The organism is Streptomyces sp. NPDC043876 (assembly GCF_056435825.1).
Genome location: NZ_JBWKDV010000009.1, coordinates 270,813 through 326,590, shown reverse-complemented (window position 1 = coordinate 326,590; position 55,778 = coordinate 270,813). Strand labels below are relative to the sequence as shown.

Below are 55,778 nucleotides of genomic sequence, written 5' to 3'. Positions count from 1 at the left end.
GGACCGGCATGCGCGTGGCGTACTCGTCCATCACCCGGCGGTCGATGCCCTCGTACCGGGCGGGCGTGAAGATCAGCCAGGGCCGCTCCGCCAGCTCGACGGCCAGTTCCTGGGTGAACGGGCGCCCGCTGGGGGTGGGGACGACCATGACCGGGCCGTGGGCGCCGGATTCGTAGCCGTCGGCGAGGGCGCTGTCGAGCGCCTCGCCCCACGGGTCGGTCTTCATGACCATCCCGGGGCCGCCGCCGTAGGGGGTGTCGTCGACCGTGTTGTGCCGGTCATACGTCCATTCCCGCAGGTCGTGGACGTGCACGTCCAGCTGGCCGCGCGCCCGCGCCTTGCCGACGAGGGAGACGTCGAGGGGGTCGAGGTACTCCGGGAAGATCGTGACGACGTCCAGCCGCATCAGGCATCGCCCTCGGCGGGTTCGGTGGTGTCGGCATCGGCGTCGGTGGTGTCGGCTTCCGCGTCGGCGTCGCGCTCGGAAGCGATCACCGCCCGGTCGTCGATCAGTCCCGGCGGCGGGTCGATGACCGCGCGCTGCTCCGACAGGTCGATCTCCAGGACGATCTCCTCGACGAAGGGGATCATCACCTCGGTGCCGTCCGGCCGCTCGACGATGAAGAGGTCCTGCGAGGGCAGGTGCGAGATCTCGGTGATCCGGCCGACCGCGGTGCCGTCGGCGAGGACCACGTCCAGGTCGATCAGCTGGTGGTCGTAGAACTCCTCCGGGTCCTCCGGGACCTGCTCGGGGTCCACGTCGGCGATCAGCAGGACGTTGCGCAGCGCCTCGGCGGCGGTGCGGTCCTTGACCCCGGCGAAGCGGAGCAGGAGCCGGCCGCTGTGGACGCGTCCGGTCTCGATGGTCAGCGGACCCGCCGACAGCGGTTCGGTCTGGAGGACGGCCCCGACCCCGAGCCGCAGCTCCGGTTCGTCGGTGCGGACCTCGACGGTGACCTCACCCTTGATCCCATGGGCGCGGCCGATCCGCGCGACTACGAGCTGCACGCTTGTTTTCTCCTGTTCAGACGACGACGGGCCGGGAAGGGCACAGATGCCCTCCCCGGCCCGTGCCGGTGCTTCATTCCTGCGATGGACGCGTCCTCAGCGGACCTGGTCCACGTCGACGAGGTCGACGCGGATGCCACGGCCGCCGATGGCGCCCACGACGGTACGCAGGGCACGTGCGGTGCGACCGTTGCGGCCGATCACCTTTCCGAGGTCATCCGGGTGGACCCGGACCTCGAGCACTTGCCCGCGACGCAGGGTGCGCGAGGCGACCTGCACTTCGTCGGGGTTGTCCACAATGCCCTTCACGAGGTGCTCAAGAGCCTCCTCGAGCATGATCAGGCCTCGGTCGACTCGGCGGCGGCCTCAGCCTCGTCCGCCTTCTTGTCGGCCTTCTTGGCCTTCTGCGTGATGGCCTCGCCCTTGGTCTCGCCGATGCCCTCGAGGGCCTTGGCGAACTCGTCGAAGGTGCGACGCTTGCTTTCCTTGGTCTCCGGCTGCAGCAGCGGCGCGGGGGCCGGGAGGCCCTTGTGCGCCTGCCAGTCACCGGTGAGCTTCAGGATCGCCAGGACGGCCTCGGTCGGCTGGGCGCCGACGGAGAGCCAGTACTGCGCGCGCTCGGCGTCCACCTCGATGCGAGAGGGGTTGTACGTGGGGTGGTACAGACCGATTTCCTCGATCGCACGGCCATCGCGGCGGGTGCGCGAGTCGGCGACGACGATGCGGTAGTGCGGCTGGCGAATCTTGCCGAGGCGCTTGAGCTTGATCTTGACTGCCACTGGAGTGGTGTCTCCTGAACTTGACGTGGTTGGGCACATGAGATGCCACGTGGGGTTGCGGTACTCGGGTGCCCGATGGACGCGTCAGCCGTAGGAGAGAGGGGTCCTGTTCGACTGTCGAGTACAGCTAGCCATTGTGCCACATGCCCGCGGCGCTTCCTCCCGGGGCCGCCCCCGCCCGCGGCCGCCCGGCCCGCCGCCGGGCCGCGCTCAGGACGCCGCGGCGGCGAGGACCGCCTCGGGGATGCGGAAGGGCTTGCCGCAGCCGCCGCACACGATCGGCGCCTGGGCCAGCACCGAGGGCACGACGCGGACGTTGCGCCCGCAGTCGCAGACGGCCTTGACGCGCACGCCGCCGCCGGAGGAGCCGTGCCGGGCGGCCGGTCCGCGGAAGCTGCGCTTGGTGTCCGCGGCGGTGGCGGCGGTGTGGGCCTTCAAGGCGCGCTGGAGGCGCTCCATGGTCGGCCGGTACCGCTTCTTCGCCTCGGGGTTGAGGGCGACCAGCGAGAACCCGCTGCTGGCATGGGGCTCTTCGGAGTGGTCCAGCCCCATCTCCTCGGCGATCGCGAGGAATCTGCGGTTGTGGTAGCGGCCGGCACGCGACGTGTCACGGACACCGCGGGCTGCGGCGATGCCGTGGACTGCCTCGTGCAGCAGTCGCTCGAAGGAGAGTTCCGCGCCGCAGGCGGACGAGGACTCTCCGATCAGGGACTCGGGCGCGGCAAGGTCAGGCAGCTCGGGGTGGTACCGCTGAATATCGGCCCACGCCTGCGCCAGCTCTGCGGCGAGAACAGGTGGTGTCGTGCTCACGTCGTGACAACGAGCCGGGGTGCCCCGGTGTTCCGATTCCGGGCCATTCCAAATTTTTTGCACGTACCAGTCAGTTCAGTCTCATGCGTCCTGATGAGGCCGGGTGCGCAGATCTCCGGAGGAGTCGGTACGTATGGGGGTGCCCCCGGAGGTGGTCAGTCACCTTCCGGGGGCACCCCCTGCGTCACTTCCGGTCACCTCAGTAGGAACGCGCCACGATCGCGAGGGTCCCCGGGGCGTCGTCCGCCAGCGGCACGGAGCCGTCCTCGGCGATCAGGCAGCGCACGGAGACGGCCTGCTCGGCGAGCTTGGCCTCGCCCTCGGGACCGAGGTCGGCCCACGGGATGCGCGCCCAGCCGCCGGCGACGGCGGCCTCCGCGGCCTCCCCGATGGTCGCGACGTCGGAGGTACGGGCCTCACGGCGCTCGCGGGACTCGCGCAGCAGCTGCGCCTGGTCCTCCTCCAGCACCGCGGGCAGCAGCTCGGCCAGGGCCGTGATCTGCACCGGCTCCTTGCCGCCCGGGATGCGGCGGGCCAGCATCGCGGTACCGGCCTCCAGGTCGCGGGGGCCGATCTCGATGCGCACCGGTACGCCCTTGAGCTCCCAGTCCACGGCGCGGCGGCCGAAGGGGGTGTCGACGCGGTCGTCGACCTGCACGCGGATGCCGGCGGCCTTGAGCTGGTCGCCCAGCTCGCGCACCTTCGCGACGGCCTCGTCGCCCTTGATCGCCATGACCACGACCTGCACGGCCGCCAGCCGCGGCGGCACCCGCAGGCCGTTGTCGTCGCCGTGGGACATGATCAGGCCGCCGACCATGCGGGTCGAGACGCCCCACGAGGTCTGCCAGACCAGCTCCTGCTTGCCTTCCTTCGACAGGTACTGCGTGTTGAAGGCCTTGGCGAAGTTGGTGCCCAGCTCGTGGCTGGTGCCCAGCTGGAGCGCCTTGCCGTCGCCCATCATGCCCTCGAGGGTGAGGGTGTTGATGGCGCCCGCGAAGCGCTCCTTGGCGGTCTTGCGGCCGAGCACGACGTCGATGCCGAGCACGTTCGTCATGAAGTCGCCGTAGACGTCCCGGTGGATCCGGGCGGCGTACGCGCGGGCGTCCTCGTAGGTGGCGTGGGCCGTGTGGCCCTCCTGCCAGAGGAACTCGCTCGTACGGAGGAAGATGCGCGGACGCATTTCCCAGCGCACCACGTTCGCCCACTGGTTGATCAGCAGGGGCAGGTCGCGGTAGCTCTGGACCCACTTCGAGAAGTAGTCGTTGATGATCGTCTCGGAGGTGGGGCGGACCACGACGGGCTCGTCCAGCTCCTTGCCGCCGCCGTGCGTGACGACCGCCAGCTCGGGGGCGAAGCCCTCGACGTGCTCGGCTTCCTTCGTCAGGTACGACTGCGGGATGAACAGCGGGAAGTACGCGTTCTGGGCGCCCGCGTCCTTGATGCGCGCGTCCATCTCCTGCTGCATCCGCTCCCACAGGCCGTAGCCGTACGGCCGGATGACCATGGTGCCGCGCACCGGACCGTTGTCGGCCAGCTCGGCCTTGTTGATCAGATCCTGGTACCAGCGGGGGAAATCCTCCGCCTGGGGGGTGAGAACGGGTGCCTTTGCCATGGCGCGAATGGTACGGCGCCCGGCGCGCCGAGCGTGAATCGGGTCCGGCGCTCCTCTGGACGCGGGGGCGAATGGGGAGTTCCCTGGCAACGGGGGCCACGGGGCTACACGGAATCAGGAGCGCTCTCTCGATGACACCGACGCCGACGGCGACTCTCGTTGCCCGGGACTGGGCGGAGATCCAGGAACGGATGCTGGTACCGCTCTACGAAGCGGTTTACGACCGGCTGGAGGTCGGGCCGGGGGACCGGGTCCTCGGCCTGGACTGCGGGGCCGGGCTCGGCCTGCTGCTGGCCGCGGGCCGGGGTGCCCGGGCGACCGGGGTGGAGGAACGGCCCGCGCTGCGGGCCCTGGCCGGTGAGCGGGGACTGGAGGTGCTGGGCGCGCCGCCCGGACCCGGGCCGGGCCCGGGCGCGTACTCCGTGCTGACCTGTGTGGGACCGGATCCCCGGGCACTGCCCGCGGCCGTGGGCGCGCTGCGGCGGGGCGCCGCGGTGGTGCTGGCCGACTGGGGGCCGCCGGAGCGCTGCACGGTCCCGGCGCTGCCGGGCGGCGGGCCCGTACCGGTGGACCTGGACGCGCTGGTGGCGGCGGCCGGGCTGCGGCCGGACGGTTCGGGGCGGGTGTTCTGCCCCTTCGGCTACGCGGACATGGAGAGCGCGGCGCGGGGCCTGCTGTCCACGGGGCTCTACGACCGCTCGGACCCGGTGCAGGCGGAGAAGGAACTGGTGGAGGCGCTGCACCCGTTCGAGCGGCCCGACGGGTCCGTGTGGCTGCCGAACATCTTCCGGTACGTGATCGCCCGTACGGCCTGACGCGGCGCGGCGGCGCGGGGCGGCCGACCGCGCGCCCGCGCCCGCGGCTACTTCACCAGCCGGGTGATGCCCGCCGCCTCGTACGCCGCCGCCTCCTCCAGGGTCTCGTTCGCCAGGAGGGCCTCGGCGAGGGCGTCGAGCTTGTCGCGGTTCTCGACGAGGAGCCGGCGGGCCGTCTCGTAGCACTCGTCGACGATCCGCCGCATCTCGTGGGCCACCGCGTCGAGGGTGGCGGGGGCCGCGGCGAGGCCGTAGGGGCCCTGGCCGTCCGAGGGGATCGCGGTCAGCCTGCCGACGCGTTCGCTCATGCCCCAGCGGGCGACCATGCCGCGGGCCAGGTTCGTCACCTGTTCGAGGTCGTTCTCGGCGCCGGTGGTGATGACGTCGTAGACCACCTGTTCGGCGGCCATCCCGCCGAGCGCGCCGATGATGCGCCCGCGCAGGTACTCCTCGGTGTAGGCGTACCGGTCGGCGTCCGGGGTGGAGAGGGTGACGCCGAGGGCGCGGCCGCGCGGCACGATGGTGATCTTGCGGACGGGGTCGGCGCCCGGCTGGAGCATGCCGAGGAGCGCGTGGCCGCTCTCGTGGTACGCCGTCCGGCGGCGCTCGTCCTCCGGCATGACCAGCGGCCGCTCCGCGCCGAGCTGGACCTTCTCCAGGGCGTCGGACAGGTCGGTCTGGGTGACCTCCCGCTGCTCCCGCTTGACGGCGAGCAGGGCCGCCTCGTTGGCGAGGTTGGCCAGTTCGGCGCCGGTCATCCCGGGGGTGGTGCGGGCCACCTGGGCGAGGCTCACCCCGTCTGCCAGCGGGATGTCGCGGGTGTGGATGCGCAGGATCGCCTCGCGGCCGCCGCGGTCGGGCGGGGAGACGACGACGGTGCGGTCGAAGCGGCCGGGCCGGGTGAGGGCGGGGTCGAGGACGTCCGCCCGGTTGGTGGCGGCGATGACGACGACGCCCTCGGAGCCGGAGAAGCCGTCCATCTCGGTGAGGATCTGGTTCAGGGTCTGTTCGCGCTCGTCGTGGCCGCCCATGCCCGCGCCGCCGCCGCGGGCCCGGCCGATGGTGTCGATCTCGTCGATGAAGATGATCGCGGGGGCCACCTTGCGGGCCTCGGTGAACAGTTCGCGGACCCGGGAGGCGCCGACGCCGACGATCATCTCGATGAACTCGGAGGCGGAGGCGGAGAAGAAGGGCACCCCGGCCTCGCCCGCGACCGCGCGGGCCAGCAGGGTCTTGCCGGTGCCGGGCGGACCGGCGAGCAGCACGCCGCCGGGCATCCGGGCGCCCATCCGGTGGTAGCGCTCGGGGTTCTTGAGGAAGTCGACGACCTCGCTCAGTTCGCCCTCGACCTCGTCGATGCCGGCCACGTCCTCGAAGGTGGTGCGCTCGCTCCCCTCCAGTTCGACGGGTTTGGGGGGCTGTTTGCGGCCGAGTCCGCCGGGGCCGCCCATCCCGGCGCCGCTCATCCTGCGGGCGACGAGCACCCACAGGCCGACGAGCAGCAGCATCGGGGCGAGCGAGATCAGCAGGTTGGCGAGGAAGCTGCGGTGTTCGACGACCGGGGAGGCGGTGACGACGACGCCCTTGGCGGTCAGGCTGGACCAGAGCTGGTCGTCGGCGAAGGCGGGGCGCTGGGTGGTGAACTTGGTGTAGTCGCCGTCCCCGTCACCGGCGGGCCGGGGCTGCTTGTTCTTCAGCTCGCCCTGGATCGCGTCGCCCTTGGAGTAGATCTTCGAGACGTTGCCGCTGGTGACCTGTTTGCTGAACTCGGTGTACGGGATCGTCGGCTCGTCGCCCTCGTTGAAGAAGGAGAGCACGAGGTTGGTGAGCAGGTAGACGACGAGCGCGGTCAGGATCAGTCCGCGCCAGCCGCCGGGCATCTTCTTCTTGGGCGGCGGGGCGGGCGGGGCGCCCTCGGAGCGCCAGGGCGTGTCGGCCCGGTCGCGCGGCGGTACGGGGGTGGGGCTGGGCACGAGGCCTCCTTCTGCCGTCCTCCCGGCCGACATTAAGCCACAAACTGGATCATCGCCCCACGAAGTACTTCCGGACGTGCGAAGGGCCCCGGCCCCTTGCCGCGACCGGGCCCCTCCGGGCGCGAGCGCCCCGTGACGTGCTACTTCATGAACTTCTTGAACTCGTCGGGGAGCTCGAAGTCCTGGCCGCCCGGGCCGGTGGGCAGGCCGAACGGGTTGCCCGCGTCACCGTCCGCCGGGGCGGCCTGCGGGCCCTGCTCCTTGCGCAGGGCGGCCGCGGCCTCCTCTTCCTTGCGCTTCATCGGGTTGCCGCTCTTGCGCTTGCCCTTGGCCTGCTTGACCTGCTTCTTCTGCCGGCCGGGGCCGCCGCCCATGCCCGGCATGCCCGGCATCCCGGGCATGCCGCCGCCCTGGGCCATGCGGGACATCATCTTGCGGGCCTCGAAGAACCGCTCGACGAGCGACTTCACGGCGCTGACCTCGACGCCGGCGCCCTTGGCGATACGGGCGCGGCGGGAGCCGTTGATGATCGTCGGGTCCTGGCGCTCGGCCGGGGTCATCGACTTGATGACGGCCGCGGTGCGGTCGACGTCGCGCTCGTCGATGTTGTTGATCTGGTCCTTGATCTGCCCCATGCCGGGCAGCATGCCGAGCAGCTTGGAGATGGAGCCCATCTTGCGGACCTGCTCCATCTGGGACAGGAAGTCGTCGAGCGTGAACTCCTTCGGCCCCTTCGCCAGCTTCGCCGCCATCTTCTCGGCTTCGGCCTGGCTGAAGGTCTTCTCGGCCTGCTCGATCAGGGTGAGCATGTCACCCATGTCGAGGATCCGGCCGGCCATGCGGTCCGGGTGGAAGGCGTCGAACTCGTCGAGCTTCTCGCCGTTCGAGGCGAACATGATCTGCTTGCCGGTGACGTGCGCGATGGAGAGCGCGGCGCCGCCGCGGGCGTCGCCGTCGAGCTTGGAGAGCACCACGCCGTCGAAGCCGACGCCGTCGCGGAAGGCCTCGGCGGTGTTGACCGCGTCCTGGCCGATCATCGCGTCGACGACGAAGAGGATCTCGTCCGGGCTGACGGCGTCGCGGATGTCCGCGGCCTGGCGCATCAGCTCGGCGTCGATGCCGAGGCGGCCCGCGGTGTCGACGATCACGACGTCGTACTGCTTGGTACGGGCGTACTCGATGGAGTCCTTGGCGACCTGGACCGGGTTGCCGACGCCGTTGCCGGGCTCGGGCGCGTAGACCGCGACGCCCGCGCGCTCGGCGACCACGCTGAGCTGGTTGACCGCGTTGGGGCGCTGGAGGTCGCACGCGACGAGCAGCGGGGCGTGTCCCTGGCCCTTGAGCCAGAAGCCGAGCTTTCCGGCGAGGGTGGTCTTACCGGCACCCTGGAGGCCCGCGAGCATGATCACGGTCGGGGCGGTCTTCGCGAACCGCAGGCGGCGGGTCTCGCCGCCGAGGATCCCGACGAGTTCCTCGTTGACGATCTTGAGGACCTGCTGGCCGGGGTTGAGGGCCTTGGAGACCTCCGCGCCGAGGGCGCGCTCCTTGACCTTCGCGATGAAGGACCGGACGACGGGGAGGGCGACGTCTGCCTCGAGGAGGGCGATACGGATTTCCCGGGCCGCCGCGTCGATGTCCTGCTCGGAGAGGCGACCTTTGCCCCGGAGGCTCTTGAAGGTCGCGCTGAGGCGGTCGGAAAGCGTATCGAACACGGTAGTCGCGATTCCTCGGGTCGGGGGCGTGTGGTCGCCCCCCAGGGTATCGGGCCGCGCCGCGTGCCGGACCCTGCGGGGCGGCACCCGTCCCCGGCCCCGCCCGAAAGCACCGCCCGCCCCCGCGCCTCGGCCGCGCCCGGCGCCTTCCCGGCGGCCGCCGCCGCGTGCCTCCGGCGGGCGCCTCAAACGCCGGCGGGCCGGGTGTGTGCGGCCTCATCCGCGGGCTGCGCGCGCCCTGGGCGGGGCCGCCGCATGTCCGGCGCCGCCGGGTGTGCCTCCGGCGGCGCCTCAAACGCCGGCGGGGCTGGGGTCGGGGGCGTGGCCTTCCGCCTGCGCGGACCGGGTGCCCACCAGGGCGGCAGACGAACGCCGGGTGAGCCCAAATCCAGCCCCGCCGGCGTTTGAGGCGCCGCCGGAGGCCGGCCGACGGCACCGTCAAGCCGCAGGGGGACGACGGCGCAGCCATGAACAGCCTCGCCGGCGTTTGAGGCGCTGCCGGAGGCAGGGGGGCGGCACCGTCGCCCGAGGGGATACGCCGGGCGGCCACCTTCAGCCCCGCCGGAGGCGGGGGGCGGTGGCGTCGGGTCGCCGGCGAGCGCCGCGGCGGGGCCGTGTCCCGGCTCGTCGGCGGTCGCGGCGGGGTGGGGGCTAGGTCAGGGCCGATTGCAGCGCCGCGGCCAGGGCGGCGGCGGCCGGCGCGGGCAGGGGTTTGCCGTCGGTGTCCGTCACGTACAGGGTGTCCACGGCGTTCGCCCCCAGCGTGGACACGTGCGCACTGCGCACCCGCACGCCCCCCGCGTCCAGCGCCCGCCCGATCCGGTGCAGCAGCCCCACCGCGTCCGGCGCCCGCACCTCCAGCACCGTCGCCAGCGAGGAGACCTCCGCGACGACGGTGACCCGCGGCGGCGGCGGGACGACCCCGCGCCGCCGGGGGTAGGCCGCCTCGCGGTCGGCCAGCTTGGCGGGGACGTCCAGGGAGCCGTCCAGGGCCCGGATCAGGTCCGTCCGCAGCCGCGCCCCCTGCGGCAGCGACCCGTACTCCGCGGCGACCCGCCACCGCAGCACCAGCACCTCCCCCAGCGCGTCCGGCAGCTCCAGGGTCCGCAGGTCGGCGGCCCGCACCGTCAGCCGGTGCAGGGCCAGCACCCCCGCCGCCGCGGGCAGCACCCCCGGCTGGTCGGGGACGGCCACGATCAGCTCGACGCCGACCGCGTCCTCCTCCTCCTGGCGGGCGTACAGCGCCAGCGCGGGCTCCCCCGTGCGCAGGGCCTCCACCGCGAGGCGCTCCGGTTCCGCCCCCGGCGGCCGCGGGGTCCCCGCCGCGTCGGGCACGGCGGCCTCCCCGGCGAGGACCGCGCCGACCCGGCCCACCAGGTCGGCGACGAGCGAGCCGCGCCAGGTGCTCCACGCGGCGGGCCCGGTGGCCAGGGCGTCGGCCTCGGTCAGGGCGTGCAGGAGTTCCAGGGTGCCCGCGGAGCCCACGGCGTCCGCGACGGCGCGCACGGTCGCGGGGTCGTCCAGGTCGCGCCGGGTGGCGGTGTCGATGAGCAGCAGGTGGTGCCGTACGAGGGTGGTCAGCACGGCGACGTCGTCCGCGTCGAAGCCGACCCGTACGGCGACGTCGCGGGCGATGGTCGCGCCCGCGACCGAGTGGTCCCCGGGCCAGCCCTTGCCGATGTCGTGCAGCAGGGCGGCCATGAGGAGCAGGTCTGGGCGGCCGACCCGGCGGGTGAGGGCGGAGGCCCGTACGGCGGTCTCGATGAGGTGCCGGTCGACGGTCCAGGTGTGGACGGGGTTGCGCTGGGGGCGGCAGCGCACCCGTTCCCAGTCCGGCAGCAGCCGGGTGATCAGGCCTTCCGCTTCGAGGGCCTCCCAGACGGCCACGGTGGGCTCCCCCGCGCCCAGCAGGGTGAGCAGCTGCTCGCGGGCGTCGGCCGGCCAGGGCACGGGCAGCGGTTTCCCCTGCGCGGCCAGCCGGCGGACGGCGTGCCGGGAGACCGGGAGGCCGGCCTGCGCGGCGGCGGCGCCGAGCCGCAGGGCGAGCACCGGGTCCCGTTCGGGGCGGGCCGCCAGCGCGAGGACGGCCTCTCCGTCCTGTTCCACGATCCCCTCTGCGAGCGGGGCCCGCTCCACGGCGGCCGTCCCCCGGGTGCCGAGCAGTCCGCGCAGCCGGGGCCGGGAGGCCCGCGCCCGCAGCACCCGGCCGACCTCGCGCCAGGTGACGTCCCCGGCGTACGAGACCACCCGCGCCGCCTCGTAGACCTCGCGCAGCAGCGCGTCCGCGTCCAGCAGGCCGAGCTGCGCGGCGACCGGGTCCTGTTCCTGGAGGGAGAGCCGGTCGGTGGCCCGCCCGGTCACCAGGTGGAGCGCGTCGCGGGCGTCCAGCAGCCGCCGCCGGGCCTCGGCCAGGCCCTCGCGCGGCGCGTCGGCCAGCCAGGAGGCCGCCACCGCCCGCAGCGCGGTGACGTCGCGCAGTCCCCCGCGGGCCTCCTTGAGGTCGGGTTCGAGCAGGAAGCGCAGTTCCCCGGACCGCTCGGCCCGCTCGCGGCACAGCGCGTGCAGTTCCGGGAGCCGCTTGACGGCCTGGTTGCGCCAGTCGGCGAGGACGGTGGTGCGCAGTCCGGCGAGGAGGCCGAGGTCTCCGGCGACGGGGCGCGCGTCCAGCAGGCCGAGGTGGACCTTGAGGTCGTCGGCGGCAGTCTTGCGGGCCTCGCCGGGGGTGCGCACCGAGTGGTCGAGGGCGACGCCCAGGTCCCACACGGGGTACCAGATCCGGTCGGCGAGGGCGCTCAGCGCCTTGGGGTCCGCCTTGCCGTCGTGCAGCAGGAGGAGGTCGAGGTCGCTGCGCGGGGAGAGTTCACCCCGGCCGTAGCCGCCGACGGCGACCAGGGCGGCGCCGCGGACACCGCTCTCCCGCACGGCGGTGGTGAACAGGGCGTTCAGCCAGTCGTCGGTCAGCCCGGAGAGGGCGGAACGCCGGGCGGGCCCGGACCGCGACTCCTCCTGGAGGAGTCGCAGCCGGGCCGCGGCGTACCCGCTGGGTCCCGAGCCTGGCGTTCCGGTCGTGTCGTCGACGCTCGTCACCGGGGGCTCCTGTCAGCTGGGGGCGTGGGGCAGGACGTGCGCGGTCCGCCTCAGAGGGCGTCGGCGCCGCGTTCACCGGTGCGGACCCGGACCACGGAGTCCACGGGGACGCTCCACACCTTGCCGTCACCGATCTTGCCGGTGCGGGCGGCCTCGACGACGACGTGCATGACGTCCTCGGCCGCGTCGTCCTCGACGACCACCTCGATGCGGATCTTGGGGACGAGGTCCACGGTGTACTCGGCGCCGCGGTAGACCTCGGTGTGCCCGCGCTGGCGGCCGTACCCGCTGGCCTCGGAGACGGTCAGGCCGTGGACTCCGAAGGTCTGGAGGGCCTCCTTGATCTCGTCGAGCCGGTGCGGCTTGACGATCGCGGTGATGAGCTTCATGCATCCACCTTCTTGCTGGCAGCGGCGACGGGGAGGGAGGGGGCGGGCCGCAGGGAGGCACCGCCGCCGGCTCCGCTGAAGTCGTAGGCGGTCTCGGCGTGCTCCGTCTGGTCGATGCCGGAGACCTCGTCGTCCTCGGTGACGCGCATGCCCATCGTCTTGTCGACGAGGAGGGCGAGGACCGCGGACGCGACGAGAGAGTACGCGAGGACCGCGAAGACGCCGACGGCCTGCTTGCCGAGCTGGGCGAGGCCGCCGCCGTAGAAGAGGCCGGCCGCGTCCGACTGCACTCCGCCGGTGGCGAAGAGGCCGACGAGGAGGGAGCCGAGGACGCCGCCGACCAGGTGGACGCCGACCACGTCGAGGGAGTCGTCGAAGTTGAAGCGGTACTTCAGGCCGACGGCCATGGCGCAGACGACACCGGCGATGACGCCGATGGCGATCGCACCGAGCGGGGAGCAGGAGCCGCCGGAGGGCGTGATGGCGACGAGTCCGGCGACCGCGCCGGAGGCGGCGCCGAGGGTGGTGAAGGAGCCGTGGCGCAGCTTCTCGTAGCCGAGCCAGGCGAGCATGGCGGCGGCGGTGGCGACCTGGGTGTTGACGAACATGACGGCGCCGACGCCGTCGTCGTTGCCGAGCCAGGATCCGGCGTTGAAGCCGAACCAGCCGAACCAGAGCAGGCCCGCGCCGAGCATCACGAGCGGCAGGCTGTGCGGGCGCATCGGGTCCTTCTTGAAGCCGACGCGCTTGCCGATGACGAGGATGACGCCGAGGGCCGCGGCGCCCGCGTTGATGTGGACGGCGGTGCCGCCCGCGAAGTCGATGACGCCGAGTTCGAAGAGCCAGCCACCGGCGCCCCAGACCCAGTGGGCGACGGGGAAGTAGACGATCGTGACCCACAGGGTGATGAACAGCGCCCAGGCGCTGAACTTGACCCGGTCGGCGAGCGCGCCGCTGATCAGGGCCGGGGTGATGATCGCGAACATCAGCTGGAAGACGGCGAAGACGTACACCGGGATGGTGTAGCCGTCCCACAGTTCGGTGATGCCGATGCCGCTGAGGCCGACGTAGTCGGAGGTCCAGCCGATCAGGGAGCCCTTGTCGGTGCCGAAGGCGACGCTGAAGCCGTAGAGGACCCAGAGGATCGTGACGATCCCGAGGCTGATGAAGCTCATCATCAGCATGTTGAGACTGCTCTTGACGCGGACCATGCCTCCGTAGAAGAAGGCGAGACCCGGGGTCATCAGCATGACCAGGGCGGAGCAGATGAGCATGAACCCGGTGTTCGCGGCAGACAGCGTCGGGGCGTCTGCCGCGAGGGTCGTGATGGCTGATGCCATCGGCGTCTCCTCGTCGTCGGTACGTTCGCGTGCGGGCGATCGTGAATACCTGGGCGGCGTCCATGGGGCCCGGCCTGGAGAGCGGGCCGGGCTGGCCGGTTATTGGCCCTGAGATTCGCGCAGGCCGGTTTCCGGCGGCGCCGCTGGGTGTTTCGCGCCGATGACGAAGAGGTCGTGCGTGTTACGCGTCCATGAACGAGTGGTTCTCCCGGACGCTCGGGAGGGCGGCCGCCAGGGCCTCAGACGGCCTCCGCGGACTCCGGGAGGCGGGCCGCGAGGTGGTCGGTGAGCCGGACGATGTCGGCGACGTGACCGTACTCACGGGCGGCGGTGTCGACGGTCTTGCGCAGCCGCGTGTTCACCCGTTCGGAGCGCACCTTTCGCGCCACGTCGAGGGCCTGGTCGACCAGGACGGCGGACTGCTCGGGCTCGCGCTGGAGCAGGTGGACCGTGGCCATGCCGATCAGGTTGAGGGCGTAGGAGCGCTGGTGTTCCTCGTCCTTGGAGAAGAGTTCGACGGCCCGCCGCATGACGGGTTCGGCGAGCGAGGCGTAGGTGGGGCTGCGGCCGGCGACGTAGGCGAGGTCGCGGAAGGAGTGGGCGTTCTCGCCGCTCAGCTCGGCCTCGGAAAAGAAGCGGATCCAGTCGGGCTCGCTCACGCCGTCGAGGGCGGCGTCGACGAAGGTGTCCTCGGCCATCCGCACGGCCCGCTTGCAGCGGCTGGGCTGGCCCATGTTGGCGTAGGCGCGGGCCTCCATCGCATACAGCATGGCCTGGGTGCGGGGACCCGCGCAGTCGCGGCTGCCGTACTGGGCGAGGTGGATGAGTTCCAGGGCGTCCTCGGGGCGGCCGAGGTGGATCATCTGGCGGCTCATGTTGGAGAGGATGTACGAGCCGAGCGGCTTGTCCCCGGCCTCCTTGGCGGCGTGCAGCGCCAGCACGAAGTACTTCTGGGCGGTGGGGTGGAGTCCGATGTCGTAACTCATCCAGCCCGCGAGTTCGGCGAGTTCCGCGGCGACCTTGAAGAGCCGGCGCATGACCGGGGCGGGGTGGCTCTCCTGGAGCAGGTCGGTGACCTCGTGGAGCTGGCCGACGACGGCCTTGCGGCGCAGGCCGCCGCCGCACTGGGCGTCCCACTGGCGGAACATGACGGTGGTCGCTTCGAGGAGGTCGAGCTCCGGTTCGGAGAGCCGGGGCGGCCGGTAGCCGCCGAGGGCACCGGGCCGGGAGCCCGCCCCTCCCGCCTCGCGCGATCCGGGGTCGGCGGCCGGGGCGGGGACGAGCCAGCGCTGCATGGGCTCGATGAGGGCGGGGCCGGCGGAGAGCGCGAGCGAGGTCCCGAGGAAGCCGCGGCGGGCGAGCATCAGGTCGCTGCGGGAGAACTCGCCGAGCAGCGTGACGGTCTGGTCGCCCGCCCAGGGCAGGTCCACGCCGGAGACGGAGGGGGTCTGGTGCGCGGCGCGCAGGCCGAGCTGCTCGATGGCGACGACGCTGCCGAAGCGTTCGGAGAACAGCTCGGAGAGGATGCGCGGGACGGGCTCGCGGGGCTGTTCGCCGTCGAGCCACCGGCGGACCCGGGAGGTGTCGGTGCTGATGTGGTGCGCGCCCATCTGGCGGGCCCGGCGGTTGACCTGCCGCGCGAGTTCGCCCTTCGACCAGCCGCTGCGGACGAACCACGAGGTCAGCTGCTCGTTGGGGCGGGGATCCTCGCCGCGGCCGCGGACGGCCGGTTCCGCGTCCGTTCCGCTTGCGTCACTGCCGCTCACTGGAACGCCCCCATCCGCTCAGCCTCTTCCTCCTGAAACCCTGGCGGGGCCCGGGTGGGCCACAAGGGACCTTCACAAGCCCTTCACACATTGCCTCCGGCATACCCACGGACGGGCGGCCATTGGGGTTTCGTGCACTGAAAGTAATCCTACGATCACCCCTGCCGCGAGGCGCTTTGCGCAATCGCCACCATTCGCCACCCCTTCGAATGAACTCGCCGTCGGCCGAGCGCGATTCACTTGACACGGAGCGACCCGGAGTCGGCGCAGCGGTGTGCGCCGGGGCGCGCGCGGCGAGGAGTGCGCCGGGCGCGGTCCGTGCCGCACGGTGGCGACCTGGTCGCCCCGACGTCGTAACCACCGGCGCGTCCGACCCGTTGGAGGGGGCATGGGCATGGGCATGGGCTTCACGATCGGCGGCAGCCGCGGCACCAGGGAGTTCCGGTCCGGCACCCGGCGCCGCGGGCGGACCTCCGAGTGCACGGCGGTGGCCGAGTACACCGGGCTGTGGGGCTGGGACGCGATCCCCGGCGCCCGCGCCGCCTCCCCCGGCGGGGACTGCTCCTGCGGCGACGCCCGGTGTACGGTCCCGGGCGCGCACCCGCTGGACTTCGGGGCGGCGGTCCCGGCGGGGGCCACGCTGGACGAGGTCACGCGGGCCTGGGGCCAGTTCCCGGGCGCCGCGGTGCTGCTGCCCGCGGGCCGGTCCTTCGACGTCATCGAGGTCTCCGCGCAGGCCGGCCGCCAGGCGCTGGTGCGCTTGGAGCGGATGGGGCTGCCGCTGGGTCCGGTGACCGCGACGCCCGACGGGCGGGCCCAGTTCTTCGTGGCCCCGGGGGCGGCGGCCGAGCTGCCGCAGCTGCTGTACCGGATGGGCTGGGACGACGCGGACCTCGATCTGCGGGCGCTGGGGCAGGGCGCCTTCGTCACGGCCCCGCCCTCCGACCGCGCCGGGCTCGGCCCGGTCGTGTGGCTGCGCCCGCCGACCCTGGACTCCGCGGGCCGCCCCCCGCAGGCCCGGCTGCTGCTGGGCACGCTGGCCTACATCTGCCACCGCTTCAGCCGCTGACGGCTCCGGTGCGGTCACCGACGGCTCGGGGCGCGCGCAAGGGCCCCCGCGCTGTCGCAGCGCGGGGGCCCTGGGGTGCGTACGGCCGGGCGGGAGGACCGGGGGTCAGTCGCCGATCAGGGCGTCGACGAAGGCCTCCGGCTCGAAGGGCGCCAGGTCGTCCGGGCCCTCCCCCAGGCCGATCAGCTTCACCGGGACGCCCAGCTCGCGCTGGACGGCGACCACGATGCCGCCCTTGGCGGTGCCGTCGAGCTTGGTCAGCACGATGCCGGTGATCTCCACGACCTCCGCGAAGACGCGGGCCTGGGTCAGGCCGTTCTGGCCGGTGGTGGCGTCCAGGACCAGCAGGACCTCGTCCAGCGGCCCGTGCTTCTCCACGACCCGCTTGACCTTGCCCAGCTCGTCCATCAGACCGGTCTTGGTGTGCAGCCGGCCGGCGGTGTCGATCAGGACGACGTCCGCGCCTTCGGCGATGCCCTCCTTGACCGCGTCGTAGGCGATCGACGCCGGGTCGCCGCCCTCGGGGCCGCGGACGGTCCGCGCCCCGACCCGCTCGCCCCAGGTCTGGAGCTGGTCGGCGGCGGCGGCGCGGAAGGTGTCGGCCGCGCCGAGCACCACGCTGCGGCCGTCGGCCACCAGGACGCGGGCCAGCTTGCCGGTGGTGGTGGTCTTCCCGGTGCCGTTGACGCCGACGACCATGACGACGGCCGGGGTGTCCAGGCCGCTCTCGGTCTTGACCGCGCGGTCGAAGTCGGTGCCGAGCAGGGTGAGCAGCTCCTCCTTCAGGAGGGCGCGCAGGTCGGCCGGGGTGCGGGTGCCGAGGACCTTGACCCGCTCGCGGAGCCGGTCCACCAGGTCCTGCGTGGAGGCGACACCGACGTCGGCGATGAGGAGGGTCTCCTCGATCTCCTCCCAGGTGTCCTCGTCGAGGTGTTCGCGGGAGAGGAGCGTCAGCAGCCCCTTGCCCAGCGAGTTCTGTGAGCGGGCGAGTCGGGCGCGCAGCCGGACGAGGCGTCCGGCGGTGGGCTCGGGGACGTCCAGCGCGGGCGCCTCGGGCGCCGCGACGACGGGGTCCTCGACGGCGACCGGCGAGTCGGTGGCGGCCTCCGCGTCGGGGAGCGCGACCTCCTCGATCGTGCGGCGCGGCTCGTCGACCGTGGGTGCGGCGTCGTCCCCGACCTGCGGCTCGGCGGGCGGGACGGTGATGGTCGGCGTGCTCGGCGGTGCCGTGGGGGGCAGCTGCTTCTTCTTGCGGCTGCTGACCACGAGCCCGCTGATCGCGCCGACCGCGACCAGGGCGATGACTACAGCAAGGATGAGGATGTCCATAACCCACCCAGTATCGGTCACGCGCGGCCCGGACCCCGGACCCCGGCGGCCGAGCCGGGGGCGCGAGCCGCCGTCCGGACCGTCCCGCGTGCTCCCGCGCACCGGATCCCTGTCCAACTGACGCCGCGTCAGCTAGCGTCCCCCTTCGCCCGGCCCGTCACCGCGAGCAGCAAGGCGAAGGGGGACCTCTTCATGCCCATCACCGTGGTCCGGTTCAACCTGATCGACCCGGACGGCACGCCCGAGACCCTCTCCGCCCGCTACCGGGCGGCGCTGGAGATGGCGCGGTACGCCGACGAGCACGGCGTGGACACGCTCCAGACCGAGGAGCACCACGGCACCGACAACAACTGGCTGCCCTCCCCCTTCGCCTTCGCGGGCGCGGTCTTCGGCGCCACCCGCCGGATCGCGGTCACCGTCTCCGCGATCATCGGGCCCCTGCACGATCCGCTGAAGGTCGCCGAGGACATCGCGGTCCTGGACCTGCTGAGCGGCGGCCGGCTGGTGACGGTCGCGGGCATCGGCTACCGGCCCGAGGAGTACGAGCAGCACGGCGTCGAGTGGGGCCGGCGCGGCCGGCTCCAGGACGAGCTGCTGGAGACCCTGCTCAAGGCGTGGACCGGCGAGCCCTTCACCTTCCGCGGCCGCACGGTGAAGGTCACCCCGCGCCCGTTCACCCGGCCGCACCCGCCGCTGCTGGTCGGCGGCAGCTCGCAGCCGGCGGCCCGCCGCGCGGCCCGGCTCGGCCTGCCGTTCTTCCCGAGCGCCCACCTGCCGGAGCTGGAGGCCTACTACCTCGCGCGGCTGGCGGAGTACGGCACGGAGGGGTTCTGCATGATGCCCGCGGCCGAGACCCCGCTGCTGAACATCGCCGAGGACCCGGACCGGGCGTGGGCGCTGTACGGGCACCACTTGCTGCACGAGGCGGGCATGTACGCCTCCTGGCAGTCCAAGGACATCCGCTCGGCGGTACGGTCCGGCGCGCGCACCGTCGAGGAGCTGCGCGCGGAGGGGGTGTACCGGATCCTGACCCCGGACGAGGCGGTGGCGTACGCCCGGGGCGCGGGCGGGGCGGGCAACCTCGTCCTGCACCCGCTCTGCGGCGGAATGCCGCCGCAGGAGGGGCGGCGCAGCCTGGAATTGCTCTGCGAACGGGTGCTGCCCCGGCTCAAGGACTGAGCCGGGGCAGCACCGCGGAGGAGAGGGGTGGTGGCGGGGGATGGTTACCCCATCTCCTCCAACGCCTTGCCCTTGGTCTCCGGCACCCATTTGAGGATGAAGGGGATCGAGAGCATGGCGAAGACCGCGTAGATCACGTACGCACCGGACAGGTTCCAGTCCGAGAGCGTCGGGAACGAGACCGTGATGACCCAGTTGGCGACCCACTGGGCGGCGGCGGCCACACCGAGGGCGGCCGCGCGGATCCGGCCCGGGAACATCTCGCCGAGCAGCACCCAGACCACCACGCCCCAGGAGAGGGCGAAGAAGAGGACGAAGAAGTTCGCGGCGATGAGGGCCACGAGCCCCTGGGCGTGCGGCAGGGCGATGTCGCCGCCGTCGGTGGACTTGTAGGAGAACGCCCACGCGGCGAGCGCGAGGGAGACCGTCATGCCGGCGGAGCCGATGAGGGCCAGCGGCTTGCGGCCGATCCGGTCCACGAACACCATCGCGATGACCGTACCGATGATGTTCACGACGGAGGTCTCGAAGGAGTACAGGAACGAGGAGCTGGGGTCGATGCCGACCGACTGCCACAGCGAGGAGCTGTAGTAGAAGATCACGTTGATGCCGACGAGCTGCTGGAAGACGGAGAGGCCGATGCCGATCCAGACGATCGGCAGGAAGCCGAAGCGTCCGCCGAGGAGGTCCCTGAAGGTGGACTTCTGCTCCGAATGGATGGCGTTGTCGATCTCGCGCACCCGGGCGTCGGCGTCGATGCCCTCGCCCTCGACCTCCCGCAGGACCGTCTTTGCCTTCTCCATGCGGCCGACCGAGACGAGGAAGCGGGGGGACTCCGGGATGGCGAAGGACAGCAGGCCGTAGAGCACGGCCGGGACCACCATCACGCCGAGCATCCACTGCCAGGCTTCCAGGCCGCCGATCTTGCCGCGCTGCTCTCCGTCGGCGAGGTTCAGGATGCCCCAGTTGACGAGCTGCGAGATGGCGATGCCGATCACGATCGCGGCCTGCTGGAAGGAGGCGAGCCTGCCGCGGTAGGCGGCCGGCGAGACCTCGGCGATGTAGGCCGGGCCGATGACCGAGGCCATGCCGATGCCGAAGCCGCCGATGACGCGCCACAGGGCGAGGTCCCAGAGGGCGAACGGGAGGGCGGAACCGATGGCGCTCGCGGTGAAGAGGACGGCGGCGATCTGCATGCAGCGGATGCGGCCGATCCGGTCGGCGATGCGGCCGGCGGTGGCCGCGCCGAAGGCGCAGCCGATGAGTGCGGCGGCGATCACCTGGGCGAGGGTTCCCGAACCGACGTCGAAGCGGTCGCGGATGGCCTCGACGGCGCCGTTGATGACGGAGCTGTCGTAGCCGAAGAGGAAGCCGCCCATCGCGGCGGCCGCGGTGATGAAGACGACGTGGCCGAGGTGGTCGGGCTGGGCCGCGCGTCCGCTGCCGGACGAGGCCGCCTGTGATGTGCTGCTGGTCAAGGTCTGCTCCTGCGTGCCCGGCTGCGGTGACGGGCTGATGTGGGGGTGATTCCTTCCAGTGGCGCACAGTTCAAGATCGGGCACCACCCGAAGGGAAGGGCAGCGGGAGCGAGCCTATGTGTTCATTTTGTGAAGTCAATAGTTTGTGATGACTTCACTCGATCGCACAGGTACGTCCATTCGACCCGAGCCGGGCAGCTGATGGGTTCACCTCTTGAACGAATGGGGTGGGTCGGGGCCTCAGCGGAGGCGCTGGCTGATGACCTTCGATACCCCGTCGCCCTGCATCGAAACGCCGTAGAGGGCGTCCGCGACCTCCATCGTCCGCTTCTGGTGCGTGATCACGATCAGCTGTGAACTCTCCTGCAGCTCCTCCATGATCCGGATCAGCCGCTGGAGGTTCGTGTCGTCCAGGGCCGCCTCGACCTCGTCCATCACGTAGAACGGGCTGGGCCGCGCCTTGAAGATGGAGACCAGCAGCGCCACGGCCGTCAGCGACCTCTCGCCGCCGGAGAGCAGCGATAGCCGCTTGACCTTCTTGCCCGGCGGGCGGGCCTCCACGTCCACGCCGGTGGTGAGCATGTTGTCGGGGTCGGTCAGGATCAGCCGGCCGTCGCCGCCGGGGAAGAGGCGGGCGAAGACCCCCTCGAACTCGCGGGCCGTGTCGTGGTAGGCCTCGGTGAAGACCTGCTCGACGCGCTGGTCCACCTCCTTCACGACCTGAAGGAGGTCCGCCCGGGTCTTGCGCAGGTCCTCCAGCTGCTCGCTCAGGAACGTGTGCCGCTCCTCCAGCGCCGCGAACTCCTCCAGCGCCAGCGGGTTGACCTTGCCGAGCTGCTGGTACGCGCGCTCGGCGGCCCGCAGCCGCTTCTCCTGCTCCGCCCGCACGAAGGGACCCGGCAGCGGGTCGCACTCCGCCTCCTGGCCGCTCCGGTCCGCTCCCTCGGCGGGCGGGCCCGGGGGAACCGGCTGGTCCGGGCCGTACTCGGCGACCAGCCCGGCCGCCGTCACCCCGAACTCCTCCAGCGCCTTGGTCTCCACCTGCTCGATGCGCAGCCGCTTCTCGGCGCCGAGCACCTCGCCGCGGTGGACGGAGTCGGTCAGCTTGTCCAGTTCGCCCTTGAGGTCGCGGCCGCGGGTACGGGCCTGCGCCAGCTCCCGCTCACGGACGCCCTTCGCGGACTCGGCGGCCGTGCGCTCGCGGTCCGCGCGGGACAGCGACACCTCGATGTGCGCCAGCAGCCGGCGGGCGCCGTCGCCCACCGCGGTGGCCACCCGGGCCTCGTGGCGCCGCCGGGCGGTGCGGCGCTCGCCCCTGGCCCGGGCCTCGCGCTCCGCCCTGGCCGCGCGGTCCAGGGCATCGGCCCGGCCGGCCAGGGCCTTGACCCGCTCCTCGTGGGTGCGCAGCTGGAGCCGGGCCTCCATTTCGGTCTGGCGGGCGTTCGCGCCGTCCGCCGCGAGCCGGTCGCGGGCCGAGGTGTCCGGCTCTTCCTCGCCGGGCATCTCCTCGACCACGGCGAGCCGCTCGGCGCACTCCTCCACGTCGGCCAGCGCCTGCTCCAGGGCGTCCTGGGCCTTGGCCGCGGCGGCGGCGCAGCGCTCGGCCTCGCCCGCCGCGCCCTTCGCCTGGCCGGACAGCCGGCCGAGCTGCTGGGCGACCCCAGCGCGCGCCCGTTCGCCCGCGCTGCGCCGCTCGGCCAGCTCCTCGACCAGGCGGGCGCACTCCCGGCGCCGGGCCTCGGCGGCCGCCCTGCCCGCGGCCAGCTCCCGGCAGCGGACCTCCAGGGCGGCCAGGTCGGCGTCCGCCTCGTCCACGGCGGCCCGCACCTCGATGAGGCTGGGCGCCCCGGCGGCCCCGCCCTGCGCGAGGTGCGCCCCGAGCACGTCACCGCCGACGGTCACCGCGACCAGCCCGGGCCACCGCGCCACCAACACCTCGGCCGCCCCCAGATCCGCCACGACCCGGTAGTCCCGCACGACCCACCCCACGGCCCGCACCACCCCGGCATCCCCCTCGACCACAGCCCCGACGGGCACGCCGTGCAGGTCGGGGTCGGGGTGGGCGTCGAGGTCGACGGCGTGGGCGACCGGGGCGGAACCCGCGTCCGGGGCGGGTCGGTCCGTGGCGGTGGACGCCTCCCGTGCGCCGGCGGCCCCCGGTTCGCCGGGGTACGCCCGCGCCGGGCCGGCCGGTGAGGGGACCTCGGCGGGCGGGATGGCGCCCTCCGGGCCGCTGGGGCCGGCCTCGGGACCCGGCGCAGCCACCGCCCCGGCATCGCCCTCGGCCCGTGGGGCCGGCGGCTGGGGCGGGAGGGAGCTCGGGGCGATGAGGAACGTGGCGCGGCCCGCGTCGGTGTCGCGCAGGTGGCGGATCGCGGCGGCGGCCGCCGCCGGGGTGGTCACGGCGAGGGCGTCGGCCGCCGCCCCCAGGGCCGCCGCCACCGCGACCTCGTACCCCGGAGCCACCGTCAGCCGCTGCGCCGCCGGACCGAGCAGCCCGGTCAGCCGGTCCCGCGCCGCCAGCAGCGCCGCGGTGCCGTCCTTGCGGCGCAGGCCCAGCGCCAGCGCCTCCCGCCGCGCCGACACCGCCGCGCGGGACCGTTCCGCCACCGCCAGCGCGTCCCGGGCCGCCGAGAGCGCCTCGTCCGCCGCCGTCAGTTCCGCCCGCGCGTGCTCGTGTTCCGCCGCTTCGGACTCTTCCGCATCCAGCGCCCCGACCTCCCGGACGAGGGCCTCGTACTCCTCCCGCGCGGTCACCGCACGGGATTCCGCTTCGTCCCGGGCGGCCACCAGCCGGTCGATCTCGGCCTGCGCCGCCCCGGCCCGGGAGCGGGCCGCGCCCAGGCGGCCCGTCAGCCGGGCGATGCCCTCGCGCCGGTCGGCGATGGCCCGCGCCGCGTCCCGCAGCCGCCGCTCCTCGCCCTCCAGCGCGCGTTCCAGTTCCGCCCGGTGGGCCGAGGTGTCCTCCAGCGCCCGGGTGGCCGCCTCCAGCGCGGCCTCCAGTTCCGCTTCCTGCTCGCGGATCCGGGCGGCCTCCTTCTCCAGGTCCTCGGGGTCCCGGCCGCGCCGCTCCTCCTCCACTGGCGCCGTCGCGCTGCGCACCCGCGCCTCGGCCAGCGAAGCCGTCCCGCGGACCCGTTCCGCCAGCTGCGACAGTTCGTACCAGGTCTGCTGCGCCCGCTGGAGCCGCGGCGCCAGCTCGCGCACGGACTCCTCCAGAGCGGCCTCCCGGCGCAGCGCGTCGGCCAGTTCCGCTTCGGCCGATTCCTTGCGCTCCTTGAGCGCCGACTCGTCCGCGATCTCCGCGTCGAGCGCCCCGCGCAGGGTGACGAGGTCGTCCGCGAGCAGCCGAAGCCGCGCGTCGCGCAGGTCGGCCTGGATGACGGCGGCCCGCCGGGCCACCGCGGCCTGCCGTCCCAGCGGTTTGAGCTGGCGCCGCAGCTCGTCGCCCAGATCCTGGACGCGGGCGAGGTTCGCCTGCATGGAGTCCAGCTTCCGCAGCGCCTTCTCCTTGCGCTTGCGGTGCTTCAGTACGCCCGCCGCTTCCTCGATGAAGGCGCGGCGGCCCATCGGATCGGCGTGCAGGACCGAGTCCAGCTGGCCCTGGCCGACGATGACGTGCATCTCGCGGCCGATCCCGGAGTCGGACAGCAGCTCCTGGATGTCCAGGAGGCGGCAGGTGTCCCCGTTGATCTGGTACTCGCTGCTGCCGCCCCGGAACATGATCCGGGTGATGGTGACCTCGGCGTAGTCGATGGGCAGCGCGCCGTCGGAGTTGTCGATGGTCAGGGAGACCTCGGCCCGGCCGAGCGGCGGACGGCCGGTGGTTCCCGCGAAGATGACGTCTTCCATCTTGCCGCCGCGCAGGGACTTGGCCCCCTGCTCCCCCATGACCCAGGAGAGCGCGTCCACCACATTGGACTTGCCGGAGCCGTTGGGCCCGACGACACAGGTGATGCCCGGCTCGAAGCGCAGGGTGGTGGCGGACGCGAACGATTTGAAACCGCGCAGGGTCAGGGCCTTGAGGTGCACGCCGCCGGACTCTACCTTTCACGTTCGGTTTCACCCATGAAGGTGCAGGGCACATCAGACGTTAAAGGAAACGGCCCCCCACCTGGCCCCATGGGAGAGCGGCGAACTCCGGGGCGCAGCGGCCTGGCGGAAAGAAAAGAAGGGACGCCGAAGCGTCCCTTGCAGATCAAGCGGTCCTGACAGCCGTATGGAGCGGGCTGTTCAGGTACAGCGACGAGATCGCGGAATCAGGTGAGCGCAGGCTCCGCCTGGGATACGTCGATGTCGATGCTGTCCAGCAGCGAGTCTCCGTGCTGAGCGGCGGCCGCGTTCAGAGCGTCATTCTCGGACTGGATTCGTCCGAGTTCGGACTCGAGGTCCTGGACGCGCTGCTGAAGCCGTCGCATCTCGGCGAGGAGTCGCGGGTCGGAACCGCCGACGTAACCGAGAAGCGCCTTTGCCATGATGGATGGTCCTCCACACTGAGTGACCGACCGAGAGCGGTGTGGGTCGTGAGGGAATCGCACCCGCGTTGTCCGGCAGTGGCTGTCAGTCACTGCGCTCAATACTGCCAACACTGCCAAACAGCTCAGGTGCGCGGGGCTTCCAGCGTCTCACCAAAAAGTTTGACGGTCAACACGATCACGCCCTGTATCGGCGGACAGCCCGGTCCCCGCACGGGGAGGAGAGATCGTCCTCTCCTCCGAGCGTTCCACGGATGACCACGCTCGGCAACGTATGCGCAGTTCCGGCGGTATGTAGATGTGACCACCCCCGCGATCACCGGATGGCGAACCCGTCGTAGCCGCCGCGCGGAATTCCCCAGATCTCGGTCACCCCGTCGACCCGCCCGGGCGTGTCGGCGGACCGGAGCCAGTCGAGCAGCCGGTGGCAATTCTCACGTTGACCTTCGGCGACGACCTGTACTCGGCCGTCGTCCAGGTTCAGCGCGAAGCCCACGAGGCCGCCGATCTCCAGCGCATTGGCCCTGGTGAACCAGCGGAAGCCCACTCCCTGTACCCGGCCGCGTACCCAGGCGGTCACCCGGACGTGTTCGTTCATGCGTGAACGCTAACCGGGCAGGCGAATTCCGGTCACCTCGCCCCCCGGGCCGCATGGACTACAGTCGCGCCTCAATACCTCACCCATTTGGGTGAGTAACGGTTGATCTTGGAAGGCAGAGCCGATGGGACGCCACCGACTCCCCGCGCCGGAGCGCGACGGCCGCGGCAAGCGCGGCGGCACCGCCGTGCGCACCGGCCTGCTGGGCGCCTGCGTGGCCGTGGTCCTCGGGACCGCGGCCGTGACCACCGGCCTGGTGCCGGTCGGCGGCAGCTTCCCCTACGTCGGCCAGAGCGCGGACACCAAGGACGAGGCCGGGGCGGCACCGCGCGGCGAGGACCGCGGCGCGGATGAGGCGAACGAGCAGAGCGGCCTGGCGAACCTTTCCGGCCGCTCGCCCGACGCCCCCTCACCGGCCGGCAGCCCGTCGGCCTCGCCGTCGCCTTCGCCGTCACCGTCGTCACCGTCGGCGTCCGCTTCGGCCTCGCCGACGCCGACCCCGTCGGCTTCCGCCTCCGCTTCCGCGTCGGCCCGGCCCTCCGCGGCGCCGTCGACCAGGGCTCCGAAGGCCCCCGTACCGGCGCCCAAACCGCCGAAGCCGGCCGATCCGCCGCCGGCCAAGCCCTCCGCTCCGGCCTCCGGCGGGGATTCCGCGGAGGAGTCCGCCGTCCTGGCCCTGGTCAACCTGGAGCGCGCCAAGGCGGGCTGCGGTCCGGTCCGCGCGAACCCGCCGCTGGCCTCGCTCGCCGACGCGTTCAGCAAGGACATGGCCGTGCGCGGCTTCTTCGACCACACCGATCCCGACGGGAGGACCCCCTGGGACCGGGCGTCCAACGCCGGGATCACCAGCCTCGGCGGCGAGAACATCGCCCGCGGCCAGGGCGACGCCGACTCGGTCATGAAGGCGTGGATGGAGAGCCCGGGCCACCGGGCCAACATCCTCAACTGCGAGTTCCGCACCCTCGGCGTCGGCGCGTACTTCGCCTCCGGTGGCCCCTGGTGGACCCAGGACTTCGGCTTCTAGCCAGCGCCGACGGGCCCGCGGAAAGGGGCTCGGGTCAGGCGGCGACGGCGGCGCGGCCCGCGAGGAAGACGCGGGTCGTGGTGGCGACGCGGCGGCCGAGGTGCTCGGCGGTCAGCAGGTCCGCCTTGTGCACGCCCTCGACGCCCTGGTCCGCGTTGCTCTGCGCGGCGGCGCCGTTGGAGAAGCCGAGCCGGTTCAGGTCGTTCTCGGAAGCGGTGCTCGCGTTCCAGCCGGGCTTCAGGCCCAGGCTGATCCAGTTCATGCCGTGCTGCGAGGCCAGCGTCTGGAAGTAGCCGAGGGTGCCGGCCTTGTCGCCGCTCTTGGACGCGGAGTTGGTGAAGCCCGCGGCGAGCTTGTCCCGCCAGGCGTCCGCGAACCAGCGCTTCGAGGTGGCCTCGGCGAAGACGTGGAAGGCGCCGGAGGCGGCGCCCATGTAGGTCGGGGATCCGAAGACGATCGCGTCGGAGGCGTCCAGGAGCGCCCACTGGGCGTCGTCGATCTCGTCGACCTTGATCAGGTGCACGGTGGCGCCCGCGTCGGCGGCGCCCGCCCGGACGGCCTCCGCGAGGACCGCGGTGTGGCCGAATCCGGAGTGGTAGGCGATCGAGACGACGGGGGTGGGGAGCGGAGCGGACACGGTGGATCTCCTCGGGAGCGGGGTGGCGCCGAGTGGTGCGCCGAGAGAAGGTAAGCACTAACTTTTGGATAGCGCAAGCTACGAGTTAGCGCTGTGCGGGAGTAGCCTGTCCTCATGGAGACTTCCGCCTGTACCGAAAGCACCGGAGCGGCCGAACTGCCGTTCGATGTCTTCGCGCGCAACTGCCCGTCCCGCGAGACGCTGGAACACGTCACCGGGCGGTGGGGCAGTCTGACGGTCGGCGCCCTCTACGACGGGGCGCGCCGCTTCAACGAACTGCGCCGCCGGGTCGACGGGGTGAGCGAGAAGATGCTCTCCCAGACGCTGCACGCGCTGGAGCGCGACGGCATCGTGCACCGCGAGGCGCAGCCGACGAACCCTCCGCGCGTCGATTACGAGCTGACGCCGCTGGGCCGGGAGATCGCCGAGCGGCTGCTGACACTGATCCACTTCGTCGAGGGCAGCATGACGCCGGTCCTGGCCGCCCGGGAGTCCTACGACGAGACGCGCGGCGGGCGCTGACAGCGCGGGCAGAAGTAGCTGGACCGGTTCATCCACGGGCGGCGCCGCATGGGCGTGCCGCAGCGCCGGCAGGGCTCGTCCTCGCGGCCGTAGGCGTCGAGCGAGCGGTCGAAGTAGCCCGACTCGCCGTTCACGTTGACGTAGAGGCTGTCGAAGCTGGTGCCGCCGACCGCCAGGGCCGCGTTCATCACGTCGCGGACGTGGCCGAGGAGTTCCCGGCTCCGCGGACCCGCGAGGGTGGTGGTGGGACGCTCGTAGTGCAGCTTGGCGCGCCACAGCGCCTCGTCCGCGTAGATGTTCCCGATGCCGCTGATCAGGGACTGGTCCAGCAGCGCCCGCTTGAGCGTGGTCCGCTTGGCGCGCAGGGCGGCGTGGTAGAGCGTCTCGTCGAAGCCGGGATCCAGGGGGTCGCGGGCGATGTGCGCGATGACGTCCGGGAGCCCTTCGGCGCTGCCGGGGACGGTCGGGTGCAGGGACAGCCCGCCGAAGGTCCGCTGGTCCACGAAGCGCAGCTCGGTCCCCGCGGAGTCGGCGAAGCGGACCCGGATGCGCAGGTGCTTCTCGTCGGGGGCCCCGGCGGGCTGCACCAGGAGCTGGCCGCTCATGCCGAGGTGGGCCAGTACGGACAGGTCCCGGTCGTCCAGGGGCAGCCACAGGTACTTGCCGCGGCGCTGGGGCGCGCCGATGGTCCGCCCCGCGAGGCGGGCCGCGAAATCGGGACCGCCGCCGGTGTGCCGGCGTACCGCGCGGGGGTGCAGCACCTCGACCGCCGCGACGGTCCGCCCGGCCACCCATCGCGCCAACCCGCGCCGCACGACTTCGACTTCGGGCAGCTCGGGCACGGTGTCTCCTTGGAGGGGCGGTCTGTCTCGACTCCCCCGAGCCTACCGCCGGGCCCCGCGCCACCGCGGCGGAGCCCCGGGGCGGCAGGCCCCCGGAGCCGTCGCCCGGAAACGGGTCCGCCCGCCCCTGCCGGAGCAGGGGCGGGCGGGGAAACTCCCGAAGGAAGCTCAGACCGTCGGCGTCGGGCCGGCGGGCGTCGGCGCCCCGCCGTCCTCGGCCGGAGCCTCGGCGACAGCCGGTGCGGCGGCGGGAGCGGCTTCCGCCGCGATCCGCTCGTCCGCGGCGGCGCGAATGCCGCGCCACGCGGACTCCGCAGCCTGCTGTTCCGCTTCCTTCTTGCTGCGGCCGGTGCCGGTGCCGTACGAGACACCACCGACGCGAGCAGCAGCGGTGAAGGTCTTTTCGTGGTCCGGTCCCGTCTCGCTGACCAGGTACTCGGGTACGCCGAGCCCCTCGGCCGCGGTCAGTTCCTGGAGACTGGTCTTCCAGTCCAGGCCTGCGCCGAGGCTCGATGACTTCTCGATCAGCGGATCGAAGAGCCGGTGAACCAGCTCCGCGGCCGCGTCGAGACCCTGGTCGAGATAGACCGCGCCGATCACCGCTTCAAGGGTGTCGGCGAGGATGGAGGCCTTGTCCCGGCCGCCCGTGCCTTCTTCGCCCCGGCCGAGCCGGATGAAGAGGCCGAGTTCGAGCCCGCGCCCGACCTCCGCCAGCGCACGCGAATTGACCACAGCGGCCCGCAGTTTGGCCAGTTGGCCTTCCGGCAGGTCCGGGTGGGTCCGATAGAGCGTGTCCGTGACCACCAGGCCGAGCACGGAGTCCCCGAGGAACTCCAGCCGCTCGTTGGTGGGCAGACCGCCGTTCTCGTACGCGTACGAACGGTGGGTCAGTGCACGCACCAGAAGGGCGGACTCGAGGTGGTACCCGAGCCGCCCTTCCAGAAGCGTGTGGGACGAGGCCGCTTTGTTCGTGTCTGCCTGCGTTGAGCCGCCGGCAAGCTCAGACATTGCGCCTCTCACCAGCCGCTCAGACCTCGAGGACCTGGCGCTTGTTGTAGGTGCCGCAGCTCGGGCACGCAATGTGCTGGAGCTTCGGCTCCTGGCAACGCTCGCACGAAACCAGGGTGGGGACCGCAGCCTTCCACTGCGACCGGCGGTGGCGCGTGTTGCTGCGCGACATCTTCCGCTTCGGAACAGCCACGGCTACTTCTCCTGCTTCTCGGCGGCGCGCTGGACGTCAGATGCGGCGCCGCTCATGTTGTCCTTCTCGTCGTCCTGATCGGTCACGACGAGTCCCTGCAATGCCGCCCAACGGATGTCGGTGGCGTCATGGTGGTGGTCCGGGTCGTCGTTCAGACTGATCCCGCATTCGGGACACAGTCCGAGACAGTCCTCCCGGCACACCGGCTGCAGCGGCAGTGCGAGCACCACCGCGTCACGCAGCACTGGTTCGAGGTCGAACAAGCCGTCCTCGATGAAGAGCGTGTCCTCGTCATTCTCAACGTCGTCGCCCGGCTCCGCTTTCACACGGCCCCGGTCGTCGGCGTCAGGGTACGAGAACATCTCCTGGAAGTCCGCCTTGAGCTCGCGCTCGACGGCCTCCAGACACCTTACGCATTCCCCGGCGGCCAGTGCACGGGCGGTGCCTGTGACAAGCACCCCTTCCATGACCGACTCCAGCCGGAGCCTCAGCTTCACCGGAGCGCCTTCCGGCACTTCGATGACGTCCGCGAGACCGAAGTCCCCGGGCGCCGCGACCTCGCGGGTCAGCCGAAGCAACGCACCAGGACGCCGACCCAGCTCGTGCGTGTCGAACACGAGGGGGTTGCGGTGGTCGAGGTGGGTGTTCAGGGCTGGTCCAACTTTCAGAGATCGCTCAGCTGTATGCCGCTGCGGGCAGCAAGGATCGCGTCGCATACGCGCGACCGAAGAGCCAGGATACCCGCCGCTTCGCTCTGCGCCCAATCCGGGGCGGGGCGCTCCGCAGGAGCCGCTCAGCGGCCCTGTTCGTACTGGCGCAGCTGGTCCAGATTGATCATGCTCGTGTCGAAGAAACTGGTCTCGTCGAGGGCCTGCTGCCCGGGCTGCTGCTGCGTCTGCGGCTGCTGCTGCTGGTACGCCTGCTGCTGGTACGGCTGCCCGTCGCCGGCGTAGGGGTCCGGCTGCTGCTGCCCCTGGTACGCGGCGTACGGATCGGGCTGCTGCGGGGCCTGCTGGTAACCGTAGGGGTCCTGGTAGCCGTAGCCGTCCGGCTGCTGTGCCGCCTGCGCGGGCTGCTGGTAGGAGTAGGCCTCGTAGACGGGCTCCTGCGGCGCCTGGGACCGCTGCTGCGGAGCCATGGCCGCCACCGGTTCCGCGAGCCCCGCCAGGAAGTCGGCGTCGCTCGTCGTCCGGGACTGCTCGCCCGCCGCGTCCTGGGCCGCCATGTGCGCGCCCAGGTCGTCCGTCGGCGTGCGGCCGAGCAGCTTCTGGCGGCCGCGGCCCACCGCCTCCAGGGTCTTGGACAGCACCGCCTCGAAGGTGGCGAGCTTCGTGTCGACGTAGGCGTCGGCCTGGCGCCGCTGGGTCTCGGGGTCTTGGCTGCGCTCCGGGGCCTCCGGGTCCGTGAACCCGTGCTCGTCCAGTCCCGGCCCGCGCCCCAGCAGCTTCTCGCGGCCGCGGTCCACGGATCCGATGGTCTTGGAGAGGACCACCTCGAAGTTCGCGAGCTTGCTGTCGACGTAGTCGTCGGCCTCGGCGCGGATCTCCTCGGCCTCCCGGCGGGCCTCCGCCAGGATCCGGTCGGCCTCGCCCTGCGAGCGCCGCGCGATCTCGGTGTCGGAGACCAGCGAACCGCGCTGGGCGTGCGCGGACTCGATGATCCGGTCCGCCTCGCGGCGGGCCTCCTCGACCATCTGCTCGCGCCCGCCGATCAGCTCCCGCGCCTGCGCCAGGGAACCGGGCAGCGCCTGGCGCACCTCTTCGAGCTGGGCGAGCAGCTCGGCGCGGTTGATCACGCACGAGGCGGACATGGGCATGGACCGGGCTCCGCCGACCGACGCGACGATCTCGTCGAGCTTCTTCTGCACGTCCACGGTGGCTCGCACTCTCTCGGCCTCAGGCGGTTCCTGAGACGGACGGGACGACTGTACGGCCCCCGGGCGGCCCCCCGACAGCGCGTCGGGCGGCGTCAGTTGCCGCGCAGCCGTTCCATCAGCGCGGTGTGGACGAAGGGGGGCAGCAGGTGGGACACGTCGCCGCCCCAGGTCGCCACCTCCTTGACCAGGGAGGAGGAGAGGAAGCTGTAGGTCGGGTTCGTCGGGACGAAGAGCGTCTCGACCCCGGTCAGCCCGATGTTCATCTGGGCCATCTGCAACTCGTAGTCGAAGTCGCTGACCGCGCGCAGACCCTTGACGATGGCGGGGATGTCCCGCTGCTTGCAGAAGTCGACGAGCAGCCCGTGGAAGGACTCGACCACGACGTTCCCGTAGTCGGCGGTGGCCTCGCGGATCAGCTCGATCCGCTCCTCGACGGAGAACAGGCCCTTCTTCGACTGGTTGATCATCACGGCGACATGCACGACGTCGTAGAGCCGGGCGGCCCTGCCGATGATGTCGAGGTGTCCGTTGGTGATGGGGTCGAACGACCCCGGACAGACGGCGCGGCGCAACTGAAGTCCCTCGCTCTCCGGTGCGGGCATCATGACTCTTCGCTGGTGAAGGCGGCGCGACCGTACCAAAGGGTGCCTTCGCCGTACCGCCGGGAGCGGAGCGGCGCGAAACCGTCGGGCCAGGGGAACGCACCGCTTCTGGTGCTGCGCTCCACGGTGACGAGCGCATCGCCGGTGAGCCAGGCATTCGACCGGAGTGTGAGCAGGATCTCCGCAAGATCGTCGTGCGCGACGTCGTAGGGCGGGTCGAGGAAAACGATGTCGTACGGGTCCCCCGCCGCCCGGATCGCCACGATCTGTTCCGCTTTGCCCGCCCTGAATTCAGCGCCCGCGAGGCCCAGGGCGGCGATGTTGTCGCGGATCGCCTTCGCGGCCTTCGCGTCGGCCTCCACGAGCAGGGCGTGGGCGGCGCCGCGGGAGAGCGCCTCCAGGCCGACCGCGCCGGAGCCGCCGTACAGGTCCAGGACCCGGGCTCCTTCGACTCCGTGCAGCGACTCCCAGGTGGAGAAGAGGCCTTCGCGCATCCGGTCGGAGGTCGGCCGGGTGCCGGTGCCGGGCGGCACGACGAGGCGCCGCCCACCGGCACTGCCGGCGATCACGCGGGTCATGTGGAGGTCCTTCGCTCAGGGAATGCTCGCGGCTCCACGATAGGACCTCCTGGTCAGCCCTTCTCCAGGTACTGCTCGCGCTCGGTGTCGAGCAGCGCGTCGAGCGCGGTCAGCAGACCGGGCAGCCCGATCAGCTCGGGGTCCTCGGCGACGACCCGGGCGGCCTCCTCGCGGGCCTGCGCGATGACCTCCTCGTCCTCGATGACGGACAGCATCCGCAGCGAGGAGCGCACGCCCGACTGGGCCTGGCCGAGGACGTCGCCCTCGCGGCGCTGTTCGAGGTCGATCCGGGACAGCTCGAAGCCGTCGAGGGTGGCGGCGACGGCGGCCAGCCGGGCCCGGGCCGGGCTGGCCTCGTGCATCTCGCTGACCAGCAGGCACAGCCCGGGGGCGGTGCCGCGGCCCACGCGCCCGCGCAGCTGGTGGAGCTGGGACACCCCGAACCGGTCGGCGTCCATGATCACCATGACCGTGGAGTTGGGTACGTTGACCCCCACCTCGATGACCGTGGTGGCGACCAGCACCTTCACCTCGCCCGCCGCGAAGCGCCGCATCACGTCGTCCTTGTCGGCGGGGTCCATCCGGCCGTGCAGCACCTCGACGGACACCCCGGCGAGCGGGCCCGCGGCCAGTTGCGCGGCGATCTCCAGCACGGCCAGCGGCGGACGCCGCTCGCCGTCCTCCTCGGCCGCGGCCTTCTTCTTGGCGGCCTTCGGGTCGTCCTCGCCGTCGCCGATCCGCGGGCACACCACGTACGCCTGGTGGCCCTTGTCCACTTCCTCTCGGACCCGTTCCCAGGCCCGGGCCAGGAAGTGCGGCTTGTCCTTCGCGGGCACCACGTGGGTGGCGATCGGCGAGCGCCCGGCGGGGAGCTGGTCCAGGACGGAGGTCTCCAGGTCGCCGAAGACGGTCATCGCGACCGTGCGCGGGATGGGGGTCGCGGTCATCACGAGCAGGTGCGGGGGCTGCTTGCCCTTGGAGCGCAGGGCGTCGCGCTGCTCCACGCCGAAGCGGTGCTGTTCGTCGACCACGACCAGCCCGAGGTCGTGGAACTTGACCTTGTCCTCGATCAGGGCGTGGGTGCCGATGACGATCCCGGCCTCGCCGGTGACCAGGTCGAGGAGCGCCTGGCGGCGCGCGGCCGTCCCCATGGAGCCGGTGAGCAGCACCACCTTGGTCCCCCGGTCGGATCCGCCGAGCAGGCCGGCCTCGGCGAGGTCGCCCATCATCTCGGTGATCGAGCGGTGGTGCTGCTGGGCGAGCACCTCGGTGGGCGCGAGCATCGCGGCCTGACCGCCGCTGTCGACGACGGCGAGCATGGCCCGCAGCGCGACCATCGTCTTGCCGGATCCGACCTCGCCCTGGAGGAGGCGGTGCATGGGGTGGTCGGTGGCCAGGTCGTCGAAGATCTCGCGGGAGACCGCGACCTGGCCGTCGGTGAGGGTGAAGGGGAGCTTGGCGTCGAAGGCGTCCAGCAGGCCGTCGGGAGCGGGGCGGCGGGGGACGGCGGGGAGCAGGGTGTCCGCGTGCCGGCGGCGGGCCAGGGCGACCTGGAGGACGAAGGCCTCGTCCCACTTGAGCCGTCGGCGTGCGTCCTCGACGTCGGCCTTGGTGCGCGGCCGGTGGATCTTGAGGAGGGCTTCGGTGAGCGGGAGCATCCCGCGGCCGTCGCGGAGCGCGGGCGGCAGCGGGTCCACGGCCTCGCGGGCGCTGGGCAGGACCGCGTCGACGGCCTTGGTGATCTTCCAGGACTCCAGCTGCTTGCAGGCCGGGTAGATCGGGATCAGCTGCTGGGCGAAGGCGTCCACCGCCTCGGCAGTGGTGGCGTCGACGCCCAGGGGTTCGTAGGCGGGGTGGGCGAGCTGGAGCTTGCGGTTGAACATCGAGACCTTGCCCGCGAACATCGCGCGGCTGCCGGGGAGCAGGTCCTTGTGCGGTTTGTGGACGCCCGCGCCGAAGAAGACGAGCTGGAGCCGGCCGCTGCCGTCGGTGATGGTCACCTCCAGCCGCTTGCCGCGCCCGCCGTTGAAGGTGAGGACGCGGGCGTCGGCGACCTGGGCGACGACGGTGACGTGCTCGTCGATCTGGTCGGCGAGCTCCGCCAGCGAGGTCAGTTCGCCGCGCTCGGCGTACCGGCGCGGGTAGTGGTGCAGCAGGTCCAGGGCCGTGTGCAGGCCGAGCTGCTCGGCCAGCACCTTGGCGGTGGCGGGGCCGAGGGTCTTCTTGAGGTCTTCGTCGAGCGCGGGCACCCGTTCATTGCACACCATCCCTGTGACAACGGGGGCACGCGACCCCGGCGGGCCGCCGCCCGCCGCCCTGCCCGGCGGCCGGTCCGGCGCTCTGTCCGACGTCCTGCTCGGCGCTCTACTCGACGCCGATGAGCAGCGGCGCGGAGTACCGCCCGCCCCGGTAGGTGAGGGTGTCGACGGCCAGGTGCCCGTGCTGGACGTACGCCTCCAGCCGGGCGGCGAGCGCGTCCGGCACCTCCGGCCCGAGGACCAGGGTGACCAGTTCGCCGCCGGAGCCCAGCATCCGCTCCAGGACTGCCTCGGCGGTCTCCGCGAGCGCGGACCCGATGACCGCGACGTCCCCGTCGATGAGCCCGAGGACGTCCCCGGCCTGGCAGATGCCGGCCGAGGTGAAGGACTGCCGTTCGGCGATGGCGAGTTCGCCGTGGCGGGTGGCGCCGGCGGCGGCGGTCATGGCGACCACGTCCTCGTCGAAGCCGGTGTCCGGGTCGTGCACGGCCAGGGCGGCGAGGCCCTGGACGGCCGAGCGGGTGGGGATGACGGCGACCCGTACGCCGTCGGCGCGGGCCTGTTCGGCGGCGGTCGCGGCGGCCGCGCGCTGTTCGGCGCCGCCGGGCAGCAGGATCACCTCGCGGGCGTGCGCGCGCCGCACGGCGGCGGCGATCTCGGCGGCGGCGGGCGGCTCGCCCGGCAGGCGGCGGACGGTGGTCGCGCCCGCCTCCTCGCAGAGCACGGCCAGTCCCTCGCCCTGGACGACGGCGACCACCGCGCGCTGGGCGCGCGGGCCGCGGGCGCGGCGCCGTTCGTCGCCGAAGTGGGTGATGCGGATCCGGTGGGGCCGGCCGGCGACCACTCCGGCTTCCACGGCGGCGCCGGGGTCCTCGACGTGGACGTGGACGTTCCACAGGCCCCCGCCGCCGACGATCACCAGCGAGTCCCCGAGCCCGTCGAGCGTGGCGCGCAGGACGTCGACGGCCGCGTCGGGGGCGTCGAGCAGGTAGATCACCTCGTACCCGGGGCCGTCCGGTTCCTCGGCGCAGGGCTGCGCCGTCGCCACGGCCGGCCCGCGCGCCGGCTCCGGGTCCGCCTCCTGGCCCGACAGGGCCTGCCACAGCGCCCCGAGCACGGCGACCACGCCGCAGCCCCCCGCGTCCACGACCCCGGCCCGGCCCAGCGCGGCCAGCTGCCCGGGGGTCTCGGCGAGGGCCGCGCGGGCGCCGTCGTAGGCGGCCCGGGCGACGTCGCAGCTGCTCGCGGCGGCTTCGGCGGCGGCCTCGGCGGCCCGTGCCGCGGTCGCGGCGACGGTGAGCATGGTGCCCTCGACGGGGTGCGCGACGGCCCGGTACGCCGATTCCGCGGCCCGCGTGAGCGCCCCGGCCAGCAGCGCCCCGGAGGCACTCGCCCGCGGTTCCCCTCCGAGTACGTCGGCCACCCCGCGCAGCAGCTGCGCGAGGATCGTCCCGGAGTTGCCCCGGGCGCCTATGAGGGCTCCGTGGGCGTAGGCCCGTACGGCGACGGCCAGCGAGCCTGCGGGATCGTCGGCAGGGTCCCGGGAGCGGTCGGCGTCCGGAGCGGGGTCCTGCGCGCCGTCGGCTGTGCCCTCGCTCACATCCCCCGCGTTCCCGAAGGCCTCTTCGAGGGCCCGGGCGGCGGACTGCGCGGTCAGGTAGAGGTTGGTCCCGGTGTCGGCGTCGGCGACCGGGTAGACGTTGATCGCGTCGATGTCCTCGCGGGCCCGGCCCAGTGCGGTCAGGGCCAGGGAGCTCCAGGTGCGCACCGCGGCGGCGTCCAGGCTGTGCGGCTCGTGCGGCACCGGGTGTTCCTCCTTGGGCGGACGAGGGTTCACCGCAGGGTAACCAAGGACGGCCCCGGTCCGGGGTGCGCCCGGGATGCGGCCGGGGCGGTGCCCGCGGTCGCCATGGTAGTTTTCTTGGACCGACGCAGTCGTTGTATGCTGCTCCGGTTGCCCGATGAGAGTCGGGCCATTTCCCCCGGCAAACCACTTCGGACTCTCTGATTCCGGTGCGCCGGTTTCACTGTAAGTGCATCTGAAGTCTTTGGAGTGACCTGTGGCTGCCAACTGCGACGTTTGCGCCAAGGGGCCGAGCTTCGGCAACAGCATCTCCCACTCGCACCGCCGCACCTCGCGTCGCTGGAACCCGAACATCCAGCGCGTCCGTGCCGTGGTCAATGGGACGCCGAAGCGCCTCAACGCCTGCACCTCGTGCATCAAGGCCGGCAAGGTCTCGCGCTGACGCCTTCCGTCGTCGTAGCGCAGCCCTTTCCGGTTGCCAAAAAGGCCGGTCCACCTCGGTGGACCGGCCTTTTGCCTTGCCCTGACGCATCCACGGCCGCCCCGGAGTGATTCCGGGGCGGCCGTGCGCCGTCAGCGGGACCGCCACCGCCAGGCGTGGTCCACCGGGCCGATGCCGGCGCCGAGGGCGAAGCCGGCCGTGATCGCGCCCGTGACGTACTCCTTGGCCGCGGTGACGGCCGCCGGGACGTCGAGGCCGTGCGCGAGGCCGGCCGCGATGGCGCTCGCCAGGGTGCAGCCGGTGCCGTGCGTGTGCCGGTTGCCGTGGCGCGGGGCGCGCAGCCACAGCTCGGTGGAGCCGTCGCTCAGCAGGTCCACGGCCTCGTGGCCGGCCGGGAGGTGGCCGCCCTTGATCAGGGCCCAGCGCGGCCCGAGGCCGAGGACCTCGTCGGCGGCCCGGCGCATGCCGTCCTCGTCCTCCACCCGTACGCCGGTGAGCCGGGCCACCTCGTCGAGGTTCGGGGTGGCCACGGTGGCCCGGGGCAGCAGCTCGGTCCGTACGGCCGCCAGCGCGGACGCGGCGAGCAGCGCGTCCCCGTGCTTGGAGACCCCGACGGGATCGACCACGGCCGGGGCGGCGGTGTCCGCCAGCAGCGCGGCCACGGTCTCCACCAGGACGGCGGAGGAGAGCATGCCGGTCTTGACCGCGCCGACCCCGATGTCGTCCACGACGGCCCGGTACTGGGCGGTGACGGCCTCGGCGGGCAGCTCCCACACCCCGCGCACCCCGAGGGAGTTCTGGGCGGTCACGGCGGTGACCACGCTCATCCCGTGCACCCCCAGCGCCAGCATGGCCTTCAGGTCGGCCTGGATGCCCGCCCCGCCGCCGGAGTCCGATCCGGCGACGGTCAGGCACAGGGGCGGGGCGCCGCTCATCGCGGGGGTTCCTGCGCCGGGTCGGCGCCGAAGTGGTCCCAGCCGCCGGTGCTGGTCCAGGGCGCGCCGTCCACGGTCACCTGGGGCAGCGCGGACCGGTTGAGCACCTCCCCGATGACCTTCCAGCGGGCCGGGAGCTTCACGTCGGGCGGGAAGGTCGCCACGATGGCGTGGTCCTCTCCCCCGGTCAGCACCCACTGGAGCGGGTCCACGCCGACGGCCTGCCCGATGTCGTGCATCTGGGTCGGGATGTCGACGGCCGCCGAGCGCAGGTCGATGCGGACCTTGCTGGCCTCGGCGATGTGTCCGAGGTCGGCGACCAGGCCGTCGCTGACGTCGGTCATGGCGGTGGCGCCGAGGCCGGCGGCCGCGGGGCCCGCGTGGTAGGGCGGTTCGGGGCGCCGGTGGGCCTCGACGAAGGCCCGCGGGGAGCGGAACCCCCGGGAGAGCACCGCGAAACCGGCCGCGGACCAGCCGAGCCAGCCGGTGACGGCGACCACGTCGCCGGGCCGGGCGCCGGAGCGCAGCACGGGGTCGTGGTTGCGCAGGTCGCCGAGGGCGGTGATGGCCACCGTGATGGTGTCCCCGCGCACGACGTCCCCGCCGACCACGGCCGCGCCGGCGACCTGGCACTCGTCGCGCAGCCCGTCCATCAGCTCGGTGGGCCAGGTGACCGGCAGTTCGGCCGGGACGACGAGGCCGAGCAGCAGCGCGGTGGGCACCGCGCCCATGGCGGCGATGTCGGCCAGGTTCTGTGCCGCGGCCTTGCGTCCGACGTCGTAGGCGGTGGACCAGTCGCGCCGGAAGTGCCGTCCCTCCAGCAGGATGTCCGTGCTGGCCACGACCCGCCGGTCGGGCGCGGACACGACCGCCGCGTCGTCACCGGGCCCGAGCCGGACCGCCGGGGTGGTGGTCAGCCGTGAGGTCAGCTCCTTGATGAGCCCGAACTCCCCCAGCTCGCCGACAGTGCCCTTCATCGCTGTGCTCCTTCTGGCCCAGTCCGCTTGCGGTCGCGAGCCGTCTCAGCACTGGGTACCGTCAACAGATACGTCAACTTCTGCTCCCCGTACGCCCCGCTGCGCGTGGCACCGGGCCCGCGGGTCTCCCCGTGACGCTCGGCGACGCGGTACCGTGGCGTCCCTTTCTCCCCGGGACCGGGACTTCCCACCCGAAGATTAGGGGAAATGATCCTCGCGGCCGCTCTGGAGGTTCCGTGGTACAGGCGTACATCCTCATCCAGACCGAGGTGGGCAAGGCATCGGTGGTGGCCGAGTCGATCGGCCGGATCCAGGGGGTGATCCAGGCCGAGGACGTGACGGGCCCGTACGACGTGATCGTGCGCGCCCAGGCCGACACCGTGGACGAACTCGGCCGCATGGTGGTCGCCAAGGTCCAGCAGGTGGAGGGCATCACCCGCACCTTGACCTGCCCGGTCGTCCATCTGTAGCCCCCGTCTACTCTTGGCCGGTGATGTCCCTCCACCGCCGGCCCGTCCGTCTGCTGGCCCTGCCCGCCCCGATGGCCGTACTCGCCGTGGCAGTCCTCGCGGGCTGCTCCCCGGGTACCGCCGGGGCCCGGGTGGTCCCCCCGCCCGCGCCGCCCGCCGATGTCGCGGGGCTCTGTGCCACGCTGCACAAGGAGCTTCCGGACACGGTGGCCGGTCTTGAACGGTCCGCCACCGAACCGCCGTCCGACCTGACCGCCGCGTGGGGCGGCTCGGCGATCGTACTGCGGTGCGGTATCCCCAAGCCCCCCGCGATGTCGGATTCCCGGCAGGACGGCGTCGAGGTGAACGGTGTCCCGTGGCTCCTGGAGCCGCTGGAGGGCGGCGGCTTCCGCTTCACCACCGGGCTGCGGCTCGCGTACACCGAGGTCACGGTGGACAAGGCGCACGCCAAGGACACCGGTTTCCTGGTGCCGCTGTCGGCCGCCGTCAAGAAGTCGGTGCCCGAGGGCATCGCCTCCTACTGAGCCTTTTACTGAGCCTTCTACCGAGAACCGCCCGCCGGATCATGACCCGGCGGGCGGTCCCTCGTACGTGCGGTCCGGCTAGCGCAGCCCGGTGGAGCGGCGCAGGGCCGCCTGGATCAGGCGGTCCACCAGCTCCGGGTAGGCGACGCCGCTCTCCTGCCACATGCGCGGGTACATGGAGATGGGGGTGAACCCCGGCATCGTGTTGATCTCGTTGATGACGAAGGTGCCGTCCTCGGTGAGGAAGAAGTCGGCGCGCACCAGTCCCTCGCAGGACGCGGCCTCGAAGGCCTCGACCGCGAGCCGCTGGACCTCGGCGGTCTGCTCCGGGGTCAGCGGGGCGGGGACCAGACCGGAGGCGGAGTCGATGTACTTGGCCTCGAAGTCGTAGAAGTCGTGGCTGGAGACCGGCGGGATCTCGGCGGGCACGCTCGCGCGCGGCCCGTCCTCGAACTCCAGCACGCCGCACTCGATCTCGCGGCCGCGCAGCAGCGCCTCCACGATGACCTTCGGGTCGTGCCGCTGGGCTTCCTTGAGGGCTTCGTCGAGTCCGGAGGGGTCGTCGACCTTGGTGATCCCGATCGAGGAGCCGGCGCGGGCGGGCTTGACGAACAGCGGCCAGCCGTGCTCGGCGGCGAAGCCGAGGACCTTGGCGCGGGCGGCGCTCTCGTCGCGCTCCCACTCGCGGGGGCGGATGGTCAGGTACGGGCCGACCGGCAGCCCGAAGGAGGTGAACACCCGCTTCATGTAGTCCTTGTCCTGGCCGACGGCCGAGGCGAGGACGCCCGAGCCGACGTACGGGATGCCGGACAGTTCGAGGAGGCCCTGGAGGGTGCCGTCCTCGCCGTAGGGGCCGTGCAGGACGGGGAAGACGACGTCGACCTCGCCCAGCGCCTTGGGCACGGCGCCGGGTTCGGTGTAGACGACCTCGCGGCTGGCCGGGTCGACCGGGAGCACCACGGTGCCCTCGGCGGAGTCGGCCAGTTCCTCGACGCTGGGGAGCCTGCGGTCGGAGATGGCCATCCGCTCGGGTTCGTCGGCCGTCAGGGCCCACCGGCCGTCCGTGGTGATGCCGATGGGCAGCACCTCGTACTTGGACCGGTCGATGGAGCGCAGAACCGCGCCCGCAGTGACGACCGAGATGGCGTGTTCGGAGCTGCGGCCGCCGAACACGACGGCCACTCGCGGCTTGCGACCCTGCTGGTCAGGGCTCTGGGGGGAGTTCTGGCTGCTCATATCGGTCCGAGAGTACCCGGTCCGCGTACCGGAACGGAGTCAGCGCCGTTCCGGTTTGGCGCTGCGTCCCATGAGCTCCTTCAGCGCGACCAGCGGCGGCTTGCCGTGGTGGACGATGTCGACCACGGTGTCCGTGATGGGCATGTCCACTCCGTGGCGGCGGGCCAGATCGGCCACCGACTCGCAGGACTTGACGCCCTCCGCGGTCTGCTTGGTCACCGCGATGGTCTCCTCCAGCGTCATCCCGCGGCCGAGGTTGGTGCCGAAGGTGTGGTTGCGCGAGAGCGGCGAGGAGCAGGTGGCGACCAGGTCGCCGAGGCCCGCGAGGCCGGAGAAGGTGAGCGGGTCGGCGCCCATGGCCAGCCCCAGCCGGGTGGCTTCGGCCAGCCCGCGGGTGATCAGGGAGCCCTTGGTGTTGTCGCCGAGGCCCATGCCGTCGGCGATGCCCACGGCGAGCCCGATGACGTTCTTGACGGCGCCGCCCAGCTCGCAGCCGATGACGTCGGTGCTGGTGTACGGGCGGAAGTACGGGGTGTGGGAGGCGGCCTGGAGGCGCTGGGCCACGGCCTCGTCGACGCAGGCGACGACGGCGGCGGCGGGCTGCCGGGCAGCGATCTCCCGGGCGAGGTTGGGCCCGGTGACCACGGCGACGCGGGCGGAGGGGACCTTGGCCACCTCTTCGATGACCTCGCTCATCCGCTTGGCGCTGCCGAGTTCGATGCCCTTCATCAGGGAGACGAGCACGGAGTCGGCGGGCAGCAGCGGGGCCCACGCGGCGAGGTTGCCGCGCAGGGTCTGCGAAGGGACCGCGAGGACGACGAAGTCGGCGTCCCGGGCGGCCTCGGCGGCGTCGGTGGTGGCGCGCAGGTTGTCGGGCAGGGCGACGCCGGGGAGGTAGTCCGGGTTGGACCGGCCGGTGTTGATGGCGTCGACCGCCTCGGCGCGGCGGCCCCACAGGACCACCTCGCAGCCGGCGTCGGCGAGCACCATACCGAAGGCGGTGCCCCACGAGCCGGTTCCGAACACGGCCGCCTTGACGGTACGCGTCACTTCTCGCCCTCCCCCGCGGCCTTGCGCCGCTGTTCCACCCTGGCCTTGCGGTGGTCGTACGGCTGCGCGGGAGCGGTCTCTCCGCGCAGTTGCTCCAGCAGCTCCGTGATGGCCGCCATGATGACTTCGGTGACCGCCTTGAGGACCTCCGGCGTGGGTTCCCGGCCGTAGAACGCGGTGAGGTCCACGGGCGGTCCGGCCAGCACCTGGAGGGTCTTGCGCGGGAAGAGCCGGACCCTGTTCTTCTTGGCGTACGGCGGCACCGCGAGGTTCGCGCCCCACTGGGCCACCGGGATGACCGGGGCCTGCGTCAGCAGGGCCACCCGGGCGGCGCCGGTCTTGCCGGCCATCGGCCACTGGTCGGGATCGCGGGTGAGGGTGCCCTCCGGGTAAAAGGCCACGCATTCACCGCGCTCGATCGCGGCCACGGCGGCCCGGAATGCGTCCAGGGCGTTCGTGGTCTCCCGGTAGACCGGGATCTGTCCGGAGCCGCGCAGGATGGAACCGACAATCGGCACCTTGAAGAGGGCGGCCTTCGCGAGCAATCGCGGCACCCGGCCGGTGTTGTACTGGAAGTGCGCGTAGGAGAGCGGGTCCAGATACGAGTTGTGATTGACGGCGGTGATGAATCCGCCCTCGGCCGGAATGTGCTCCATTCCCTGCCAGTCCCGCTTGAACAGCACTACCAGCGGCGGTTTCGCGATGACCGCCGCCAGGCGGTACCAGAAGCCGATTCTGCGGCGGGACACTCGGACACCTTCCTCTAGGACCGGTGCGCGGCGTCGGCACCCGGCCGGGCCCGGACAAGTCTCTCCCCAGGTCCGGTCTCTGTCGAGAACACCGTACGCCCCGCTCGCGGCACCGGGCCGCCGGGCTGCCCGGGAGGGGGTGACAATGGGCCGACGTGTGTGCGAGAACGCGTCCATGACATGTCCACGGGGAAGGGGCCGGCCACGAACGCCGTCTGGAGCCTGGTGATCCCGCTCAAGCCGCTGTCCGTGGCCAAGAGCCGCCTGGCGGCGGCGGCCGGGGCCGGCCGGCCCGGGCTCGCGCTGGCGTTCGCGCAGGACACGGTGGCGGCGGCGCTGGCCTGCGCGGCGGTCCGGGATGTGGTGGTCGTCACGGACGACCCGCTGGCCGGGGCGGAACTGGCCGCGCTGGGCGCGCGGATCGTCCCGGACCGCCCGGCCGCCGGGCTCAACGCCGCGCTGGCCCACGGCGCGCGGGCGGTACGGGCCCGGCGGGCGGGGGCGGCGGTGGCCGCGATGAACGCGGACCTGCCCGCGCTGCGGCCGGCGGAATTGCTACGGGTGCTCGAAAACGCGGCGGTATTTCCCCGGGCATTCCTGGCGGATGCGGCAGGAATCGGGACGACGTTGCTTTCCGCCGCGCCGGACGCGGAATTGTCACCCGCGTTCGGGGGCCCGTCGCGGTCCCGGCATTCGGCTTCGGGGGCGGTGGAAATCGGGCTGCGCGGGGTCGACAGCGTGCGGCGGGACGTGGATACGGCGGCGGACCTGCGCGAGGCGCTGCTGCTGGGCGTGGGCCCGTACACGGCCCGCTGCGGCGCCCGGCTGCCGGCCGGGGCGCCGGCGGTGCGCCCCGACGTCCGGTGACCGCTCCGCGGCGAGCCTCTAAGCTGCGCTCATGCAGGCAACGGCGTTCACCTACGACTCCCAGACCCGCGGCGGAAGTGTGCTGCTGGACGACGGCACTCCGGTGCCCTTCGAGGCCGCGGCGTTCGACGCGGGCGGCCTGCGGCTGCTGCGCGCCGGGCAGCGGGTGCGGATCGAGACCGAGGGCGAGGGCGCGCGGCTGCGCATCACCCTGATCACCCTGCAGACCTTCGTATAGGGCCGTCCGGGTCCGGACAGCACCGCGGGCCGGACCCCCTCCGTGGGGGCCGGCCCGACGTGTGTGACGTCGCCCGCTTACTTGTTGCGGGCGGTGGTCTTCTTCGCGGTGGCCTTGCGCGTCGCCGTCTTCTTCGCCGGAGCCTTCGTCGCGGCGGTGGCCTTCTTGGCCGCGGGGGCGGTCTTCTTGGCCGTGGGGGCCGCCTTCTTGGCGGTCGCCGTGGCCTTCTTGGCCGCGCTGGCCTGCTTGGCGGCCGGGGTGGCCTTCTTCGCGACCGTGGACTTCGCGGCCGACTTCTTGACCACCGTGGGGGTGGTCTTCTTCGCCGTGGTCTTCTTGGCGGCCGTGGACTTCGCGGCCGCCTTCTTGGCGGTGGTGGCCTTCTTGGCCGCGGCCTTCTTGACCGTCGCGGAAGCGCCGCCGGTGAGGCTGCCCTTGGGCGCCTTCTTGACCGACACCTCGCCGCCCTTGGGCAGCTTCTTGGTGCCGCTGACCAGGTCCTTGAAGCCCTGGCCCGCGCGGAAGCGGGGAACCGAGGTCTTCTTGACCCGGACGCGTTCACCCGTCTGCGGGTTACGGGCGTAGCGGGCCGGGCGGTCGACCTTCTCGAACGAGCCGAAGCCCGTGACCGAGACCCGGTCGCCGGCGACCACCGCGCGGACGATCGCGTCGAGCACCGCGTCGACGGCGTCCGCGGCCTGCTGGCGGCCGCCCACCTTGTCGGCAATCGCTTCTACGAGCTGCGCCTTGTTCACGTCTTCCCCTTCGGAGACTTCGCCAGAACGAATGTGTTCAAGCTTATTTCGCACGTTAGGCGGATATATACCGCAAATCAAACACGAAACGGGCTAATCACCCTAGTGCCGCAACGATGTAGGCCGTTACGGAGTTCCTTCGCATCAGTCGCCTTCAGGGAATCGACCCTCGTCGAGGTCCTTCATCAACCTGTCCAGGCGCCTTGCCGCATCGGCGAGATCGTGCTTCGCCGCTGCCGTGGCGACCAACAGCTTCCGAGACAGCGCCATCCTTACGCCCTCTGGGACTTGCAGCGAGCGCACCCTTGTGTGCGCTTCTTTCAGCCGGTCCGCGACAAGTCCGTAGAGCTCGAGTTGACTGTCGCGGTCCATGCACAGATTGTGCCATCTGGGGCGAGTTGTCGCCTCATGGGGCCTCAACAAACGCGCGTGCCCCCCGCCGGAAGGCGGGGGGCACGGGAACCGGGGCGAGTTCACCCCGGCTGAATAAGCGCTGATCAGGCCTGAATCGTGCGCGGCTTGTGGTGGGGCCGGCCGCTTTCGTAGGTCGCGATGTCCCCTTCGTTCTGAAGGGTGAGGGAGATGTCGTCCAGACCCTCCAGAAGACGCCACCGGGCATTGTCGTCGAGTTCGAACTCGGCCACGACGCCCTCGGCTCGGACCTGTCGGGCGACCAGGTCCACCGTGATCTCGGCGGTGGGGTCGGCTTCGGTCAGCGCCCACAGACGGTCGACCGCCTCCTGCGGCAGCACCACCGTCAGCAGACCGTTCTTGAGGGAATTCCCGCGGAAGATGTCGGCGAAGCGCGAAGAGATCACGGTCTTGAAGCCGAAGTTCTGCAGGGCCCAGACGGCGTGCTCGCGGGAGGAACCGGTGCCGAAGTCGGGACCGGCGACCAGGACGCTGGCGCCCGCGCGCTCCGGCTGGTTCGTGATGAACGCCGGGTCCTTGCGCCAGGCCTCGAAGAGGCCGTCCTCGAACCCGTCACGGGTGATCTTCTTCAGCCAGTGGGCCGGGATGATCTGGTCGGTGTCCACGTTGCTGCGGCGCAGCGGCACGGCCCGGCCGGTGTGGGTGGTGAAGGCTTCCATGGTTATCGGGCTCCGGCGGTCGCGGTGGCGTCGGTCAGGTCGGCGGGGGAGGCCAGATGGCCCAGCACCGCGGTGGCCGCGGCCACCTGCGGGGAGACCAGGTGGGTGCGTCCGCCCTTGCCCTGCCGGCCTTCGAAGTTGCGGTTGGAGGTGGACGCGGAGCGCTCACCAGGGGCCAGTTGGTCGGGGTTCATGCCCAGGCACATCGAACAGCCCGCGTGCCGCCATTCGGCGCCGGCGTCCTTGAAGACCTTGTCCAGGCCCTCCGCCACGGCCTGGAGGGCGACCCGGACCGAACCCGGGACGACCAGCATCCGTACGCCCTCGGCGACTTTGCGGCCCTCGATGATGCCGGCCACGGCGCGCAAGTCCTCGATGCGGCCATTGGTGCAGGAACCTACGAAGACGGTGTCGACCCGGATGTCGCGCAGCGGCTGCCCGGCGGTCAACCCCATGTACTCCAGCGCCTTTTCGGCGGCGTTGCGCTCCGAAGCATCCTCGTACGAAGCCGGATCGGGGACGTTGGCCGACAGCGGCGCGCCCTGGCCCGGGTTGGTGCCCCAGGTCACGAAGGGGGCCAGCGTGGTGCCGTCGATGACGACCTCGGCGTCGAAGACCGCGTCGTCGTCCGAGCGCAGCGTCTCCCAGTACGCGACCGCCGCGTCCCAGTCCGCGCCGACCGGGGCGTGGTCGCGGCCCTTGAGGTACGCGAACGTGGTGGCGTCCGGGGCGATCATGCCCGCGCGGGCGCCGGCCTCGATCGACATGTTGCAGATCGTCATGCGGGCTTCCATCGACAGCTGCTCGATGGCGGCGCCGCGGTATTCCAGGATGTAGCCCTGTCCGCCGCCGGTGCCGATGCGGGCGATGATCGCCAGGATCAGGTCCTTGGCGGTGACGCCCTCGGCCAGGTCGCCCTCGACGGTGATCGCCATCGTCTTGGGGCGGGCCAGCGGCAGGGTCTGGGTGGCCAGGACGTGCTCGACCTGGCTGGTGCCGATGCCGAAGGCCAGCGCGCCGAAGGCGCCGTGGGTGGAGGTGTGCGAGTCGCCGCAGACCACGGTGGTGCCCGGCTGGGTCAGGCCCAGCTGCGGTCCCACCACGTGGACGACGCCCTGCTCCACGTCGCCCAGCGAGTGCAGCCGGACGCCGAACTCCGCGCAGTTCTTGCGCAGCGTCTCCAGCTGGGCCCGGGAGACCGGGTCGGCGATGGGCTTGTCGATGTCCAGGGTCGGGGTGTTGTGGTCCTCGGTGGCGATGGTGAGGTCGAGGCGCCGCACCGGGCGGCCCGCCTGCCGCAGACCCTCGAAGGCCTGGGGGCTGGTCACCTCGTGCAGCAGGTGCAGATCGATGTAGAGGAGGTCGGGCTCGCCCTCGGCGCGCCGGACGACATGGTCGTCCCAGACCTTCTCCGCGAGTGTCCTACCCATCGCTTTCCCTCCGGCTCACCGTCCCGGACCCCGTGGTTCGTGGACCCGTACATACAGACTCGCTGGTTCTTGGAAAAATTGAACTTGCGTTTCACAGTGTGAGACGCGAATATCGTTTCATGGACAACTCTAGCGGCGTCGGCGTTCTCGACAAGGCAGCTCTGGTACTGAGCGCACTGGAGTCCGGTCCGGCCACCCTCGCCGGGCTGGTCGCGGCGACAGGGCTCGCACGACCCACGGCACATCGCCTTGCCGTGGCACTGGAACACCACCGGATGGTGGCGAGGGACATGCAGGGCCGGTTCATCCTCGGACCGCGGCTGGCGGAACTCGCCGCCGCGGCCGGCGAGGACCGCCTGCTGGCCACGGCCGGACCGGTGCTCACGCACCTCCGTGACGTGACGGGTGAGAGCGCGCAGCTCTACCGGCGTCAAGGCGACATGCGCATCTGCGTGGCGGCGGCGGAACGGCTGTCGGGCCTGCGGGACACCGTCCCGGTCGGCTCCACGCTCCCGATGAAGGCCGGTTCGGCCGCGCAGATCCTGATGGCCTGGGAGGAGCCCGAGCGGCTCCACCGCGGTTTGCAGGGCGCGCGGTTCACGGCCACGGCCCTGTCCGGCGTACGGCGCCGGGGCTGGGCCCAGTCGATCGGCGAGCGGGAGCCCGGCGTGGCTTCCGTCTCGGCGCCGGTGCGCGGCCCCTCGAACCGGGTGGTGGCCTCCGTATCGGTCTCCGGCCCGATCGAACGGCTGACCCGGCACCCGGGGCGCATGCACGCGCAGGCCGTCATCGACGCGGCCGCGCGGCTGAGCGAGGCGCTGCGCCGCTCCGGCTGACCGGTCCCGCCACACCTCCGCCCCTCCACTCCCCCGGGCCCGGGGGCGCGTACGACGCCGCACACGTCCGAACGCGCGCCTCCGGGCCCCACGCATGCCCGGCCGGAGAGCTCCGGGAAAACGAACGACCCCGGGAAACAGCGAAGAGGCCCTCCGCGATGATCGCGGAGGGCCTCTTCTTCCTGTACCCCCGACCGGATTCGAACCGGCGCTACCGCCTTGAGAGGGCGGCGTGCTAGGCCGCTACACAACGGGGGCAAAGCACTGCGTTACTTCTGCACTGCGCTGGGCTACCAGGACTCGAACCTAGAATAAGGGAACCAGAAACCCTCGTGTTGCCAATTACACTATAGCCCATAGTGGTCTAGACCAGCTAGACAGTACCCCCGACCGGATTCGAACCGGCGCTACCGCCTTGAGAGGGCGGCGTGCTAGGCCGCTACACAACGGGGGCCCTAGCGATCCTGCGTCAAGAGTCCGGGTGCGACCCTGGAGATCTCGCGGGAAGGATCTGTACCCCCGACCGGATTCGAACCGGCGCTACCGCCTTGAGAGGGCGGCGTGCTAGGCCGCTACACAACGGGGGCAAAGCACTGCGTTACTTCTGCACTGCGCTGGGCTACCAGGACTCGAACCTAGAATAAGGGAACCAGAAACCCTCGTGTTGCCAATTACACTATAGCCCACCAAAACACAACCCCCTGAGGGGGTTTGTTTGGGTTGCGCTTCCGTTCCGGCCTTGCGGCCCGCACCGGCGGCGCAGAAAGAACATTACCGGATGCCTGACCGTGCTCCAAAACGGGTATCCCCGGCCAGCAGGGCCGGAAGCTGTGCGAGACCGGTGATCCGGTGCACCCCCTCCGGTCCCGGGCCACGCCCCCGACCTGGGCCTTCGTCCCGGTCGAGCCAGACCGCCGTCAGCCCCGCGTCGCGTGCCCCGCGCGCGTCGATCTCCGGCTGGTCGCCGACGTAGACAACCTCGCCGGGCTCCAGCCCCAGCGCCGCGCATGCCACCAGGAAGGCCGCCGCCTCGGGCTTGCTGACCCCCAGCTCGGCGGCGCACAGGAGCACCTCGAAGCGCTCGCGCAGACCCAGGTCGCGCAGCTTGGGGTCCTGGTTGGCGAAGGAGGAGTTGGAGAGCACCCCGTGCCGGTGCGTGCCGGCCAGCGCGTCCAGTACGGGCACCACGTCGGGGAAGACCACCCAGGCGGCCTTGTAGTGCTCGACGTACCGGCCGAACCACGCGTCGGCCTCCGCGCCGTCCAGGGCGGGCCGCCCGAGGAAGTCCCGCACCCGGTCGCGGCGCTGCTCCCGGAAGTCGCACTCCCCGGCGGCGAAGCGCGCCCAGTGCCGCTCGGTGCACTCCCGCCACAGCGCCAGCGCCTCGTGCGGGGCCCCGTACCGCCCGGCGATCCCCTCGCGCTCCAGGTGGACCCGGAGCCCGGCCGTGTCGGCCCCCGTGTAGTCGAAGAGCGTGTCGTCGATGTCCCACAGCACCGCGCGTATCCGCATGCTCCGACCCTACGCCGCAACGCCCCGGGGGCGGCGGCCTTTACGGCTGCCGCCCCCGGAGAGGTGAGAGGTGGGACCTACGCGGCGAGCTTCGCCAGGGCCGCGTCGATGCGGGCCAGCGACTTCTCCTTGCCCAGGATCTGCAGCGACTCGAAGAGGGGCAGACCGACCGTGCGGCCGGTGACCGCGACGCGGACCGGGGCCTGCGCCTTGCCGAGCTTGAGACCGTGGGCCTCGCCGGCGGTCAGGACGGCCTGCTTGAGGGACTCGGGGTCGCTCCAGTCGGCCGCTTCCAGGTTCGCGCGGGCGGTGGTCAGCAGGGCCGCGGGCTCGCCCTTCATCGCCTTGTCCCAGGACGCCTGGTCCTCGACCGGCTCCTTGCGGAACAGGAAGTCGACGTTGGCGGTGATGTCCGACAGGACGGTGACCCGGGTCTGGGCGTACGGCGCGATGGCCGCCCAGGCCTCGGCGTCGAAGTCCTCGGGCTCCCAGTTGGCGTGCGGGGCGCGCAGCCAGGGGGCGCAGGCGTCGGCGAAGGCCTTCGGGTCGAGCAGGCGGATGTGGTCGGCGTTGATCGCCTCGGCCTTCTTGAGGTCGAAGCGCGCCGGATTCGCGTTCACGTCCGGAATGTCGAACTTCGCCACCATCTCCTCGATCGAGAAGATGTCCTGGTCCTTGGAGAAGGACCAGCCGAGGAGCGAGAGGTAGTTCAGCAGGCCCTCGGGGAGGAAGCCGCGCTCGCGGTAGAGGTTGAGCGAGCTCTCCGGGTCGCGCTTGGAGAGCTTCTTGTTGCCCTCGCCCATGACGTACGGCAGGTGGCCGAAGGCCGGGACCGCCTTGGCGATGCCCAGCTCGATCAGTGCGCCGTAGAGCGCGATCTGACGCGGGGTGGAGGAGAGCAGGTCCTCGCCGCGGAGCACGTGCGTGATCTCCATCAGCGCGTCGTCGACCGGGTTGACCAGGGTGTACAGCGGAGCGCCGTTGGCCCGCAGGATGCCGAAGTCCGGCACGTTCTCCGGGGTGAAGGTCAGCTCGCCGCGGACCAGGTCGGTGAAGGTGATCGGCTCGTCGGGCATCCGGAAGCGGACGATCGAGGAGCGGCCCTCGGCCTGGTACGCCGCCACCCGCTCCGCGCTCAGCTCGCGGCAGGTGCCGTCGTAGCCGGAGGGCCTGCCGGCGGCGCGGGCTGCGTCGCGGCGTGCGTCCAGCTCCTGCGTGGTGCAGTAGCAGTCGTAGGCGTAGCCGCCGTCCTTGAGCTTCTTCGCGACGTCCGCGTAGATGTCCATGCGCTCGGACTGGCGGTACGGGGCGTGCGGGCCGCCCACCTCCGGGCCCTCGTCCCAGGTGAAGCCGAGCCAGCGCAGCGAGTCGAGCAGCTGCTGGTAGGACTCCTCGGAGTCGCGGGCCGCGTCGGTGTCCTCGATGCGGAAGACGAAGGCGCCGCCGTGGTGGCGGGCGAACGCCCAGTTGAAGAGGGCCGTCCGGACCAGGCCCACGTGCGGGTTGCCGGTCGGGGAGGGACAGAAACGTACGCGGACGGGTCCGTTAGTCACGCTTGATCACCTTGTTGGTGAGAGTGCCGATGCCTTCGATGGTGACGGCGACCTCGTCGCCGACGTTGAGGGGTCCGACTCCGGCCGGGGTCCCCGTGAGGATGACGTCGCCCGGGAGCAGCGTCATGGCCTCGGTGATGTGCACGATCAGGTCTTCGACGGAGCGGACCATCTCGCTGGTGCGGCCGAGCTGGCGCTGTTCGCCGTTCACGGTGCACTGGACGGCCAGGTCGCCCGGGTCCAGGTCGGTCTCGATCCAGGGGCCGAGGGGGCAGGCGCCGTCGAAGCCCTTGGCCCGGGCCCACTGCTTCTCGCGCTGCTGGACGTCGCGCGCGGTGAGGTCGTTGGCGCAGGTGTAGCCGAGGATGACGTCCTTGACGCGCTCGCGCGGGACGTCGCGGCACATGCGGCCGATCACCACGGCCAGCTCGGCCTCGTGGTGGACGTCCTGGGAGAAGGAGGGGTACGCGATCGGGTCGCCCGGGCCCACCACCGAGGTGGAGGGCTTGAAGAAGGTGATCGGGGCGTCGGGCACCTCGTTGCCCAGCTCCGCGGCGTGCGCCGCGTAGTTGCGGCCGATCGCCACGATCTTGCTGGGCAGCACGGGCGGGAGGAGCCGGACCCGGTCCCGGGAGGACGGGTCCAGCGGCACCTTCGTCCCCGACAGCTCGAAGTCCCCGTACGGGATGCCCTTGATGATGTCGAGGACGAGACCGCCCTCGGCGCCGGGGGCGGCGTCGCCCTCGACCGCGCCGAAGGCGACATTTCCGTCGATCGAGAACCTGGCGATGCGCACGTGTTGCGTCTGCCCCTCTGTCCGTCCGCTGGCTGGCCCGTGTGGGCCGTGGTCTGCGGACCCCAGGCTAACGCGGCGGACCGGGGCACTTCGCTCGGTCGGCGCGGGGCGCGGCCAGCGCGCCGTGCCGCGGACGGGTGCGCGGGGCGCGGTCCGCGGCGGCCGGTCTACTGCGCGGCGGGGGCCACCGGGGCGTCCATCAGGATGGTGCGGCGCGGGTTCGCGGTCTGGGTGGGCAGGTCGACCGAGTGTTCCGGCGTCAGAACCTCCTGCAGCTCCTCGGCGTCCTTCAGGTGCGCGAGGGTGGTGCGGCGCGGGTTGGCTATGTTGCGGAACATCATGGTCGTCTTCTGCGTACTCATCGGAGTATCGGAACCCTCGGTCGGTGTGGGCCGGACGCACCTCGTGGGCGCCGGTTGTCGGGCGTGCCATCCCTGTAAAGGGCCAGGCTAAACATCTGAATCCCCCGGAGAACGGAGAAGTAATGGCCACGGCTGTGTGAGTTTGCTCACCCGTGCCCGGGCATTACGGGCATTACGGTCAGTCAAACCACGGGCCCGAAACGGACATTGCGCCACTGAATGCGCCATTCCGCTCCCGATCATCGCGACTGGGACACCGGGTGGGTCATAGCGATTACACAGCCAAAGTCCGGTTCCTCCCGAAAGCGGCCCCACATCCGGTAGCACCTCTGTCACAAGCCGTCACCAATGCTCCGCAGGAACCCTCGCACCTTGTTGGAGATCCGGCACTGTGCTGGAATTCGCGGGACCGCCGCGGGAATCAGCCGGCGCGCAAGCGGCGCGACCCAGCGCCGAGCGCGGCGGCACGGAGAGGGAGACGCGCCGGTCACCGACGACCACCATGGGGCCGTCAGTGCCCCACGACTCGACACCGTCCCACCGGTCGCCCGGAGGGACGCCTGGTCCAGAGGTTGCGAGCTAGTGCAGGGACGTTTCAAGAGGGATGGCAGCGCTGCGGCGGAGCAGGAGCCGCGCAGCGGGACCGACCGTGGCTCCTCGCCCCAGCACGCCCAGAACCACGGGCCGGCTGCCGGCGGCACGGGCGGCCCCGCCGCGCCCCCCGCCGGTAAGGCGAAGGGCCGGGGCAAGAGCCCGAAGGCGGCGAAGGCGAAGGCCAAAGCCCAGGCGAGCGGCACCACCGCCCTGGAGGAGTCCGCCGAGCGGGACCAGGCGATACCGAAGGCCCCCAGTGGGCCCGGTTCCCGGCTCGCCCTGCAGAACTGGCGCATCAGCACGCGACTGGTGTCGCTGCTGACCCTGCCGGTCGTCGCCGCCACCACGCTCGGTGGCTTCCGCATCAACGACTCGATGAACGACATCGCGCAGCTGGACCACATGCAGCTGCTGACGACGATGACCCGCCAGGCCACCAACCTGGCCGCCGCGCTCCAGGAGGAGCGCGACAAGTCGGCGGGTCCGCTCTCGGTCGCCAAGGCAGCCCAGGCCGCGAACCAGGGCGGCGCCCCCGCCCCGGCGAACAGCCTGGTCGAGGGCGTGCGCGACCAGACGGACGCCGCGGCGACCGCCTTCGCCAGCGCGACCGACAAGATCGACAGCGCCGAGGACAAGGACGACACCCTCAAGTCGATCCGCAACAACGTCCTGCAGATCGGCCGCCAGCTCGCCGGCATCGAGGACATCCGCAAGAAGGCGTACCAGAACAGCGCCCAGCAGACCGTCTCCGAGTACAACGGTCTGATCGTCTCGCTGCTCTCGCTCTCCCAGGACATGGCCCAGGCCACCTCCAGCCCGGAGATGATCAAGCGCACGCGCGCCCTGGCGGCCTTCTCCTCCGCCAAGGAGTACGCCTCGATCCAGCGCGCGGTCATCGCCGCGGCGCTCCCCGAGACCGGTGACAAGCCCGGCAAGCTGAGCGAGAACGACCGCCTGTACGCCCTGGCCGCCCAGCGCGGCGAGAGCCAGGCGAAGAAGACGTTCGAACTCGTCTACCAGGGCAAGCCCGAGGAGCTCCTCCAGTCGCTCGGCGACGGCAACAGCGAGATCGGCACCGCCGACCACTACGCCCGCCGCGTGCTGACCACCGAGGGCCAGTTCTCCAAGGAGAAGAACCGCTCCTGGATGGACTGGTACGACAACGACGACACCAAGCTCGCCGCCATGAAGGTCATCGAGCTGACCCTGCTCGACGACATGGAGCAAAAGGCCCGCGAGCTCAAGACCGAGTCGCAGCAGGACGCCATCATCAACGGTGCGCTGATCCTCCTCGTCCTCGGCGTCTCGCTCGTCGGCGCCTTCGTCATGGCCCGCTCGATGATCCGCTCGCTGCGCCGCCTCCAGGACACCGCGACCCGGGTCGCCCAGGAACGTCTGCCCGAGCTGGTCAAGCAGCTCTCCGAGACCGACCCGCAGGACGTCGACACCTCCGTGGAATCGGTCGGCGTGCACTCGCGCGACGAGATCGGCCAGGTGGCCGCGGCCTTCGACGACGTGCACCGCGAGGCCGTCCGCCTCGCCGCCGAGCAGGCCCTCCTGCGGGGCAACGTCAACGCGATGTTCACCAACCTCTCGCGCCGCTCGCAGGGCCTCATCCAGCGCCAGCTCTCGCTCATCTCCGAGCTGGAGTCGCGCGAGGCCGACCCGGACCAGCTGTCCTCGCTCTTCAAGCTCGACCACCTCGCGACCCGCATGCGCCGTAACGGCGAGAACCTCCTCGTCCTCGCGGGCGAGGAGCCGGGCCGCCGGTGGACCCGCCCCGTCCCGCTCGTCGACGTGCTCCGCGCCGCGGCGTCCGAGGTGGAGCAGTACGAGCGCATCGAGCTCTCGTCGGTGCCCGGCACCGACGTCGCCGGCCGCGTGGTCAACGACCTCGTGCACCTGCTCGCCGAGCTGCTGGAGAACGCCACCTCGTTCTCCTCCCCGCAGACCAAGGTCAAGGTGACCGGTCACGCGCTGCCCGACGGCCGCGTGCTGGTCGAGATCCACGACACCGGCATCGGCCTGTCCCCCGAGGACCTGGCCGCGATCAACGAGCGGCTCGCGTCGCCGCCGACCGTGGACGTCTCGGTCTCGCGCCGCATGGGTCTGTTCGTGGTCGGCCGGCTGTCCCTGCGACACGGCATCCGCATCCAGCTGCGCCCCTCCGACTCCGGTGGTACGACGGCACTCGTCATGCTCCCGGTCGATGTGGCCCAGGGCGGCAAGAAGCCCGCTCCGATGGCGGGCCAGGGCGGCCAGGGCCTCCCGGGCGCGGCCGGCCAGCAGGGCGCGGGCGCGGGTCAGGGCGGACGTTCCCCGGTGGGCGCGGCCCCGCAGCGCGGCCAGGTCGCCGGCGGCGGTCAGCGCGCCGCGCTGCCCGGTCGCGAGAACTCCGGCCCGCAGCGTCCCCAGGGACAGCAGGGCCAGCAGGGCGGCCGGGGCCAGCAGCAGCCCGGCCGCGGTCAGGCCCCGCAGGGCCCGAACGCCTTCGGTGCCGGTGCCCCGGTGGCCGGACGCGGTGCGGCCGCAGGCCCCCAGGGCCGTCCGGGCGGCGCCCCGGCCGGTGCCACGCAGTCCGGTACCGCCGCCTTCCCG

General features: G+C 72.1%; 52 protein-coding genes and 5 tRNA genes (2 of these 57 cut by a window edge). 12 read left to right on the top strand and 45 right to left on the bottom strand.

Annotation, left to right across the window (positions count from 1 at the left end; all coding sequences use genetic code 11):
• The 6 genes from trmD to proS all read right to left on the bottom strand — a co-directional run.
• Positions 1-406: the 5' end (the start) of a tRNA (guanosine(37)-N1)-methyltransferase TrmD gene (trmD, locus tag AC0693_RS27505; RefSeq protein ID WP_468464208.1), read on the bottom strand. It extends 416 nt beyond the left edge of the window; the window shows 406 of its 822 coding nt (coding positions 1-406); its start codon is at positions 404-406; its stop codon lies off the left edge, out of view.
• On the bottom strand, positions 406-1,008 hold the full coding sequence (rimM, locus tag AC0693_RS27500; RefSeq protein WP_469318311.1) for a ribosome maturation factor RimM: 603 nt from the start codon (positions 1,006-1,008) through the stop codon (positions 406-408). The genes trmD and rimM overlap by 1 nt, the downstream gene beginning before the upstream one ends.
• 96 nt (positions 1,009-1,104) lie before the next feature.
• The gene (locus AC0693_RS27495) at positions 1,105-1,344 is read right to left on the bottom strand and encodes an RNA-binding protein (protein ID WP_330332869.1); all 240 of its coding nucleotides are present in this window, start codon (positions 1,342-1,344) and stop codon (positions 1,105-1,107) included.
• A 2-nt stretch (positions 1,345-1,346) separates the two neighbouring features.
• Positions 1,347-1,787 (bottom strand): 30S ribosomal protein S16, encoded by a 441-nt coding sequence (rpsP, locus tag AC0693_RS27490; protein WP_330332868.1) that lies wholly within the window; start codon positions 1,785-1,787, stop codon positions 1,347-1,349.
• 210 nt (positions 1,788-1,997) lie between these two features.
• Positions 1,998-2,597 (bottom strand): hypothetical protein, encoded by a 600-nt coding sequence (locus AC0693_RS27485; RefSeq protein ID WP_356407929.1) that lies wholly within the window; start codon positions 2,595-2,597, stop codon positions 1,998-2,000.
• 199 nt (positions 2,598-2,796) lie between these two features.
• Positions 2,797-4,209: a proline--tRNA ligase gene (proS, locus tag AC0693_RS27480; protein ID WP_468464214.1), complete on the bottom strand. Its 1,413-nt coding sequence runs from the start codon at positions 4,207-4,209 to the stop codon at positions 2,797-2,799.
• A gap of 131 nt (positions 4,210-4,340) precedes the next feature.
• Between proS and AC0693_RS27475 the strand changes: the two genes are divergently transcribed.
• Positions 4,341-5,024: a methyltransferase type 11 gene (locus AC0693_RS27475; protein ID WP_356407934.1), complete on the top strand. Its 684-nt coding sequence runs from the start codon at positions 4,341-4,343 to the stop codon at positions 5,022-5,024.
• A 47-nt stretch (positions 5,025-5,071) separates the two neighbouring features.
• On the opposite strand, the gene ftsH is transcribed toward AC0693_RS27475, so the two are convergent.
• The 6 genes from ftsH to nsdA form a co-directional block, all read right to left on the bottom strand.
• Positions 5,072-7,030, bottom strand: coding sequence for an ATP-dependent zinc metalloprotease FtsH (ftsH, locus tag AC0693_RS27470; RefSeq protein ID WP_469318310.1), 1,959 nt, complete (start codon positions 7,028-7,030; stop codon positions 5,072-5,074).
• A gap of 107 nt (positions 7,031-7,137) precedes the next feature.
• Positions 7,138-8,709: a signal recognition particle protein gene (gene ffh, locus AC0693_RS27465; protein ID WP_356407937.1), complete on the bottom strand. Its 1,572-nt coding sequence runs from the start codon at positions 8,707-8,709 to the stop codon at positions 7,138-7,140.
• Between the two features lie 651 nt (positions 8,710-9,360).
• Positions 9,361-11,796, bottom strand: coding sequence for a [protein-PII] uridylyltransferase (locus AC0693_RS27460; RefSeq protein WP_478803150.1), 2,436 nt, complete (start codon positions 11,794-11,796; stop codon positions 9,361-9,363).
• A 50-nt stretch (positions 11,797-11,846) separates the two neighbouring features.
• Positions 11,847-12,185: a P-II family nitrogen regulator gene (locus tag AC0693_RS27455; protein WP_351040006.1), complete on the bottom strand. Its 339-nt coding sequence runs from the start codon at positions 12,183-12,185 to the stop codon at positions 11,847-11,849.
• Positions 12,182-13,525 (bottom strand): ammonium transporter, encoded by a 1,344-nt coding sequence (locus tag AC0693_RS27450; protein WP_356407943.1) that lies wholly within the window; start codon positions 13,523-13,525, stop codon positions 12,182-12,184. The genes AC0693_RS27455 and AC0693_RS27450 overlap by 4 nt, the downstream gene beginning before the upstream one ends.
• 239 nt (positions 13,526-13,764) lie before the next feature.
• Entirely contained in the window at positions 13,765-15,291 is a 1,527-nt protein-coding gene (nsdA, locus tag AC0693_RS27445; protein WP_468464220.1) for a transcriptional repressor NsdA, read from the bottom strand.
• A 400-nt stretch (positions 15,292-15,691) separates the two neighbouring features.
• On the opposite strand from nsdA, the gene AC0693_RS27440 reads away from it, so the two are divergent.
• The gene (locus AC0693_RS27440) at positions 15,692-16,360 is read left to right on the top strand and encodes a bifunctional DNA primase/polymerase (protein ID WP_356408015.1); all 669 of its coding nucleotides are present in this window, start codon (positions 15,692-15,694) and stop codon (positions 16,358-16,360) included.
• Between the two features lie 105 nt (positions 16,361-16,465).
• Here AC0693_RS27440 and ftsY read toward each other — a convergent pair whose 3' ends face one another.
• Positions 16,466-17,689 carry a signal recognition particle-docking protein FtsY gene (gene ftsY / locus AC0693_RS27435; RefSeq protein WP_478803149.1) on the bottom strand — a complete coding sequence of 408 codons (1,224 nt, stop codon included), beginning with the start codon at positions 17,687-17,689 and terminating at the stop codon, positions 16,466-16,468.
• A gap of 192 nt (positions 17,690-17,881) precedes the next feature.
• Here ftsY and AC0693_RS27430 point away from each other — a divergent pair, with 192 nt between their 5' ends.
• A complete protein-coding gene (locus AC0693_RS27430; RefSeq protein ID WP_478803148.1) occupies positions 17,882-18,868 on the top strand; it encodes an LLM class flavin-dependent oxidoreductase in 987 nt (328 codons plus the stop codon).
• Positions 18,869-18,912: 44 nt separating this feature from the next.
• On the opposite strand, the gene AC0693_RS27425 is transcribed toward AC0693_RS27430, so the two are convergent.
• The 4 genes from AC0693_RS27425 to AC0693_RS27410 all read right to left on the bottom strand — a co-directional run bounded on the left by AC0693_RS27425 (position 18,913) and on the right by AC0693_RS27410 (position 25,419).
• Positions 18,913-20,346, bottom strand: a complete 1,434-nt coding sequence (locus AC0693_RS27425) for a sugar porter family MFS transporter (protein WP_469318307.1) — start codon at positions 20,344-20,346, stop codon at positions 18,913-18,915.
• A gap of 240 nt (positions 20,347-20,586) precedes the next feature.
• Entirely contained in the window at positions 20,587-24,378 is a 3,792-nt protein-coding gene (locus tag AC0693_RS27420; protein WP_478803147.1) for an AAA family ATPase, read from the bottom strand.
• A gap of 227 nt (positions 24,379-24,605) precedes the next feature.
• Entirely contained in the window at positions 24,606-24,821 is a 216-nt protein-coding gene (locus AC0693_RS27415; RefSeq protein WP_356407957.1) for a hypothetical protein, read from the bottom strand.
• Positions 24,822-25,137: 316 nt separating this feature from the next.
• On the bottom strand, positions 25,138-25,419 hold the full coding sequence (locus AC0693_RS27410; protein WP_356407960.1) for an acylphosphatase: 282 nt from the start codon (positions 25,417-25,419) through the stop codon (positions 25,138-25,140).
• 124 nt (positions 25,420-25,543) lie between these two features.
• Here AC0693_RS27410 and AC0693_RS27405 point away from each other — a divergent pair, with 124 nt between their 5' ends.
• Positions 25,544-26,443 (top strand): CAP domain-containing protein, encoded by a 900-nt coding sequence (locus AC0693_RS27405; RefSeq protein WP_478803146.1) that lies wholly within the window; start codon positions 25,544-25,546, stop codon positions 26,441-26,443.
• A gap of 34 nt (positions 26,444-26,477) precedes the next feature.
• Here AC0693_RS27405 and AC0693_RS27400 read toward each other — a convergent pair whose 3' ends face one another.
• Positions 26,478-27,080 (bottom strand): flavodoxin family protein, encoded by a 603-nt coding sequence (locus AC0693_RS27400; RefSeq protein ID WP_478803145.1) that lies wholly within the window; start codon positions 27,078-27,080, stop codon positions 26,478-26,480.
• A 114-nt stretch (positions 27,081-27,194) separates the two neighbouring features.
• Between AC0693_RS27400 and AC0693_RS27395 the strand changes: the two genes are divergently transcribed.
• Complete coding sequence (locus AC0693_RS27395; protein WP_478803144.1) at positions 27,195-27,602, top strand: winged helix-turn-helix transcriptional regulator; 408 nt, start codon at positions 27,195-27,197, stop codon at positions 27,600-27,602.
• Here the strand turns inward: AC0693_RS27395 and mutM are convergent.
• The 9 genes from mutM to AC0693_RS27350 all read right to left on the bottom strand — a co-directional run bounded on the left by mutM (position 27,575) and on the right by AC0693_RS27350 (position 36,763).
• Positions 27,575-28,444 carry a bifunctional DNA-formamidopyrimidine glycosylase/DNA-(apurinic or apyrimidinic site) lyase gene (gene mutM, locus AC0693_RS27390; protein ID WP_478803143.1) on the bottom strand — a complete coding sequence of 290 codons (870 nt, stop codon included), beginning with the start codon at positions 28,442-28,444 and terminating at the stop codon, positions 27,575-27,577. The two genes, AC0693_RS27395 and mutM, sit on opposite strands and share 28 nt — an antisense overlap.
• A gap of 168 nt (positions 28,445-28,612) precedes the next feature.
• A complete protein-coding gene (gene rnc, locus AC0693_RS27385) occupies positions 28,613-29,452 on the bottom strand; it encodes a ribonuclease III (protein ID WP_356407975.1) in 840 nt (279 codons plus the stop codon).
• Positions 29,453-29,471: 19 nt separating this feature from the next.
• On the bottom strand, positions 29,472-29,645 hold the full coding sequence (gene rpmF, locus AC0693_RS27380) for a 50S ribosomal protein L32 (protein ID WP_003965982.1): 174 nt from the start codon (positions 29,643-29,645) through the stop codon (positions 29,472-29,474).
• Between the two features lie 2 nt (positions 29,646-29,647).
• Complete coding sequence (locus AC0693_RS27375; RefSeq protein ID WP_356408018.1) at positions 29,648-30,295, bottom strand: YceD family protein; 648 nt, start codon at positions 30,293-30,295, stop codon at positions 29,648-29,650.
• Positions 30,296-30,438: 143 nt separating this feature from the next.
• On the bottom strand, positions 30,439-31,518 hold the full coding sequence (locus AC0693_RS27370) for a cell division initiation protein (RefSeq protein ID WP_478737250.1): 1,080 nt from the start codon (positions 31,516-31,518) through the stop codon (positions 30,439-30,441).
• 95 nt (positions 31,519-31,613) lie between these two features.
• On the bottom strand, positions 31,614-32,093 hold the full coding sequence (coaD, locus tag AC0693_RS27365; RefSeq protein ID WP_356408024.1) for a pantetheine-phosphate adenylyltransferase: 480 nt from the start codon (positions 32,091-32,093) through the stop codon (positions 31,614-31,616).
• Positions 32,094-32,122: 29 nt separating this feature from the next.
• Positions 32,123-32,701, bottom strand: coding sequence for a 16S rRNA (guanine(966)-N(2))-methyltransferase RsmD (gene rsmD, locus AC0693_RS27360; RefSeq protein WP_468464235.1), 579 nt, complete (start codon positions 32,699-32,701; stop codon positions 32,123-32,125).
• Between the two features lie 53 nt (positions 32,702-32,754).
• Positions 32,755-34,968, bottom strand: coding sequence for an ATP-dependent DNA helicase RecG (gene recG / locus AC0693_RS27355; protein ID WP_356407981.1), 2,214 nt, complete (start codon positions 34,966-34,968; stop codon positions 32,755-32,757).
• A gap of 97 nt (positions 34,969-35,065) precedes the next feature.
• Positions 35,066-36,763, bottom strand: a complete 1,698-nt coding sequence (locus tag AC0693_RS27350; protein ID WP_478803142.1) for a DAK2 domain-containing protein — start codon at positions 36,761-36,763, stop codon at positions 35,066-35,068.
• A 256-nt stretch (positions 36,764-37,019) separates the two neighbouring features.
• Between AC0693_RS27350 and rpmB the strand changes: the two genes are divergently transcribed.
• Complete coding sequence (rpmB, locus tag AC0693_RS27345) at positions 37,020-37,205, top strand: 50S ribosomal protein L28 (protein WP_073911113.1); 186 nt, start codon at positions 37,020-37,022, stop codon at positions 37,203-37,205.
• Positions 37,206-37,336: 131 nt separating this feature from the next.
• Here the strand turns inward: rpmB and thiD are convergent, their stop codons facing one another.
• Together thiD and AC0693_RS27335 are read right to left on the bottom strand one after the other, a co-directional pair.
• Positions 37,337-38,140: a bifunctional hydroxymethylpyrimidine kinase/phosphomethylpyrimidine kinase gene (gene thiD / locus AC0693_RS27340; protein WP_469332600.1), complete on the bottom strand. Its 804-nt coding sequence runs from the start codon at positions 38,138-38,140 to the stop codon at positions 37,337-37,339.
• Entirely contained in the window at positions 38,137-39,117 is a 981-nt protein-coding gene (locus AC0693_RS27335) for a thiamine-phosphate kinase (RefSeq protein WP_356407989.1), read from the bottom strand. The genes thiD and AC0693_RS27335 overlap by 4 nt, the downstream gene beginning before the upstream one ends.
• A gap of 236 nt (positions 39,118-39,353) precedes the next feature.
• Between AC0693_RS27335 and AC0693_RS27330 the strand changes: the two genes are divergently transcribed.
• Together AC0693_RS27330 and AC0693_RS27325 are read left to right on the top strand one after the other, a co-directional pair.
• On the top strand, positions 39,354-39,587 hold the full coding sequence (locus AC0693_RS27330; protein ID WP_351040055.1) for an Lrp/AsnC ligand binding domain-containing protein: 234 nt from the start codon (positions 39,354-39,356) through the stop codon (positions 39,585-39,587).
• A 23-nt stretch (positions 39,588-39,610) separates the two neighbouring features.
• On the top strand, positions 39,611-40,111 hold the full coding sequence (locus AC0693_RS27325) for a DUF3515 family protein (RefSeq protein ID WP_356407991.1): 501 nt from the start codon (positions 39,611-39,613) through the stop codon (positions 40,109-40,111).
• Positions 40,112-40,189: 78 nt separating this feature from the next.
• Here the strand turns inward: AC0693_RS27325 and AC0693_RS27320 are convergent, their stop codons facing one another.
• From AC0693_RS27320 to AC0693_RS27310, 3 genes are read right to left on the bottom strand one after another with little or no spacing between them, the layout of a single operon-like run.
• Complete coding sequence (locus tag AC0693_RS27320; protein ID WP_478803141.1) at positions 40,190-41,347, bottom strand: D-alanine--D-alanine ligase family protein; 1,158 nt, start codon at positions 41,345-41,347, stop codon at positions 40,190-40,192.
• 39 nt (positions 41,348-41,386) lie between these two features.
• Complete coding sequence (locus tag AC0693_RS27315) at positions 41,387-42,397, bottom strand: NAD(P)H-dependent glycerol-3-phosphate dehydrogenase (RefSeq protein WP_356412576.1); 1,011 nt, start codon at positions 42,395-42,397, stop codon at positions 41,387-41,389.
• Positions 42,394-43,146: a lysophospholipid acyltransferase family protein gene (locus AC0693_RS27310; protein ID WP_469318295.1), complete on the bottom strand. Its 753-nt coding sequence runs from the start codon at positions 43,144-43,146 to the stop codon at positions 42,394-42,396. The genes AC0693_RS27315 and AC0693_RS27310 overlap by 4 nt, the downstream gene beginning before the upstream one ends.
• Before the next feature lie 180 nt (positions 43,147-43,326).
• Between AC0693_RS27310 and cofC the strand changes: the two genes are divergently transcribed.
• Together cofC and AC0693_RS27300 are read left to right on the top strand one after the other, a co-directional pair.
• Positions 43,327-44,013, top strand: a complete 687-nt coding sequence (gene cofC, locus AC0693_RS27305) for a 2-phospho-L-lactate guanylyltransferase (RefSeq protein WP_478803140.1) — start codon at positions 43,327-43,329, stop codon at positions 44,011-44,013.
• A gap of 31 nt (positions 44,014-44,044) precedes the next feature.
• Complete coding sequence (locus tag AC0693_RS27300; RefSeq protein WP_356412581.1) at positions 44,045-44,251, top strand: hypothetical protein; 207 nt, start codon at positions 44,045-44,047, stop codon at positions 44,249-44,251.
• 77 nt (positions 44,252-44,328) lie between these two features.
• Here the strand turns inward: AC0693_RS27300 and AC0693_RS27295 are convergent, their stop codons facing one another.
• The 4 genes from AC0693_RS27295 to leuC form a co-directional block, all read right to left on the bottom strand.
• Positions 44,329-45,006 (bottom strand): HU family DNA-binding protein, encoded by a 678-nt coding sequence (locus tag AC0693_RS27295; protein WP_469318292.1) that lies wholly within the window; start codon positions 45,004-45,006, stop codon positions 44,329-44,331.
• A gap of 144 nt (positions 45,007-45,150) precedes the next feature.
• Entirely contained in the window at positions 45,151-45,378 is a 228-nt protein-coding gene (locus AC0693_RS27290) for an SCO5555 family protein (RefSeq protein ID WP_356412583.1), read from the bottom strand.
• 125 nt (positions 45,379-45,503) lie between these two features.
• On the bottom strand, positions 45,504-46,097 hold the full coding sequence (leuD, locus tag AC0693_RS27285) for a 3-isopropylmalate dehydratase small subunit (protein ID WP_478803139.1): 594 nt from the start codon (positions 46,095-46,097) through the stop codon (positions 45,504-45,506).
• A gap of 2 nt (positions 46,098-46,099) precedes the next feature.
• Entirely contained in the window at positions 46,100-47,527 is a 1,428-nt protein-coding gene (leuC, locus tag AC0693_RS27280; RefSeq protein WP_356412585.1) for a 3-isopropylmalate dehydratase large subunit, read from the bottom strand.
• Between the two features lie 119 nt (positions 47,528-47,646).
• Here leuC and ndgR point away from each other — a divergent pair, with 119 nt between their 5' ends.
• The gene (gene ndgR, locus AC0693_RS27275; RefSeq protein WP_073911130.1) at positions 47,647-48,363 is read left to right on the top strand and encodes an IclR family transcriptional regulator NdgR; all 717 of its coding nucleotides are present in this window, start codon (positions 47,647-47,649) and stop codon (positions 48,361-48,363) included.
• Positions 48,364-48,548: 185 nt separating this feature from the next.
• Here ndgR and AC0693_RS27270 read toward each other — a convergent pair.
• The 9 genes from AC0693_RS27270 to AC0693_RS27230 form a co-directional block, all read right to left on the bottom strand.
• A tRNA-Glu gene (locus AC0693_RS27270) sits at positions 48,549-48,621 on the bottom strand.
• A gap of 27 nt (positions 48,622-48,648) precedes the next feature.
• Positions 48,649-48,720: transfer RNA gene (locus tag AC0693_RS27265), tRNA-Gln, on the bottom strand.
• Positions 48,721-48,744: 24 nt separating this feature from the next.
• A tRNA-Glu gene (locus AC0693_RS27260) sits at positions 48,745-48,817 on the bottom strand.
• 60 nt (positions 48,818-48,877) lie between these two features.
• Positions 48,878-48,950: transfer RNA gene (locus AC0693_RS27255), tRNA-Glu, on the bottom strand.
• Positions 48,951-48,977: 27 nt separating this feature from the next.
• Positions 48,978-49,049: transfer RNA gene (locus AC0693_RS27250), tRNA-Gln, on the bottom strand.
• Positions 49,050-49,134: 85 nt separating this feature from the next.
• On the bottom strand, positions 49,135-49,875 hold the full coding sequence (locus AC0693_RS27245; RefSeq protein WP_478803138.1) for an HAD family hydrolase: 741 nt from the start codon (positions 49,873-49,875) through the stop codon (positions 49,135-49,137).
• Positions 49,876-49,952: 77 nt separating this feature from the next.
• Positions 49,953-51,428 (bottom strand): glutamate--tRNA ligase, encoded by a 1,476-nt coding sequence (gene gltX / locus AC0693_RS27240; protein WP_478803137.1) that lies wholly within the window; start codon positions 51,426-51,428, stop codon positions 49,953-49,955.
• Entirely contained in the window at positions 51,421-52,224 is an 804-nt protein-coding gene (locus AC0693_RS27235; RefSeq protein WP_356412590.1) for a fumarylacetoacetate hydrolase family protein, read from the bottom strand. The genes gltX and AC0693_RS27235 overlap by 8 nt, the downstream gene beginning before the upstream one ends.
• A 167-nt stretch (positions 52,225-52,391) precedes the next feature.
• On the bottom strand, positions 52,392-52,586 hold the full coding sequence (locus AC0693_RS27230; RefSeq protein ID WP_478803136.1) for a hypothetical protein: 195 nt from the start codon (positions 52,584-52,586) through the stop codon (positions 52,392-52,394).
• Between the two features lie 582 nt (positions 52,587-53,168).
• Between AC0693_RS27230 and AC0693_RS27225 the strand changes: the two genes are divergently transcribed.
• On the top strand, positions 53,169-55,778 hold the 5' portion of the coding sequence (locus AC0693_RS27225; RefSeq protein ID WP_478803135.1) for a sensor histidine kinase. The gene runs 1,401 nt beyond the window's last position; 2,610 of the gene's 4,011 nt are visible here — the first part of the coding sequence; the start codon lies at positions 53,169-53,171; its stop codon lies beyond the right edge, outside the window.

Excerpts from the sequence above, each read along its gene's own strand:
- cofC (WP_478803140.1), top strand. The coding sequence starts at position 43,327 with ATGTCCACGGGGAAGGGGCCGGCCACGAACGCCGTCTGGAGCCTGGTG.
- AC0693_RS27450 (WP_356407943.1), bottom strand. The coding sequence starts at position 13,525 with ATGGCATCAGCCATCACGACCCTCGCGGCAGACGCCCCGACGCTGTCT.
- rsmD (WP_468464235.1), bottom strand. The coding sequence starts at position 32,701 with ATGACCCGCGTGATCGCCGGCAGTGCCGGTGGGCGGCGCCTCGTCGTG.
- ftsH (WP_469318310.1), bottom strand. The coding sequence starts at position 7,030 with ATGTCGGCCGGGAGGACGGCAGAAGGAGGCCTCGTGCCCAGCCCCACC.
- AC0693_RS27475 (WP_356407934.1), top strand. The coding sequence starts at position 4,341 with ATGACACCGACGCCGACGGCGACTCTCGTTGCCCGGGACTGGGCGGAG.
- proS (WP_468464214.1), bottom strand. The coding sequence starts at position 4,209 with ATGGCAAAGGCACCCGTTCTCACCCCCCAGGCGGAGGATTTCCCCCGC.
- AC0693_RS27495 (WP_330332869.1), bottom strand. The coding sequence starts at position 1,344 with ATGCTCGAGGAGGCTCTTGAGCACCTCGTGAAGGGCATTGTGGACAAC.
- AC0693_RS27335 (WP_356407989.1), bottom strand. The coding sequence starts at position 39,117 with ATGAAGGGCACTGTCGGCGAGCTGGGGGAGTTCGGGCTCATCAAGGAG.
- thiD (WP_469332600.1), bottom strand. The coding sequence starts at position 38,140 with ATGAGCGGCGCCCCGCCCCTGTGCCTGACCGTCGCCGGATCGGACTCC.
- AC0693_RS27410 (WP_356407960.1), bottom strand. The coding sequence starts at position 25,419 with ATGAACGAACACGTCCGGGTGACCGCCTGGGTACGCGGCCGGGTACAG.
- AC0693_RS27230 (WP_478803136.1), bottom strand. The coding sequence starts at position 52,586 with ATGAGTACGCAGAAGACGACCATGATGTTCCGCAACATAGCCAACCCG.
- AC0693_RS27405 (WP_478803146.1), top strand. The coding sequence starts at position 25,544 with ATGGGACGCCACCGACTCCCCGCGCCGGAGCGCGACGGCCGCGGCAAG.
- recG (WP_356407981.1), bottom strand. The coding sequence starts at position 34,968 with ATGGTGTGCAATGAACGGGTGCCCGCGCTCGACGAAGACCTCAAGAAG.
- AC0693_RS27300 (WP_356412581.1), top strand. The coding sequence starts at position 44,045 with ATGCAGGCAACGGCGTTCACCTACGACTCCCAGACCCGCGGCGGAAGT.
- AC0693_RS27395 (WP_478803144.1), top strand. The coding sequence starts at position 27,195 with ATGGAGACTTCCGCCTGTACCGAAAGCACCGGAGCGGCCGAACTGCCG.
- ftsY (WP_478803149.1), bottom strand. The coding sequence starts at position 17,689 with ATGGACATCCTCATCCTTGCTGTAGTCATCGCCCTGGTCGCGGTCGGC.
- AC0693_RS27290 (WP_356412583.1), bottom strand. The coding sequence starts at position 45,378 with ATGGACCGCGACAGTCAACTCGAGCTCTACGGACTTGTCGCGGACCGG.
- leuC (WP_356412585.1), bottom strand. The coding sequence starts at position 47,527 with ATGGGTAGGACACTCGCGGAGAAGGTCTGGGACGACCATGTCGTCCGG.
- AC0693_RS27430 (WP_478803148.1), top strand. The coding sequence starts at position 17,882 with ATGCCCATCACCGTGGTCCGGTTCAACCTGATCGACCCGGACGGCACG.
- ndgR (WP_073911130.1), top strand. The coding sequence starts at position 47,647 with ATGGACAACTCTAGCGGCGTCGGCGTTCTCGACAAGGCAGCTCTGGTA.
- leuD (WP_478803139.1), bottom strand. The coding sequence starts at position 46,097 with ATGGAAGCCTTCACCACCCACACCGGCCGGGCCGTGCCGCTGCGCCGC.
- AC0693_RS27455 (WP_351040006.1), bottom strand. The coding sequence starts at position 12,185 with ATGAAGCTCATCACCGCGATCGTCAAGCCGCACCGGCTCGACGAGATC.
- AC0693_RS27415 (WP_356407957.1), bottom strand. The coding sequence starts at position 24,821 with ATGGCAAAGGCGCTTCTCGGTTACGTCGGCGGTTCCGACCCGCGACTC.
- AC0693_RS27325 (WP_356407991.1), top strand. The coding sequence starts at position 39,611 with ATGTCCCTCCACCGCCGGCCCGTCCGTCTGCTGGCCCTGCCCGCCCCG.
- AC0693_RS27440 (WP_356408015.1), top strand. The coding sequence starts at position 15,692 with ATGGGCTTCACGATCGGCGGCAGCCGCGGCACCAGGGAGTTCCGGTCC.
- AC0693_RS27320 (WP_478803141.1), bottom strand. The coding sequence starts at position 41,347 with ATGAGCAGCCAGAACTCCCCCCAGAGCCCTGACCAGCAGGGTCGCAAG.
- AC0693_RS27245 (WP_478803138.1), bottom strand. The coding sequence starts at position 49,875 with ATGCGGATACGCGCGGTGCTGTGGGACATCGACGACACGCTCTTCGAC.
- rnc (WP_356407975.1), bottom strand. The coding sequence starts at position 29,452 with ATGTCTGAGCTTGCCGGCGGCTCAACGCAGGCAGACACGAACAAAGCG.